We start from the raw sequence: 55,064 nt of genomic DNA, 5'->3' as shown, positions 1-55,064 counted from the left end.
TGAAGGGCCTCGTCGAGGGGACGGTCGTGCACCCCGAGCCGCCCGCGAAGGTGCGCGCGAAGGCGATCGCGGCCGCGCAGACGAACATCTACAAGATCGGCGATCGCGTCCGCGTCGAGTGGCACGGCACGATGTACCCCGCCGTGATCGTCGGCATCGTCGGGCAGGAGCGGTACCGCATCCACTTCGAAGGGTACGGCGACGAGTGGGACGACACCGTGGGCCTGCCCCGCATCCAGCCGCGCTAGGCGCATGCCGCTGACCCTCGAGAGGCCTCTGCCTCGCGCGGGCCCGAGCCTGCCGCAGCTCGACGCGCTGCGCGGCGTGGCGATCCTCGCCGTCTTCGTCCAGCACGCAGGCGATCGGTTCCTGCCGCTCGTGCGACCCGCGATCGAGGCGAACGCGCCGTCGCCGCTCGTCCCGTGGATCCTGACCGTGCTGCACCACGCGTGGTGGGGCGTCGATCTCTTCTTCGTGCTCTCGGGCTTCTCGCTGGGGCTCTCGTGGCTCCGTTCGGGAGGACAAACCCCGCGCGAGTTCTTGCTCCGGCGCGCCGCGCGGATCCTGCCCGCGTACTGGGTCGCGCTCGTCGTGACGCTCGCCTTCCACCGCGGCGTGCTCGATGCGCCCGCGCTGCCCGCCTCGCTCGCCGCGCATCTGTTGGTGCTCCAAGGATACGTCTCGCCGGGCGGGATCGTGATCATCGGGGCGACGTGGTCGCTCACGACGGAGGCTTGTTTCTACCTCCTGTTCCCGTGGCTCGCGCCGGTGATCCTGCGGGAGGGCAGGCGGGCGCTCTGGATCGGCGCGGCCCTCGTGGTGGGGAGCTGGCTCGCGCGCGCCGCGCTGCACGCGATCGTGCTCGAGCCGGGGGTCCACACGGGCTTGCTCGAAGCGACGCAGCGGCGGTGGATCCCGAGCCGGCTCGATCAGTTCGTGCTCGGCGCGCTCGCGGCGCGGGCGTTCGTCGTCCTCTCACGATCCGCGCGCGCGGCTGCGATCGCGCCCTACGCGCTCGTGGCGTGTGTGCCCGCGCTCGTCGTCGCGTTCCGGCTGGAGGGGCTCCGTTACCTCGAGCCGGGCGGCGGATGGCCCTACGCGCTCCTCTCGCTCGTGACGGCGGCGCTCGTCCTCTCGGCGGTGCTCTGCCGCGGCCGCGCGCTCGCGATCGTCGCGCCGCGCCCGCTCGCCTTCGTCGGGATCGTGAGTTACGGCGTGTTTCTGTATCACCAGCTCGCCCTCGGGCTCTCGGACCTCGAGCCCCAGTCCCCTCCAACCTGGAAGAACCTCGCGGGCACCACGTCGTTCGCGCTGGTCGCCTCGCTGATCGTGGGCTACGCATCGTGGGTGCTCGTCGAGCGCCCTTCGATGCGATGGGCGAGCCCGAAAAGAGGGGAATCTCGTCCCTCACCGGCGTGACGAGACGGTGTCAGCGGGCACGCCAGTCCACTTTCCCCTGGCGTGCACCCCAGCCAACGATTATAGCGCGCCGCGTTTTTTGCCGAGAGCCGCCCTCCCTGAGGTAGGCGGCAGGAGTCCTCTTCGTGATCAGCGATCTGTCCAGGCTCAGGAACATAGGAATCAGCGCCCACATCGACTCGGGGAAGACCACGCTGACCGAGCGCATCCTCTTCTACACGAAGAGGATCCACGCCATTCACGACGTGAAGGGCAAGGACGGCGTCGGCGCGAAGATGGACTCGATGGACCTCGAGCGCGAGCGCGGGATCACCATCCAGTCCGCGGCGACCTTCTGCAACTGGGGCAACACCCAGATCAACATCATCGACACGCCCGGGCACGTCGACTTCACGATCGAGGTCGAGCGCAGCTTGCGCGTGCTCGACGGCGCGATCCTGGTGCTGTGCTCGGTCGCGGGCGTGCAGTCGCAGTCGCTCACGGTCGATCGGCAGATGCGCCGCTACGGCGTCCCGCGCATCGCGTTCGTGAACAAGTGCGACCGCGCCGGCGCGAACCCGCTCCGCGCGCGTGATCAGCTCCGCGAGAAGCTCAACCTGAACCCGGTGCTCTTGCAGCTCCCGATCGGCCTCGAGGACAAGTTCGAGGGCGTCGTCGACCTGACCAAGATGAAGGCGTTCCGGTTCGAGGGCGCGAACGGCGAGAAGATCCTCGAGTCCGACGTGCCGGCCGACATGCAGGCCGAGGCGCAGAAGTGCCGCGAGGAGATGCTCGACGCGCTCTCCATGTTCTCCGACGAGCTCACCGAGGCGATGCTCGAGGAGAAGGTCACCGAGGACCTCATCAACAAGGCCATCCGCTCGGCCACGGTGAACCTCCAGATCGTGCCCGTGATGATGGGCTCGGCCTACAAGAACAAGGCCGTGCAGCTCCTGCTCGACGGGGTGACGAAGTTCTTGCCCTGCCCGACGGACGTCACGAACCACGCCGTCGACCTCGAGAAGGACGAGGCGAAGATCGCGCTCGAGAGTGATCCCGACAAGCCGCTCGTGATGCTCGCGTTCAAGCTCGAGGACGGCCGCTACGGCCAGCTCTCGTACCTGCGCGTCTACCAGGGCACGGTCTTGAAGGGCAAGGAGATCACGAACACGCGCACGGGCAAGCGCCACAAGGTCGGCCGCCTCGTCCGCATGCACTCCGACGAGATGGAGGACATCGACAGCGCGGGCGCGGGTGACATCGTCGCGATGTTCGGCGTCGACTGCAACTCGGGCGACACGTTCACCGACGGCACGCTCAGCGTGGCGATGACGAGCATGCACGTGCCCGAGCCGGTCATCGCGTTGACCGTGACGCCGAAGGACAACAAGGCGCAGGTCAACATGTCGAAGGCGCTGAAGCGCTTCACGAAGGAAGACCCGACCTTCCGCGTGGGCAGCGATCCCGAGACGAACGAGACGATCGTCCAGGGCATGGGCGAGCTGCACCTCGACGTGTACATCGAGCGCATGAAGCGCGAGTACGGCGCCGAGGTCGTGACGAGCCCGCCGCGCGTCGCGTACCGCGAGACGATCACCCGCCGCGTGGAGTTCAACTACACGCACAAGAAGCAGACCGGCGGCTCGGGTCAGTACGGCAAGGTCGCGGGCTTCATGGAGCCCATGGACGACGCGTACGAGTTCGTCGACGACATCACGGGCGGCTCCATCCCGAAGGAGTTCATCCCCTCCTGCGACAAGGGCTTCCGCTCGATGCTCGCGAAGGGCCTCGTGATCCAGGCGCCCGTGACGGGCGTGCGCGTGACGATCAACGACGGCGCGGCCCACGCGGTCGACTCCTCGGACATCGCGTTCCAGGAGGCAGCGCGCGGCGCGTGGCGTGAGGCGTATCCGAAGGCGGGTCCGCAGATCCTCGAGCCGCTGATGAAGGTCGCCGCCGAGAGCCCGGCCGAGTTCCAGGGCGGGGTCGTCGGCATCCTGATGCAGCGCCGCGGCATCATCATCGGCACGACGGAGTCGGACGGCTTCTGCCGCGTCGAGGCGGAGGTCCCCCTCGCCGAGATGTTCGGGTTCTCGACCGTTCTTCGCTCCGCGACGCAGGGCAAGGCCGAGTTTACCATGGAGTTCTCCCGGTACGCCCCGGTCCCCGGAGCGATCTCCGAGGAGCTCATCAAGAAGCACAAAGAAGAGCTGGCGAAGAAGGGGAAGTGAGGGCACCCATGTACCGCAAAGAGGTCAACGAGCGGAGCCCCATGCGGGTCTTCGAGAAGTCGATGCACGGCGGCCTGGGCCGCGGCAACGTGGGTGTCGTGCTCTCGCGCGCGGGCGTCGGCAAGACGGCGCTGCTCGTGCAGATCGCGCTGGACGATCTGCTGCGCGACCGGCGCGTCCTGCACATCTCGACGGAGCACGCCGTCGATCACGTGCGCGCCTACTACGACGAGCTCTTCCACGACATCGCGACGTACACGAAGCTCGCCGAGCCCGAGGCCGTGCGCCTCGACCTCGAGCGTCACCGGCTGATCTTCTCGCTCCTCGGCCACGCGAACACGACCGAGGGCCTGTCGTCGTCGATGAAGAAGCTCGTCGAGACCGTCGCGTTCGCCCGCGAGATCGCGCACTTCTCGCCGGACGTGATCATCATCGACGGCTTCGACTTCGCCCACGCGACCGAGGCCATGGTGAACACGCTGGCCACGATCGCCCGGGATCACTCGGCCGAGCTCTGGCTCTCGTCGAGGACGACGAAGGGCGCCGGCGAGGCGAAGCCGGGCTCGGCGCCCGCGCCGATCGATCGGTTCTTCGACAAACTCGGCGTCGTGGTCTACCTCGACCCCGAGAAGGACGTCGTGCGCCTGCGCCTCCTGAAGGACCACGACAGCAAGGAGATCGCCGATCTCTCGCTCCGCCTCCAGCCGCACACGATGCGGATCATCGACGCGGACATCCCTCCGGCCTCGGAGCGCCCGCGTGACGCGAAGCGCTTCCGCCTCTTCTCGGGCGGCGCGAAGGGCGCGGAGGCGGCGTTCGGCGCGTGCGCGGAGCGCTGGGGCCTCACGGAGACGAACTACAGCTTCGAGGGCCACACGTTGCGCGAGCGCGCGCGTGGGGTCGTGGAGCTGAGCGAGGCGGACCTGCGCCGCGGCGACTTCAGCCTGGTCTACGTCTCGAAGCGCCTCGGCCGCGTGCTCAGCGAGATCCCGCTGGTGCGCAACGTGCTGCAGACGATCTGGTACCAGATCAACGCGGCGCGTGAGGTCTTCGTCGTCGGCCAGATCCAGGACGACGGCACGGTCCGCGGCGGGACGGGCTGGGGCGCGGAGCTCGCGAGGCTCTGGAAGAAGCCGCTCTACGTCTTCGATCAGCAGAAGCGGACGTGGTTCCGCTGGAGCGGGTCGGCGTGGGAGATGGCGACCTTGCCGCTCATCAAGAGCGAGGCCTTCGCCGGCATCGGGACGCAGAACCTGACCGACGACGGCAAGCAGGCGATCGAGGAGCTCTTCCAGCGCTCGTTCGGCGACCCGCCCTCGAAGCGCGACTGACGTAGGCGCGCCCGAGGAGAGCGAGGACCCCAGCATGGCCTGGCCGTGCTGGGGTTTTCGTTTTGGGGCGGCGCGCTCGTGATACAAGGTCTTCCGTGTCGTCGTCGGAAGACAACTCGACCTCCCATATCGTCCAGTCGCTCTTCGCCAACCTCGCGATCGCAGCGGGCAAGGGCGTCGTCGCGTTCATGACGGGCTCGGGCGCGCTGCTCGCCGAGACGCTGCACTCGGCGGCGGATTGCGGCAATCAGCTCCTGCTCCTGCTCGGCGTGAAGCGGGCGCGGAAGAAGCCGGACGCGTCGCACCCGCTCGGCTACGGGCGCTCGCTCTACTTCTGGTCGTTCCTCGTGGCGCTCTTGCTCTTCTCGGGCGGCGGCGTCTTCTCGATCTACGAGGGGATCCACAAGCTCGGCCACCCCGAGCCCGTGGAGAAGGTGCACCTCGGCCTCGGGATCCTCGGGTTTTCCCTGCTGATCGAGGGCGCAGCGACGATCTCGAACATCCGCGAGATGAACAAGCGCCGCGGGCAGAAGCCGTTCTTCCAGTACCTCCGCGACACGAAGGACTCGGACCTCGTCGTGGTCTTCGGCGAGAACGCGGCGGCCTCGCTGGGCCTCATCCTCGCGTCGCTCGCGCTCACGGCGGCGTACGTGACGAACGATCCGAAGTGGGACGCGATCGGCAGCATCGCGATCGGGGTCGTGCTGATGGCCGTGGCCGTCTTCCTCGCGGTGGAGGTCATGTCGCTCCTGATCGGCGAGTCGGCCGATCCGGAGGTCGAGGTGGCCGTGCGGCAGGTGATCGCGAAGCACCCGAAGATCGACCGGGTGCTGCACGTGATCACGGTGCAGCAGGGGCCGGGCGAGGTGCTCGTCTGCGTGAAGGTGAGCTTCTACGACGGCGTGACCACGAACGAGGTCTGCACGTCGATCAACGAGTTCGAGACGGCGTTGCGGAGCCGGCGGAGCGACGTCCGCTGGTGCTTCGTCGAGCCGGACATCCCGCGCGTGGCGGGGGCGCAGGTCGCCTGATCACGCGTATTTTTCGATGACCTTCGAGAGGCGCGGGATGGCCTCCTCGACGTGCTTCTTGGCCGTTCCGCGCAGCGACTCGTAGGTCGAACGGACGATCGCGTTTTTCGCGTTTTTCGATTTCGCGTCGGTCACGGACAGTAGCGCGTCGGCGACGCGCCCGCGGTTGTCCTGGAAGAATTTCACGGGATTGCCCGTGGACACGCCCTCGTCCCAGATCGGGTCGACCTTCGTGGCCATCTCGGGCAGGAGCGACTCGATGACGTGCGGAATGAAGCCGGGCTTGATGCCCTTGATCGCCTTGTAACCCGCCTTGAGCGGCAGCGCGGTGAACCCCTTCGACGCGACCTCTTCGTCGATCAGCGTGGCGCAGTCGGAGATGATCCGGCTCTTCTTGTCCTTGTCCGCGAGCGCATCCGAGAGTCCCATTCTTCGTTTCCTCTTTCTGAAAGCGAACGCCGTCCTAGCACACGAGCCCGGCCGCGCGCGAGTTTCACGCCCCGCGCGAAACGCCCCTTCCGCCCGGAGCAAGCGCCTATCCCCCGCTCGCCGCACCAGGCGAACAGCGTCGAATGGACAAGCGCGGCCGCCCTTGGTTGGTAATATGAGGCACTAGCTGATCATACGGCTTGGATTCGGGGGGATCCAATGAGATCGAGTTGCGGCGTCTGTGGGTCGACCGGGGAGGGGGAGCGCCCGGTGCCGGAGGGGGCGATCTGTCCGCGGTGCGTGTCGGAGGTCTTCGCCGCGCGTTTCTTGGGGAAAACGGAGATTTCGGATCCGGACGAGGATCCGACGTGTATCTGGACGCCCGGGGCCGGGCGCGAGGGGCCGCGGAGCACGCGGGACAGGATCGCGGAGCTGCACGAGCTCGCCGATCGTTCGTCCCGCGCGTCGATCCTGCCGCCGCCGATGCCCGGGATCGGGGAGGTGTCGCTCAGCGTCCGCGAGGCGATCCGCGGCGTGGACCTCTTTCCGGCCGCGCCGGCCACGAGCAACGACGCCTCGCGCGAGCGTGCGCCTTCGTCGTCGCGACCGCCGCGGGCGTTCACGTTCGACCGGGTCCTCTTGGCGGTGGCGGTCGGCGGGTCGCTCGTGATGGGGTACAAGGTCGGCGTGGAGCGGACGGCGCGGGCGGGGCGCTCGTCGTTATCGGCGCCGGAGCTCGCGGGCAAGGTGATGGCGGGCGCGGCCGAGCGGGCGCACCGGATCGCCACGAGCTTCCGGCTCTCCACGATCTTGCCGCCGCCGCCGCCGGAGCCGGTGATGGCGCTGCCGGCGGCGAAGGCCGCGGCGATGCCTGCGCCGAAATGGCAGAGCCACGTGCCCCGGACGAACCGGAATGCGCCGACCGTCGCGACGACGAAGGCGCCCGCGGCGGAGGTCGAGGAGGAGGCGATACCTTCGGTGCCCCCGCCGGCGATGTCGCTCGTCGAGGCGATGGCGGAGGCCGTCAAAGCGAAGCAACCTTGAAAACGCCCTGCTCTTTTTCGTGACGGGAGGCGAGCGAAAAGAGCGGGACGGGCATCTCTTCTTACGTACTTAGAGCTGTAACCATCTTACCTTCGAGAGAACACCATGCGCTTTCTTGCTCCTCGCATTCGCCGCCGTCCATCCATTGCGCGCCACGACCGGAGGCCCGTCCCGGCCGATCCCTGGTCGTTCACGGCAAACGAATACATGGAAGCCGTGACGTTCGTCGAGTTCGTGCTGGGCGAATTCGACGACGAGGAGGAGGAGCGGCCTGCGTCCGACGCCGCCGCGGACGTGCAGGCGCTCGGGGCGCGCGTGGCCCGGGCGCGGCGGATGGGGCGGCCGCGGGGCGGGCTCCGGCGTCGCGCGGCGGGCTGATGCTCAGTAGGTCGCCCACGGCGTGGGCATGAAGAGCAGGACGAAGACGACGAGCGAGAGGACGGCGACGCCGCGGCGCACGGGCGAGAGCTCGCCGGGCTCGGTCGGGGGGTGGTCCTTGCCGCCGAGGCGGCCGAGCAGGTGGACCAGGACGAACCACACGAGCCACGAGATCGAATTGCCGACGGCGTCGCCGATCCCCTCGCCGGCGCGGAGCGCGGGGGGCAGGAAGCGGGCGAGGTTCAAAAGGAACATGCCGAGCATCGTCACGTGGACGATCCGGGCATAACGATTCTGCTTCTCGCCGAAGAGGGCATACGCGATGTGCCCGCCGTCGAGCTGGCCGACGGGGACCAGGTTCAGCATGGTCACGAAGAGCCCGACCCAGCCGGCGAACGCGGGGCCATTGAGGAAGACGTCGTGCCCCTCGGGGATCGCGCCGAGGGCGAGGCGCTTCAATACGAAATATAGCAGGCATTGCCCCTCCTGGATGCCCTCCTCGGGGATGGGCAGGACGGGCGAGGTGCGCAGGCCGTAGAGGATCACGGGGATGGCGACGAGCAGCCCGGCGAGCGGGCCGGCCGCGCCGATGTCGAGCAATGCATTGCGGCTCTTGATGCGGCCGCTCATCCCGATGACCGCGCCCATGGTGCCGAAGGGGCTCAGGAGGGGCAGCGGAATGAAGAAGGGCAAGGAGGCCGGGACTTTGTGGAGGCGCGCCGCGAAGTAATGGCCGAGCTCGTGCGTGAGCAGGATGGCCATGAGCGGGACGGTGTAGGTCCAGGCGCGGAGGACGCCGCGGATCTGCTCGGCGAAGGGCGCACCGGCCGGGATGAGGCCGTTCGCGAGGGCGAAGGTGACGAGGGTCGAGACGATGGTGAGCAGGAAGAGGAGCAGGTTCTTTTGCCACCGGAGCGGCCCCGCGGCGGCCGGGGCGGCGTCGGCATAGGGATCTTGCAGAGGCGCCTCGGCGGCCTCTGCGGGGGCCGCGGGGCGAAGGTCGGTCGTCTCGGCTTGGTCCCTTTGCATCGGGCGTAGGGTGGCCGGCCTTCGGCCTCGGCTCAAGCCGGATCGCGTGGCCTCGGCAGGCCCGCGACGTCGAGCGCGGCGCGCCAGTCGTCCTGCGTGTTGAGGTTTCGCAAGGCGAGGATCTCGTCGCCGGAGAGGGCGAGCCCGGGCGCTTCGTGGAGCCGATCTTCCGGGACGACGAGCGTGCGCACGCGTTCGAAGAGGAAAAACGGGCGGAGGCGGTCCTCTGCGAGGAGGTGGTCGATCTCGGATTTCACCGAGGTGCCGTACACGGCCGCGAGCGGGTGGTAATGGCCGCCGGCGCGCGGGACGACGACGTCGTGCGACGCGCCGCGTAGTTCCCAGAGGAAACGCACGAGCGCGGGATCCACGAACGGCGCGTCGGTGGAGGAGACGAACGCGGCGTCGGCCGCGCCGGTGAGGGACGCGAGGCCAACCGCGATGCCCTGGAGCGGGCCGCGGCCCTCGACGGGGTCGTCGGCGAGGATGACGTCGGGCGGCAGCGGCGGGAGGTCCTGCCCGGGGGCGCGGACGACGACGAGGGGCGAGGCGACCGTGGCGAGGCGACGCACGACGCGCTGGAGGAGGTGCTCGTCGCCGAAGGGCAGCCAGGCCTTGGGGCGGCCCATGCGGCTGCTCCTGCCGCCCGCGAGGACGACGGCGCCGAGGCCGGGGATACGTGCTTCGTTCAAGCGAGCAGCCCTCGGGCGCGCAGGGTGTTCCGCGCAGGTTCACTCGCGAGCTCCGCCAGGAACGCGCGTACGGCGGTCCTCGCGAGGCGCGCGGAGGGCACCACGAAGTCGAAGCGCTCCTCGCCGATCGGGAGGAAGCCGAGGCCGCGGTCGCGGGCGACGATGTCGATCGCGACGCCGAAATCGGCGCGGCCCTGGGCGACGGCGGCGGCGACGGCGCGGTGGGAGGAGGCCTCGACGGAGTGGCCGGCGGGGCGCGCGCCTTCGAGGAGGCGATCGTAGAGCGCGCGGGTGCCGCTGCCGCGGTTCCGGTTGATCATCACGACGCCGGGCGCGCGCGCGGCCTCGCGGACGGCGTCCTCGGCGCGTTTGCCCTCGAAGCGCGCGTCGCCGGGGCGGAAGACGACGCCCTGCATGCGGCCGTAGCCGCGGACGAGCTCGAGCCCCGGGCCGAGGAAAGGCGTGTTGTAGGTGCCGGTCTCGGGGTCGTAGAGGTGGACGCCCGCGACGTCGCACTCGCCGCGACGAACGGCGGCGAGTCCGGCCTCGCTGCCGACGGCGATGAGCTTGCTCGTGGTGCCCGAAGCGGCGAGGCGGCCGAGCAAGACGTCGAGGCCGACGCAATGGCTGCCGATGACGACGAGGTCGACCTGCCGCGGGCGAGAGCCGGCGACGGGGTGGATGGCGACGACGTCGCCGGCGTCGAGCATCTCGACGCGCTCGTCGATGATGAAGAAGCCGTCGGCCTGGGAGAAGGTGGTCACGGAGCCCGAGCCCTTGCCGATGGGATACGCGACGAGCGCGCCGTGTTCGTCCGAGACGAGGCGCACGAGCACGTACTCGGTGCGGCCGTGCTCGCTCGTGACGCGGAAGGGCAGGCGCGCCGCGAGCGTGTCGTCCGCGCGCTCGGAGCGGCCCGCGAGCGCGCGGACGACGGGCGCGACGAACTCGTGGAAGGTGAAGATCGCCGAGGTCGGGAAGCCGGGCAGGACGACGACGGGTTTGCCCGCGCTCGAGGCGAGGCAGAGAGGTTTGCCCGGCTTGAGGGCGACGCCGTGCACGACGATGCCGGGCGGCTCGAGGGCCTCGGCGAGGACACGCGTGTTGAGGTCGCCCGGCCCCTTCGAGGTGCCGCCCGAGAGCAGCACGACGTGGGCCTCGGCGAGGGCGCGGACGAGCGCGCCGCGTACGGCGGCCTCGTCGTCGGGCACGATGCCCGCGAGGAAGGGCTCACCGCCGGCCTCGCGGACGGCGTCGGCGAGGATGCGGGCGTTCGAATCGTAGACGGCGCCCGGCGGCAGAGGCTGGCCGGGCGGGACGATCTCGTCGCCGGTCGAGAGGATCGCCACGCGAGGCCGCGCGAGGACCGCAACGTGATCAAGACCGATCGCCGCGAGCACGCCCGTCTCGCGCGAGGTGAGACGCTCCTTCGCGCGGAGCACGACCTCGCCCTGCGCGACGTCGGTGCCGGCGTAGGTGATCGATCGGCCGGGGATCGCGGCCTTCGTGATGAGCACGTCGTCGCCGTCGAGCTGCGTGTGCTCGACCATGACGATCGCGTCGGCGCCGCGGGGCACGGCGCCGCCCGTGGGGATCGCGAGGGCCGTGTTGGGCTCGACGGTCGCCTCGGGGATGCGGCCCATCGCGACCACGTCGGGCAAGCGCCGCAGCCGGCGGGGCTCGTGTTCGGTCGCGCCGAAGGTGTCGGCCGCGCGCACCGCGTAGCCGTCGACGTTCGAGCGATCGAAGCCGGGCACGTCGACGGGGCTCGCGACGTCCTCGGCGAGCAGGCGCCCGAGCGCCGCGTCGAGCGGGACGACCTCGGCGCCCACGGGTCCGAGCTCGCCGATCGCCGCACGGAAGCGACGCTCGGCCTCGGCTCGGTCCACGACGTTGAGGAACTGCGCTTGCTTCACGACGCCCCCCGAGGTCAATCGTACAGGAAGACCTCGACCTCCTCGTCCTCGGCGTGGCCCTCGCTGCCGGCCGAGACGAGCACGACGCCGTCCGCGCGGGTCGTCGAGGAGAGGATGGACGCGCCGCTCGTCATGATCGGCGTGACCCGCGCGCCGTCGTACGCCACGCGGACGTAATCCACGCGGCCGAGCTCCGAGACGATCTTCGCGGCGAGGCGGCCGCGCGCGCGCCTGTGTGGCCACGCCCGGGGCAGGCCTCCGAGCGCGCGGATCGTTGGACCTGCAAAGAACTCGTACGCACACAAGCACGAGACCGGGTTGCCCGGCAGGAGGAAGACGGTGCGCTCGCGAGTTTTGCCGGCGATGAAGCCGAAGCCGGCCGGGCTCGAAGGGCGCATGGCCACGCCGTGCACGGTGAGCTCGCCGATCTCGGCGAGCGCGAGCGGCGCGTGATCCTCCGGCCCCACGGACGAGCCACCCGAGACGAGCACGACGTCCTCGTCACCCGCTGCGATCGCCTCGCGCACGAGCTCGTACCGATCCGCCGCGCGTACCGTCGGCGAGAGCGCGCCGCCGTCCCGCGCGACGAGCGCCGCGAGCACCACGCTGTTCGAGTCCACGATGCATGATCCCTCGGGCATCTGGCCCGGCGCGAGCAGCTCGTCGCCCGTGATCACGACCCGCACGCGTGGCCTCGCCACGACGGGCACGAGGGCCGCGCCGACGCTCGCCAGGAGCCCCACGTCCTGCGGCCGGAGCTTGCGCCCGCGCCGCGCCACGATCGATCCCGCGGGCACGTCCTCGCCCACCGCGCCGACGTGTTTGCCGGGCGAGACCGGCTCCACGACCGAGACGATCGTCCGGTCCCCGCGCGTGATCTCCTCGGCGCGCTCCGCCATGAGGACCGCGTCCGCGCCCTCGGGTACGGGCGCGCCCGTCGTGATCCGCACGGCCTCACCATGACGAAGCGCGCCTGCGAACGGCCTGCCCGGCCTCGCCTCGCCGATGAGCACGAGCGAGGCGGGCGCGTACGTGCTCGCGCCGAACGTCGACTCACCGACGACGGCCCATCCATCCATCGCGGCGCGTCGGAAGTGCGGCACGCTCACGGCGGCGCATACGTCCTCGGCGAGCACGCGCCCGCTCGCCTCCGTCACGGGCACGCGCTCGGCGTCGAGCGCGATCGAGCGGGACGCGAGCGTGGAGAGCGCCTCGTCGACGCTCGCGCGCCTCTGGAAGCCGCGCATGCGCACGTCTCTGCCGCTCATGCTCGCTCAGTCCTCCGGGAAGCGGGCGCGCACGTCGTCCTCGAACGCGCGCAGGACGGAGAGGAAGGGCGCGACGGCGACCTGGCCGAGGCCGCAGATCGAGGTCTCGGCGAGGGTCTCGGCGAGCTCTCCGAGCACGGCGAGGTGCCGCTTCTTCCCGCGGCCGAGGACGGCCTCTTCGAGGATCGCGACGGCCTTCTCCGTGCCCACGCGGCACGGCACGCACTTGCCGCACGACTCGTTGCGGAAGAAGGCCACCACGTTCGTCACGAGGTCGACGATGTCCGCGCCTTCGCACACCACGAGCACCGCGCCCGAGCCGAGCATCGATCCGCGCTTCTGCAGCGCGTCGAAGTCGAGCGGCGCGTCGACGGCGTCCGCGCGCAAGAAATTCGACGACGCCCCGCCGGGCGCGATCGCGAGGATCGGCCTCCCGTCGCGCGTGCCGCCGGCCCGCTCGATGAGCTCGCCGATCGTCGTGCCCATGGGCACTTGATAGACGCCCGGCGCCGCGACGTCGCCCGACAGCGCGATGAACTTGAGCCCGCCCGAGCCGCGCACGCCGCGCGCCTTCCACGCCTCCGCGCCCTCCTTCACGATGAGCGGCACGTACGAGAACGTCTCGACGTTGTTCATCAGCGTGGGGCAACCGAAGAGGCCCTTCTGACCGGGGAACGGCGGCTTGTTCCTCGGCTCGCCGCGGTTGTCTTCGAGGCACTCGAGCAGCGCCGTCTCCTCGCCGAGGATGTACCCGCCCGGCGAGACGACGATCCGCACGTCGAAGGGCTTTTCTGGGCCGAGGGCGTCGGGGCCGAGCGCGCCGCTCTCGCGAGCCTCCTCGATGGCTCGCGCGAGCTTCTCCTTCTCGGGCCCGTACTCGTGGCGGATGAACACGATCCCCTCGGAGGCCCCGACCACGAGCGCGGCGATGGCCATACCTTCGAGGACGAGGTGCGGGAGCTCGTCGAGGATCACGCGGTCCTTGAACGTCCCCGGCTCGCTCTCGTCCGCGTTGCACACGACGTACTTCGGGCGCGCCGCCTCCTTGCGGACGAACTTCCACTTGAGCCCCGTCGGGAAACCCGCGCCGCCCATGCCACGCAGCCCGCTCGCCTCGAGCGTCGCCACGATCCGATCGGCCGCGAGCGCCTCCCCGCGCAGCGACACGAGCACGCCGTACCTGGATGCCTGGTCCTCGTACGGATCACTCGCCCAGCGTCGCGCCGTCGTGGTCGTCTCGTCGGGCCCTGCTTCCTCGGGCCGGCGAACGAGCTCGGCGAGGGCGACGAGGTCCCCCGCGTGGACCGGCCTCTCGTTGATCGTGGCCGCCGGTGCGTGATCGCAGCGGCCGAGGCAACTCGCGTCGCGCACGGCCACGGACGGATCGGTCGCGAGCGCTCGCCGCGCGCGGGTCAGGAAATCGCGGCCGCCGGCGAGCCTGCAGGTCATGTCGCGGCAGAGCGCGACCTCCACGCGTGGCGGCGGCTCGCGGCGGAAGTGCGGGTAAAACGAGACGAGGCCTTCGATCCGGTAGAGCGGCACGCCGAGCTTCTGCGCGAGCTCGACGAGGCGCGTGTCCTCGAGCCAGCCGTGCTCGTGCTGCAGTTCGGTCAGCGCGTCGATGATGGCGCCCACGTGCGCCCCCCTTGCTCCGCGATCAGCGGCAGAGCCTGCCGATGTCCGTGATGCGTTCCTTGAGCTCGTGCGGCGGCAGGAAGACGCCCAGCGCGGCCTGGAGCGTCGGCAGCGCGCGTTCGAGATCGTCCCGCTTCATCTTGTTTGCGTCGACCCCGATCCGCGCGAAGGCGCGCTGGATCGTGCCCTTCGCGAAGACCGGCGAAAGGCCGCTGCGCTGGACTACTTGGTCGAACAGGGAGTCCACGCGAACGCCATCCTTCGTTGAGCGGGTTCATGCATCTCGTGCCCGCAGATCATAGCGGATTTCGCTCGCGTGGCGCGCGGGCGATCTCCACCCGTGATGCGGAGACGCTGTACCCCGTCGCGAGGAGGGCGCCCGGCACGAAACATGATTCCGACATCCTACCACGTCGTCCCTCCTGGCAACACGGCCGATCAGGGGGCCCTTTCGACGTTTTCCTGCCACGCGAGCGCGCGCCGCATGGCCCGCTCGCCCGGGACAGCCCGGATCAAGACGACGAGCGCTCGCGCCGTGGTTTGTCCTTGGCGCTGCGCCGCGAACGATCCGGCCGCGCGAGGCGCCGCAGCGGCGCGAGGATCGCCAGCAAGCCCAGGGTGATCACGCTCGCCTTGGGCCCACGCTTGCGCAATTTTTTCGCGTGCGCGCGGTGCGCCATCGAGGACGTCTCGTCATGGCGGGACGCGTCGATCGTCGCGACGCGTCGAGCCGCGCTGCTCGGCGCGCGCGCCTCTTCTTCCCAGTCGCCCCAGTCGTCGTCCCAGTCGTCGCCGCCGTCGTCGGTGTCCCCGCTGCACGAGTCGCTGCTGCTCGAGTCGTCGTCCGAGGTGTCGCCGCCGCAGTCCTCGCTCGACGTGTCGTCGTAGTAGCCGTCGTCGTAGGTGTCCGAGGTGTCGCCGCCGCAGTCGTCGCTCGACGTATCGTCGTAGTAGCCGTCGTCGTAGGTGTCCGAGGTGTCGCCGCCGCAGTCCTCGCTCGACGTGTCGTCGTAGTAGCTGTCGTCGTAGGTGTCCGAGGTGTCGCCGCCGCAGTCCTCGCTCGACGTGTCGTCGTAGTAGCCGTCGTCGTAGGTCTCCGTCGTGTCGTCGACGATCGGCTCCGCGGTGCCCACACAGGCGCAGCCGACGTCGTCGTAGTCGTCGTCGTAGTAGCCGGCCGATCCGCCTGCGCCCGCGCCGACGCCTGCGCCTGCGCCGTTTGATCCCCCTTGCTGCCCGCCCGAGCTCGAGCTGCTGCCGGCGCTCGTGCTCGTGCTCGAGCTGCTCGTGTTGCACGAGGCGAGGTCGAGGCTCTGCGCCGTGAGCAGCGGCTTCACGTCGGGGGCCGCGGGCTCGAACGTCACGGGCCACGTGCTGCCGGCCTTGGTCGCCGGGATGAGCATCGTCACGCGCGTGAGCACCACGTCCCTCGGCACCATGCCGGCGAACCCGACCGCGAGGTCGTCGGTGATGCCGCCGCAGCGCAGCTTCTCGGGATCGATCTCCCCGCCGGCGGGCACCTCCGCGCACGCGAGGCTCCCGTCCACGACGCCGAGCTCGGCGCGCGGACAGCTCTCGGCCACCGGGTACACGTCGTCGAGCGCCACCGCGGCCGCCGTGATGCAGGGCGACGCGTTCGTGTCGCCGTCGCCGTAACCCGCGGCGCGCTGAAAGAAGCTCGTGACCACGCCCGTGATCGAGCTCGTGCCGTTCGCGATCGGCTCGTTCATCACGAACGCGTCGTGGCTCGCGGCCTCGATCAGCGCCGCGCTCGGCCCGCCGACGCGCAGTTCGTCCGCGCGCAGCACCTTGTAGTTCGAGTCCGCGGACGCCGCTTTCCAGGAGAGCTCGCTCATCGGGAGCGTGATCGGCTTGCTGCCCGCGAGCGCGGCCCGGCCGTCGCCGATCATCCACGCCGTGACGCGTAGCTCCGTGCTCCCGGCGCGCGTCAGGGCGAGCGGCAGCGCGGCCTCCGGCGTGGGGGAGACGACGCGCAGGGTGGAGGTGACGAACTTCGCGTTCGGCGCGTTGTAGCGCTCGGCGAAGAAGCGCTTGCCGGCCATGCCTCCGAGCGTGACGGCGAGGTCCGGCGAGACCTCCAAGCCACGCTGGGTCGCCCAGGCGACGACGGCTTGCGCGTCCTTCAAGAGGACGGACTCGACGGGCGCGACGCTGCCCGACGGGTCGAGGCTCTCCGTCACGTGGAACAGATCGGCAGCGCTCGGCGCTTCGCCGGGGCAGACGGGGCTCACGCCGACCGGCCCGAGGACGCGGGGCGCGGTGGCCGAGGCGAGGGCTTCGAACCACGCGTCGGAGCTGTGATCGAGCGCCGCGCCTGGCGAGACGGGGACGACGATCGCGAACGGCTCCTCGACGCCGTCGACGCGCAGGCTGGTCCAGAGCGTCGAGCGCGTGGGGCCGACGGCCACGGCCACGCGCGCTTCGATCGGCTCGCTCGGACCACTCGGGAGCCAGGCGCCGGCCGCGTCGGCGCGCTGGGTCATGGCGAGGGTCGTGATCGCGACGAGGCCCGTGAGGGGGAGCAAGCGCAAGAGCATGCCGGCCCATCAGCAAGCGACGTGCCTCTGCCGCATTCAAGCGAAATCGCCGACTTTCGTGCCTCGCCTCGGGGAGTGAGAACACTCGTTCATAGCCGGCTGCGCGACGCGGGCGAGGCGCGCGTGTGGACGTGAAGCACACGACGGGAGGTGGGACCCCCTTGCCGGTTACGTAACCTCATGTACCTTGGAAACCCGTGGATCCTCATGCCCCTGCTCCGCGCGCCGATTCGCCCGGCGCGAATGCGGAGACGGACCGCCCGCGCGAAACACAGCTCCTGACCACCGGTGAGATGGCGCGGCTGTCGAACAGCACGCTCCGCACGGTGCGATTTTACGAGGAAGAAGGCATCCTCCGGCCTGCCCGGCGCACGGACGGCGGGCACCGGCTCTTCGAGCGCACCGAGCTCGATCGGCTGATGCTCGTGACGGACATGCGCATGGCGGGCCTGTCGCTCGACGACATCAAGGCCATCCTCGACGTGAAGAAGAGCGCGACGAGCGGGGCCGCGGCCGCACAGCAGGCCACGCGTGTCCTCGCCGCGCGGATCGACGAGCTCAAGGAGAAGCTCGCCATCCTGAACCGCCTGCGCGACGACCTCGAGGAGACGACCAAGGTCGTCGAGCCCTGCACGCGTTGCGAGGACGAAAAGGCGTTCCCCACCGCCTGCGAGACCTGCACCGTGATGACCTCGCAGCCGGTCTTGCCGCGCAGCGTCCGCGTGCTCTGGTCCATCAACCCCTGCAATCACCACGATCCGGCGCGCAAGGCCGCGGCCGCGGCGGGCGGGGCCGAGGGCGAGAAAGAGCCGGCCTGAAGGCACCATGATCGATCGCAGCGCGGCCGCGCGCGCCATCGTTGATTTCCTGCGCGCCCTCGGGAAGGAGCCCGTGGGCGAGCTCGAGGGCACCGGCGAGCGCGTGGCCGACGCGTGGGCCGACGACCTGCTCGAAGGCGAGTCCATCGACGCCGCCGCGGTGCTGCGCGAAGGTTCGCTCGGCGCGCGCGAGACGGGCATGGGCATCGTCGTCGTGCGGGACCTCGCCGTCACGACCGTTTGCCCGCACCACCTCTTGCCCGCGATCGGCACGGCGATCGTCGCGTACCAGCCGGGCGCGCGTGTCGCGGGGATCGGCACGCTCGCCCGCGTCGTCGACGTCGTCGCGCGTCGGCTCACCTTGCAGGAGGAGATCGGCGCGACGGTCGTCGACCTGCTCGTCCGTGAGCTCGAAGCGAAGGGCGCGCTCTGCCAGCTCTCGCTCACGCACACCTGCCTCGTGTCGCGCGGCGAGCGGAAGACCGGGGCGATCGTGGAGACCATGGCGCTGTCGGGATCCTTCGCCACGAGCGAGGGGCGCGCGCTCGCGCTCGCGGCGCTCGGCCGCTGATCCACGCGTGGTGCGTGCTACGTTCCGTCGATGAACACCCTCTCGGACCTGCTGGAGGCGCTCGAGGCGTTGCCGCTCTTCCCGCTGCCGAACACGGTGCTCTTCCCCGGCGCGCACCTGCCGCTGCACGTCTTCGAGCCTCGGTATCGCGCCATGGTCGAGGACGCGCTCGCGACGCACCGGTCGATGGCGATCGTGATGATCACGGACGAGCGGGCCGTGGACGCGCATGGTCATCCCGAGATCGCCGGTGTCGCCGGGCTCGGGACGATCCTCGATCACGCCGAGCTGCCGGGCGGTCGTTACAACATCCTCCTCCGGGGCCGCGCGCGGGTGCGCTTGTCGGAGCTCTCGTTCGTGCCGCCGTACCGGCGCGCCCGCGCGGACGTGCTCGTGCCTCCGGACGAGGAGATCACGCAGAGCGAGCTCTCGGCCTTGGTCTCGACGGCGACGGCGTTCACGCAGTTCGTCCGGGAGCGGGATCGGGGCTTCGAGTTTCGCTTGCCGCAGGGCGCGAAGCCGGCTTTGCTCGCCGACCTCTGCGCCCACCACCTCGTGCTCGACGCGCGTGAACGTCAAGCGATCCTCGAGACGCTCTCGCCACGCGCGCGGGTTCGTCGTGTCGCCGAGGTCCTCGCGATGCAGCGGCACACGCTCGCGCCGGGCGGGCGCGAGCTCAATTGATCCCGCTCGGCGCGTGCGTCGCGCCCCTCATGGGCTACTCTGGCCGCCCATGACCGTGAACGTCCCCCCTGCCTCCGCCGAAGCGCCGATGATCGTCAAGCACCCGGGCTGCCCCGAGTGGGGCCTCGGCTTTCTCTCCGAGGAGCGCGACGACAAGCGTTTCTATGATTTCGAGGACGGCATGAGCCACTCGATCGCCAAGGCCTTCTGGTCGAAGCTCGAGCCGGTCACGCTCGGCGCCGCGGAGGCGCGGGCCCTCGAGAAGAAGGTCCGCGGGCTCAAGGAGTCGAGGTCGGGTTCGGGCAAGCCGAAGCAGAAGGCCGTCGCGCCCGTCTTGCCGAACTTCGACGCGCAGTTCTCGCTCTTCCTCGAGATCTTCCCGGGGGGCTTCACGAGCGCGCGTTTCGCCAAGGAGGAGCGTGGGGTCGAGGACCCGAACCCGACGGCCAAGAAGGCCAAGGCCACGCGCGCGATCGCCATGGCCACGGCGAAGGACTTGCTCGCGCGGGACGTGCTCGACAAGCAGATCCAGGCCGGCGCCTTCACGGAGATCGTGGCGAACGTGCGCACGATCCACAAGGCCGCGACGGGCCTGCTCCACCCGCTCGGCGACATCATCCCGTTCAGCAAGATGGCGGCCGAGCACGACAAGGACGTCGCCGAGGCGATCCGCGATCTGCTCTACGGCGCCGACGCGTACGACGCGCGCTTCGATCGGCTCGTCGTGGTCCTCGGCAAGGCCAAGCTCGCGACGTGGCCGCTCGTGACGGTGCTCTCGGCGCTCATGGAGCCGGAGAGCCACGTCTTCGTGAAGCCCTCGTTCTACGAGAAGCAGGCGGCGATGATGAGCTTCCCGCTCAAGTACGAGCGCGCGCCGAGCGCCGCCACGTACGAGCGCATGCGCGCGCTCGTCGACGACATCGCGCAGAAGCTCATCGAGAAGGGGCAGACGCCGCGCGACAAGATGGACGTCTACTCGTTCATGGCGCGGACGATGTCGCCGCAGCAGCCGCCGAAGAAGGGCTAGGACGACTAGCCCCGCAGCACGGTCACCACCGTGAACGCGACGTAGAGACCCACCGCGAAGGCGCCCTCGAGGCGGGAGATCGTCCGCTCGCTCCGGATGAACACCGCCCCGAGCGCCGTCATCACGAGCAGCCCCGCGAGATCCATCCCGAGCGTCCCCAGCGGGGCAGCGACCGGGCCCGCGAGCGCCGCCGCGCCCAGGCACAGGAACGTGTTGAAGATGTTGGAGCCCACGACGTTGCCGATGGCGATGTCCGAGGCTCCGCGTCGCGCCGCGATCACCGCCGTCACGAGCTCCGGCAACGAGGTCCCCACCGCGACGATGGTCAGGCCGACGAGCCGATCACTCATCCCGAGCGCGCGCGCGACCGCGACCGAGCCGTCGACGAAGATGTCGCCGCCGACGAGCAGGACGAGCAAACCAACCGCCGCCGTCGCCGCCGCGCGCAGGGCGCCGCCGGGCTTCGGCGCGCCCGCCTCGTCCGCGGCCCGCTCCGTGGCGAGCGTGTCCGCGCGGGCCTCGGCGACGATCGAAGCCGAGCGCGCGGCGCGGATCATCCACCCGGTGTAGACGAGGGCCACGAGGAGCAGCCCGGCCGCTTCCCAGGTGCGCACGGCGCCGTCGAGCAAGAGCAGCGGCACGAGCAGCGCGCTCGCCACGAACATCGGCAGCTCGCGCTGGCGTAGCGACCCGTCCACCCGCGCCGGCCGGATGAGCGCGGCGACGCCGAGGATCAGCCCGATGTTCACGATGTTCGAGCCGATGACGTTCCCGAGCGCCACCTCGCCGTGCTGGTCGATCGCCGCCTGCACGCCCACGATCACCTCGGGCGCCGACGTCCCGTACGCGACGACCGTCAGGCCGACGAGGATCTGCGGCACGCGCAGCGCGAGGGCCAGGGCGGACGCGCCGCCCACGAACCACTCGGCGCCGAAGTAGAGGAGCACGCCGCCGCCGGCGAGCTGAATCCACGGGTTCGTCATTCCACCACCGGGCTCGACATTTACACCTCCGTCGAGCTCTCCGCCTCATCCGCCGTCCGCGCCTCGCCCGGCGTCGGGGCCGGCGCGAGCAGCAGCCGGCCGAGGACGAGCCCGAGGACCGCCGCGGCGCCGCTCGCCGCGAGCACGCCGAGCTTCGCCGCGGCGAGCAGCTTCGCGTCCACGAACGCGAGCTGCGCGATGAACAAGGCCATCGTGAAGCCCACGCCCGCGACGACGCCGAGCACCACGAGGTGCCGCCCGCCGAGGCCCACGGGCAACGTCGCGATCCGCAGGCGCAGCGTGACCCAGCACATGGCGAGCACGCCGAGCGGCTTGCCGATGAGCAGACCCACGGCGGCCGCGATCATCACGAGCTGCGAGGCGTCGTCGAGCGATCCCCCCGCGACGGTGACCCCCGCGTTCGCGAGCGCGAAGACGGGCATGATGCCGAAGGCCACCCACGGATGCAGCATCGTGATCAGGCTCTCGGCGGGCGACATGGCCTCGCGGCGCGCGCGGTCCACGTGGCGGAGCGTCTCCGCGAGCGCGTGCGAGGAGAGCGCGTCCGCCGGGGCCTTCGCGAGCTGCTCGAGCTCGCTCCGGATGCCGACCATGAACCCGTCCGGCCCGAGCCACGCGCGCACCGGCGTCGCGAGCCCGACGATCACGCCCGCGATCGTCGGATGCACGCCGGCCATGTAGATGCCGGCCCACGCGACCACGGACGGCACGATGTACACGAGCTTCTGCCGCACGCCGAAGCGCTGCATCGCGAACACCCCGGCGAAGCCCGCCGCGGCGAGCACGATCCCCGAGACCGAGATGCCCTTCGAATAAAAGAGCGCGATGACCACGATGGCCCCGAGGTCGTCGATCACGGCGAGCGCGAGCAGGAGCACGCGCAGCGCGGCCGGGACGCGTTTTCCGAGCAGCGTGAGGATACCGACGGCGAAGGCGATGTCCGTCGCCATGGGCACGCCCCAGCCCGAGCGGATCGCGGGGGCGCCGGCGAAGGCGAGGTAAAGCGCCGCGGGCGCGATCATCCCGCCGAGCGCCGCGGCGGCGGGCAGCGCCGCGCGCCGCCACTCGGAGAGCTCGCCGTGGTGGATCTCGCGCCGGATCTCCATGCCCACGACGAAGAAGAAGATCACCATCAGCCCGTCGTTGACGAACCACTCGAGCGAGCGCTCGAAGCTGAACGTGCCGACGCGGATCCCGAGCGGCGTGTGCCAGAGGTGCTGGTAGCTCTCCGCCCAGGGTGAGTTCGCCCAGACGAGCGCGACGGCCGCGGCGACGAGCAGCAGGATGCCGCTCGCGGCCTCGATGTGGAGGAACCGCTCGAGCGGCCGGCCCGCGAGCCGCGTCAGGCGCAAGAGCGGCTCCCAGGCTTCGGGCGGCGTCGAAGGAAGGGGGCTCCGCCCCGGTGCGTGTGTGGTCGACATGCCTCATCCCTCGCCGGCGGATTCGCCGGCTCGGATGGCGGCCCGACCATCCTCGATCCTGCAGCGACCGTCGCTGCACCCTTCCATGCGAAGAACGCGTGGGCCGGACCTTCGCACGGCTCTGCATGCCCGTCGAGGGGGGGTGAGGCTGAGCTACGCCTCGTCCTCGCCGAGCGACAGCGTCGCGTCGAGCAGCTCGCCGAACGTGGCGCCGTGGTGCGCGCGTGCGGGCGAGCCGAGCGCGACGAGCTCGTCCTCCGGCAACACGCGCCGCACGTGCTCGGGCCCCGTGGACGAGCTCTGCTCGACGAGCACGCGCGCCTCCTCGACCGGCGCCTTTCGCTCCACGCCGAGCCAGCCGGCCTTGCGCGTGGGCGGCGGTTCTGCCGTGAGGCCGTCGATCTCCCAGGTCGAGTAGTCGTCGACGCCCTCGTCGCCGCGCACGTCGGCGGCGCGTACGCTCGCGACCTTGCGCGAGGCGGGCGCTCGCTCCTCGGACTCGGGGCTCGGCTCGGCCTCGGGGTCGAGGATGCCGGGCAGGGCGTCGTCGAGCGGCAGCTCGTCCTTCATCGAGCGGGGTTGCCGTGACGAAGCGGGCGGCACGAGGTCCGGCGTGGACTTCGAGACCTTCGTTTCGGGCGAGCCGGAAAAGGGCTGGTCGTCGTCGCTCAAGCGTCACCTCGTGGGGCCGGCCGGTCGAGCTCGGCGAGCACCTCGGCCCACACCGTGCCTCGCGCGAGCTCGGCGCGCATCCTCGCCGTCGCCGAAGCGCTGCTCACGAAGAACCGCGCGCGTGACTCCACGCGCTCGAGCCGCACGACACGCACGCCCTTGCCGCTCGCCGTGGCGAGCGCGCCTTCGAGGGCGATCTCGCAGAGCTCGTCGCCGTCTCCGCCGAGCGGCGAACCTGCCACGACGAACACGAGCGCGCGGCCCCATCGTTCGATGTCGAGCGCGCCGAGCCCGGCGAGCGCCCATGCGGCGGCGAGCTCCGACAGCGCGGCCTCGGGGCTCGCGTCGAGCATCCCGCGCGGCGCGTCCGGGCCCTCGGCGGCGAGGCGTTTTTCCGCGGCGCGCCCGATCGACTCGCCGAGGGCGCGCGCGAAGACGCGGCGCGCGGCCGGGCTCGCGCCGCCCCAGAGCGCCATCAGCGCGGAGGCGGGCACGACGAGGCGCGCCTCTCCGCCGAGCCGCACGAGCCCTTCGGCGAGGTCGAACGACAAAGTCCCCGCGTTCGTGTACATACCTTCCCGTGTCGAGCGGCCTTCTAGCCCGACGAGCTCGGACCTCATGGTTGTAGGGCGTCGCGCCGAGGGGTGTCAAATGGCGGCGTCGCCCTCGTGGCGCTGGCGCCGGGCCGCGGGGTGGGTGGCACTTCTCGTGACCGCCGCCGCCGCCGCCGCTTCCGCCGCCGCCGCGCCCGCGTCCGCGCCCGTGTCCGCGCCCGCGGGGCCCTCCGTCTTTCCGGCCCGCGAGCGCCCGAGCGCCGCTTCGACCCCGACGCGGGCCTGCTCCTTCCACGCGCCCGTCTGCGTGCATGCTGGCGCCTCCGTGGCCGAGGGCTCGATCCTCCGCGCGCTCGCCTCGGCCGAGCGCTCCCTCCGCGCCATGATCGCGCTCGGCTTGCCGCTCCCTTTGCCCGACGACGGTCGCGGCGGCGACGCGCGGTACGACCTTTACCTCGTCGAAGGCGCCTCCGCGCCCTTCACCGTGCCCGACGGCATCACCACCGGCCTTGCCTGGGACCGCGCCGCGGCCTTCTCCGTCCTCCCGCCGCCCGATCCTGCGGCGGGTTGTGACGTCGACGCCGCCATTACCCGCGCCCTCGTCCATGCCTCCGTGCTCCGCCTCGACGCGGGCGCCGAGGCCTCGGCCATAACCATGGCCGGCGCCGAGCTCTCCGCGGCGATCGACGATTGTGGTTTGCTCGACGCCGCGGCCGTCGACGATTTCCAGCGCGCCCCCGAGCGCGCGCTCACCACCCTCCGCGACCCTGGCGCGCCCGCGGGCTCCTTCCTTTTTGCGCGGTTCCTCGACGACCATTACGGCACGGGCGTGCCTTCGGGTGTCCTCTTGGGCCTGCTCGCCGTCGCGGGCCAGCGCACGCCGCCCTCCGCCCTCCATTTCCACAATGAGCCCGACGTCTTCGACGCCTTGCGCAGCAACACCCGCGCGCGGGAGAAACCTTTCGAGGACCTGCTCCTCGATTTCGCCGTTCACCGCGCCTTCGTGGGCTCACGGAGCGACGGCGGGCACCTCTCGGACGTCGATCGGTTTGGCGATTTTGGCCGCGTGCGTTTCGAGTGGTCCGTCCCTTACGACAGCTTGCCGCGCCGGCTCGCCCCGCTCCGCCCGATCGAGGCGACCGGCGCGACCTATCTGTGGCTCGATTTGAAGGGCGCGCCCGAGGACGCCGCGATCACCTTCGCCGCGGACTGGGAGCTCGGCGTCTTTTTCCACTGGTCGCTCCTGAAGATCGACGCCGCGGGGATGGAGGTCGGTCGCGTGAGCATCGCGGGCATCAATGGCGCGACGCACGCCGAGCGCGAGATCCGCGACGTGCGGGGCCTCGCGGGTTTGCTCGTCGTTGGCGTCAACGTGGGCTCGATCGACCGGAGCCACCCCTTCGACCCGGACCTCGGCCCTGGATTGCCTCGCTCCTACACGGTGACGCTCTACCGCTGATTCACGTCGTGATGGGCACGCAGAGCCCCTGCACGCCGTGGATGGCCGTCGAGGTCGCGTAGCCGAGCAATCCTTGCAAGAAATACCCGGGCGGACAGGTCTCCGTGAACGGGCTGCCGCCGGTGCCCCCGGACGAGGGCTCGATGCTCCCGGGCGCGCCCATTTGCACCCAGGCCCGCACGCGCGCGCAGCGCACCCCGATCCGATCGAGCGTCGTGCCTGCGCGACCACGCACGGCCATCACGGCCTCGTTTTGCGGGCAATCCGAGGAGAACGTTTCCCCCGTCATCGCCCCGATCATCGGCCTCTCGTCCCTGCTCGTGAACATGCCATTGTCCAGCATTCGCGCGCACACCAGCCCGAGCGCGCCGATCGTCCCATCGCTGCGCCCCCGGAGCCCGACCACGAGCTCGTCGTCCGCGCACGTCAAGGCATAAGGATCGCCGGTCGAGGCGCCACGCGGGTCGAGGAAAAAGGGCGTGAGCGGGTCGATCTCGTACACGGTGGGGTAATCGGCCTCCGCGCTCGGGTTCGGATCGTCGAGGCGCAGGGCGAAACGAGGGGAAGGGGCAGGATCGGGCTCGCAGGCGAGGAGCGCCAGAGACGCGGCGAGCGTGAGCAAGGGGAGCAGCAGGGTGGGGGCCGCGGGCATGGGGAGCGGAGGGGGCAGCGGGTGTGCCAGGGTGTGTGTGGTGGCGAGAGGGGCGGTTTTGGACAAAAAGTGACTGCGCGCGAGCGGAGCGCCTGGACGTCGCGAGAAAACCTCGTTCCGCCCGGCCGGAGCGCCTGGCCTCCCGGAGGGACACGCGCTCCGACCGGGCGGAGGCGCGGGACGTCCGGAGGGACGCGCGTTCCGAGATCGCGGAGCGCGCGTCGTCGCGTCGAAAAACGGGCGTAGGCCGCGTCGGAGGGCGCGTCCTTCGGGAGGGAGGACGGGCCGCGCGTGGGCGGAGGGCGCGTCCTTCACGAGGGACGCAGGCTCCGCCTCGGCGGAGCGTTTGTTCCTCCGGGTGGGGCGACGGCTGAAAAATGTAGAAACAAAAAATCTGGCGAGGGACGCGCGCTCCGAGCGCGCGCAGGGCCTGAAATGCGCGGTTCTTCAGCCTGTCGGCTCTTAAAATGTGGAGGGGATGTCACGGAGCGGGGGCGTCATCCTCGACGACGCGGATGGGGAGCCATCGGAAGCCGGTGACGCCTGCGTCTTTGAAGATGCGCCAGACCTTGGGGGAGACGAGGAAATCGGGTTGCCACAAGACGGCCGTCTTCAGGTCGCCGTTCCAGCGCGCAATCCCGAAGCGCTCCCACATCCGGTTGACGTCCTGGGCTCCGACGAGGTCCCGAGCGTGGTAGGCGAGTCGTAAGGGCTCCTTGGTGGAGGTGTTGAACTTGCCGCGCCCGCACGTCTTGCACACCTTGTTCCGTTCGACGCCCGTCGAGCGCGGCGACATCGGGGGGAGCGTGTGCGACGCCCACATTTGCCTCCAGGGCAGCTTGGTCTGCCGCATGTCCTTCTGCCTTGCGTACACGCTCCGGAAGGAGAGCCCCGAGAGCCCCGCGTTCTCGAGCGTCTCGGCGAGCCGCTCGTCGACGAGGATCTCGTTGTAGCTGACGACAACGCGATACTGCCCGAGCTTCGGCATGCTGTCCCTGCTGGTGCCATCGAGCACGTACGCGGAGGTTTGCCGCATCCCCGCGCCACAAGCTCCGCACGCGTTCGAGATGTCGTAATCCGTGCCGAACCGCGGACCTCCGAGAACCTCTATTTCCCAGGTGCCGCCCGCCATGATGAGGGGTGCCGCTTCGAACTCCTCGTCCGTGTACTCGTCCCAGCGATCCTCGGTCCATTCGACCTTGTGGGCGAGGAGAAGCTTTTGCAGGAGGGGCAGGCGAGGGTCGGTGACATCCAGTCGGACATCGACAAAAACTTTTTTCAGGACGGGGATGTCCTCCACCTCGGCCACATCGGGCCCGCAGCCGGCGGCAGAAAGCACGGTCTGCTCGCGTCCCGGGACAGCTTTGCCGTCGAAATGTACGCGTATCTTTGTTCTCATCGTTCACGCTCTATGGTTTCCCACCATCCTTATCAATCCAGAAAATAATGCTCCATGGCCTTTAGCCAATGCGGTAAGTTACTGTAGGCTTCCTGGTATCCCTTCCATAGCGCCGGCAGGGCGGCCGGATGAATGTGCTTCGTGAGCTTTGCAAGCTTGTTCGTCATCACCGTGTGCGCCTCGCTCGACAGGATCACCGACGGCCCATCCAGGGCGTTGAGGCCGATGCCCTCCATCTTCGCCGTCTCGTAGATATGGTGAGCTTGCCACTTCCTTTCATACCCCTTCGTGAAGTGCCGCATCACCCGAAACGGCCCGACCACCTCCGCTTTGGCGAGCGCCTGCGTCAGCTCCTCCCCGAACTCCGCCGCCAGGTACTTGGCCGCATCCTCCGACAGCCCACTCACATCCTTGATGATCACCTTCTCGCCACGCGCCAGGGCCTCCGACGTGGCCTTCATGAACTTGTTCCCCACCGCCATCGAGACCGGCGAGAACAACACGGCCACGGCCGCCGCCTGGAGCCGCGGGTCGTTCGGCCCATCGGCGTTCATCCCGCCGACGATCCCGTATTCCTTCCCGTCGGCCCGATGGAGGTCCTCGTTCATTTGCAGGTTGAAGATCGCCCCCGCGATCACCACCTGCTCCAGGATCGCCCCGGCTCGCGTCTTCTTCTTTCGCGCGGGGCAGCCCTCCTTCGTCTGCTCGCACGAGGAGACGCTCAGCGGCTTTCGCTCCGGAACGTCGACGAGCTTCGGCAACGCCCCGCCGCGATCCACGAGCCCGTGCTCCTCGTCAATCCATTTCTCCTCCCGCTTCGGGAGGATCGACTCCTTCGACAAGACGCCCTCGCGCGGCAAGATCGAATCCTGCCGCAGCTTCGCCGGGCGTGACGGCGGCGTCGCCTCCTCCTTCGGCTGCGTGATCAACTTCTCGCGGACGCGCTCCTCGACGGGTCTCTCGTCGTCCACGGGATCCTCGCCGCCCCGCCCTCCACCTTCGTTCTCAACTTCCTTCTTCGGCGCCGGTCGCTTCGCAGGAGCGGGCTTCGGCGGTGGCGGCGGCGGCGCCGGCTCGCAAGGTAAATGGTAGCGCGTGGGGATCATGTACCGGGTCTTCGACCCCACCCGCGGATTGAAGACGAAGATCGGATGGTGCGCGCTGCTCTCCGCGATCAGCGTGATCCAAGGCTCCTCGGTGACCGGCTTGCCCGAATGGTCGTACGTCCACCGGAGGATCCCCGGCCCATGCGGACGCATGCACGCCGCGACGACCCAGGGCGCCTTCTTCGCAGGTGCATCCGCGAGCGCGGGCGAGACGCAGAGGGCGAGGGCGAACAGCAGAAGGATCGACGAGACGAGATGACGGCGCATGGGACCCTCCCGCGCCCAGGGTACCGCCTCGTCGAGCCCGATCGGTAGCCCGCCTGCGACCTCGGATCACTGCGCCTCCAGCACCTCCCACCACGCTGCCAGATCGATCTCCACCCCCTCGAACGGCTCCGCCTGCACCTTCTCCTCGGCCCCGTACACCCCGAGCTCGACCCAATGGCCATTCTCGAGCCGGCTCACCATCAATGCGCGCGCGTCGAGGTCCACGTACCATAAATACCCGACGCCGATCTCCGCATAAAACCTCCGCTTCACGATCAGGTCGTACCGGCGTGTCGTGGGCGAAAGGATCTCGCAGAGCCAATCCGGCACCGTCGTGAGGGGCGCGTCCTCGGGGAGCCTGGCGAGCCGCTCCCGCCGCCATCCCGCCACATCCGGCACGAACTCCGGCGCGCGCGCGAGCTGAATGCCAGGCTCGGGCAGGATCCACCAGCCGCCAGGGCCCCCGCGGCCCTTCTGGAAGGGTCCGCGCAGCGCTTCCGCCACCTCGGCTTCCATGTTGGCGTGCAGGGCGCGCGGGCGCGGGAAGACGTACAGCATCCCGTCGATGATCTCGCCGCGGAGGTGCTCCGGGAGGGACTCCAGATCCGCCAGGGTCGCGGGGCGGCCGAGGGGGCGAGCGAGGGCCATGGCCGAAGCCTACCACGGCAACTCTCGACCCGGAGAAACCTCCCCCTTTGCCCCCGCCCGCAGGCTTGCTAGTGCATGGCCCGAGCCCGCGAGCCATGAGCGAGATCAAGCAAGATCCAAGCGAAGACGCCGACGAAAAAGCCGAAGGGCCGGAAGAACCGGCCGCGGAGGAGGCGGAGGCGGAGACGGAAGCGGGCGCGGAAGCCGACGCGGAAGCCGACGCTGACGACGCCGACGCGCCTCCCGCCCCCGATCCTCTCCTTCGCCCGGGCAACCCGCTCCAGCTCGTCCGCGGCACCTCCACGCTCGCCGTCGGCGCGCTCGTCGCCTTCCTCCTCATGGCCTTGCGCCCGCAGTACCGCGTCGGCGTCCCCCTCGGCCTCCTCGCCGTCCTCGTCGCGACCTTCGGCCTGCTCGACCTCTGCGGCACCTTCGACGACCCCGACGACCGCGTCGAGAAACGACTCGCCCTCGCCGACCTCGCCGCGCCCCTCGCCCTGCTCGGCGGCGCGACCCTCGGCCTCTTCGTGTCCGTCTCCCTCGCCGTCGCCGGATACATCGGCCCCGTCGTGGCGGGCCTCGCCGTGCCGGCCTGTTTTCTCGCCGCCGTCGTCGGCGTCTACGGCGCAGGGGAAAAACTCGGCGCCTGGGAGAAAGACCCCGCCGGCAAACCTCTGCCGCTCCTTCGACGACATGGGTTCTGGCTCGTCACCCTCGTGACGCTGCTTTACCTGCCCGCGCTCGGCAGCCATTCGCTCAGCGACCCCTGGGAGACCCATTATGGCGAGGTCGCCCGCGAGATCCTCGCCCGCAATGACTGGATCTCCCTCTGGTGGGCCCAGGACGGCTGGTTCTGGTCGAAGCCCATCCTCGATTTCTGGATGCAGGCGCTCGCCATGGCCGCCTTCGGCGTGCGTTATCGGCCCGGCGCCATGCTCTCCGCCGTCGCCGACGGGCGCACGCCCTTCCCCGAGTGGGCCGTGCGTTTGCCCATTTTTTTCCTCACGCTCGTCGCGACCTACCTCCTCTACAAGGCCGTCGCGCGGGTCTTCGGCCGCCGCGCCGGCTTCCTCGGCGGGCTCGTCCTCACCACGATGCCGCAATGGTTTCTGGTCTCGCACCAGACCATGACCGACATGCCCTTCGTCGCCACCATGTCCGCGGCGATGGCCCTCTTCCTCCTCGGCATCCACGAGGACACCGAGCGCGAGGTGCGCGTCTACGAGGTCTCCGTCTTCGGCGCGAGGTATCGCCTCTCCAGCTATCACCTCGTCCTCGGGATGATCATCGCCTGCGCATTGCCGCAGGTCCTCTATCTGCTCTCGCGCAACTTCGAGATCCTCACGAGCCCCTTCGCCATCCGCCTCCACGCGGACGCCTTCCGCTCCGGATCCCCCGGCAACTGCGGCCTGCCCGGCAACCAGCCCTGCGGCGACGCCTTCCCCGTCCTGAAGGGCCTGCAGCCCGCGCTCCAGGCCATTCTGTGGATCCAGGCGCTCGGCCTCGTGCTTTACATGTCCTGGGGCGAGCGGCGCGCGCAGCGGCTTTATTTCCTCGCGGCCTGGTTCTTCGCCGCCCTCTCCACGATGGCCAAGGGGCCCGCGGGCTTCGGCCTGCCCGTGCTCTGCTGCCTCGCCTATATCGTCGTCTCGCGCCGTTATCGCGACCTGCTCCGCCTCGAGATCGTCGCCGGGTTGCTCATCCTGCTCTCGGTCGCCCTGCCGTGGTTCGTGGCGATGTACGCGCGGCACGGGCAACCTTTCACGGATCGGCTGCTCTTTCACGACATGTTCAAGCGCGCCTTCACGCACGTGCACGACACGAACGAGGGCGACGACGTGGGCTTCCGCTTCTACATCTGGCAGCTCGGCTACGCGATGTTCCCGTGGACCGGCCTCGTGCCGGCGGCGCTCGTCGCCTGGCTCCGGCGGCGCGAGGAGGACTGTCGAAAGAGCGACGCCTCGATCTTCCTCGCGATGTGGTTCTTCTTCGCGTTCGCGCTCTTCACGCTCATGCTCACGAAGTTCCACCATTACATCCTGCCGGCCCTGCCGCCGGCCGCGATGCTCACGGGCATCCTGCTCGACGAGATGGTGCAGCGCTCGGGCAAGGTGAAACGAGCCGCAGGTGATTTCGTGCAACAATACGAGCGCGCCCTCTGGGGCGTCGCCGGGATCGCAGGCGGCCTGCTCGTCTTTTTCGTGGGCCGCGACCTCGTGGGCGCGCGTGAGGGTATGCTCGGGCAGGTGCGGCTCCTGCACCTCTTCACGTACAATTACAAGCGGCCCTTCCCGCCGACGCTCGATTTCAAGACCCCGCTCCTCGTCTTCACCTGCGCCGCCGCCGTCTTGACGTTCGCCCTCGTCTGGGCCCGCGCGCGTCGCCACGTCGTGACCGCGCTCTCGGCCGCCGCCGTGCTCTTCGCCGCCTGGGGCATCGACGTGTATTTCATGAAGACCTCGCCGCACTGGGGGCAACGCGAGACGGTGCTCGCGTACAACCGCGCCAAACGGGAGATCCCCGGCCCGCTCATCGCCTTTCAGATGAACTGGAAGGGCGAGAACTTCTACAATGGCAACGCCATCCCGGCGTTCGTGTCCAGCGGCAAGAAGTTCCAGGACTACGTGCTCGACCAGAAAAAGAAGGGCGTGAAGACGTTCTACTTCATGACCGAGCACGGCCGCATGGGCTCGCTCGCGAACGAGCTCGGCGGGCCCCGCGTCTTCGACAAACTCACGACGCCGGAGCTCAACAACAAGTTCGGGCTGGTGCGCGCGACGTTCGAGTGACGGGCTATCCAGGCCGGAAGGTCCGGGCTACGCTTCGACCATGCGTTCGCGCGCCACGCTCCAGGACGCCCGCTTCGAGCAGACCGATCCGCGGCGCATCGTCGAGTACCACGACCCGGAGGAGTTCGACCGCATCGGCTTCGCCCTGCGCGCGCTCGACGTGCTGCGGCCGAAGCGGCTCCGGATCGCCCTCTACCAGGCCGTCTCGACCATGCAGGTGGAGGCGGTCGAGGACGTGTCCAGGAAGGGCTACCGCGTCGCGAGCGTGGGCATCCCGCCGCACGCGAGCCGCGAGCACATCGCCTACGCGCTCGCCGAGCTCGCCGGGGTCGCGTCGGTGCCGTACGTGGTGCGAACGTTGCTCACCCTCACCCCCGCCCCTCTCCCGTCCCGGGAGAGGGGTGAGGAGGGGAGCTAGCCGCGGCCGAATTTTTTCTCGAGCGCCTTGCTCACCGCGGGCGGCGCGTAATGGCTCACGTCGCCGCCGTGGCTCGCGATTTCACGCACGAGCGAGGCCGACACGAAGCCGTAATTCGTGCGCGTCGGCAGGAAGACCGTGTCGATGTGCGGCGCCATGTCGGCGTTCGCGTGCGCGATCTGCAGCTCGTACTCGAAATCGGTCGCGGCCCGCAGGCCCCTCACGATCACGCGCGCGCCAGCCTTCTCGCAATACTGGTAGAGCAGGCCCTCGAACGAGTCGACCGTGAGGTTCGGGATGCCCTTCGTCACCTCGGCGAGCAGCGCGAGGCGCTCGTCGAAGGTGAAGAGAGGGTTTCGCGTCGGGTGGCGGCCGACCGCGATGATCACGCGGTCGAAGAGCTTCGCCGCGCGCTCCATCAAGTCGAGGTGGCCGAGCGTCGGCGGATCGAAGCTACCAGCGTAGACGGCGATCGGGCTCGGCATGGCTCAGCGCTCCGGGGCCTTCTTCGGCGGCGTGTTGCCCGCGGGAGCTCCTCCACCCGGCGGCGCGAGCCCAGGCCCGCCGAGCCCCGGCTGCGGGCCGAAGGGCGACATCGGATCCGGCATGCCAGGCATCGGATCCGCGGGGAGGCCGTCGCCGCTCGAGCCCTGGGACATGATGCGCTGGAGCATCGCCGTCGTGTCCTCGAGCCACATGTGCCGGCCCTGATCGCCAAACGTCACGCGGAACGGCGCGAGCAGGCCCGTGCCGAGCACGCCGTCGATGTCGAGCGAGATCTGCTTCTCGATCTGCGCGACCGGCGTGCCGAACACGCCGGGCACCTTGGGAACGTCGAAGGCGCCGAGGCGCACCATCGGGACCACGCCCTCGCGCAGCTTGCCCTCCGGATCCTCGGCCACGATCTTGAGGTCCTTCGTCAACGAGCCGGCCTTCTTCCAGCCGCCCTCGTCGAGCGCGAGCGGGAAGGTCATCGACGTGTCGAGCAGCAAGCTCACGGGCTCGCCGCGCTCGCCGCCGAACCGGCCACGCAGGATCATGCCGCCGCCGCGGATGTACGAGAGGTCGACGCGTGTCGCGTCGGGCGGCGGAGGCGGCGAGAAGGTGCGCGCCACGAACTGGTGGCCCTCGTAGTCGATCGTCGCGTGCAGGTGGCGGAGCAGGTTCACGCCGAGCAGCGCCTTGATCGGCGCGCCCATCTGCTTCGTGAGGCCCGAGAGGTCCTGCGTGAGCGCAGGGACGTCGTGCACCTCGAGCTTCTTGCCGAAGCGGAGCGAGATCCAGCTCGGCTCGGGGCGCGTCGCGCTGTCGAGCACGACCTCGGCGTTGCCGGTGGAGATCATCGCGAGCGCGCTCTCGCCGTCGATCTCGACGGGCACCACGAAGAAGGGCGCGAGGGGGCTGACGTGCGGCAGCTCGACCGCCGCGAGCAACGCGCCCGAGAGCGCGAAGGGCGTGCGACCCTGGCCGCGACGCGCGAGCTTCGTGATCCCCTTGGCCCACTCGTCGACGACGTCGGGGTCGTTCAGCATCGCGTCGAGCTGATCGGCGGCGGCCTCGAGGTCGCCGTTGTACCAGAGCGCGCGGCCCCGCAGGCCCGCGACCTCCGAGCCCTTGAGGCCCTTCAGCAGGCGGAGCGTCTCGGCGTAATCGAGCTGCGCGAGCGCGATGCGGGCCGCGAGCTTGCGGACCTCGGGGTCGTCGGGGACGATCGCGAGCGCGCGCTTGACGGAGTCACGCGCCTCGTTGATGTCGGCGACGTTGAAGTCCTGCTGCGCGCGCTGGAACCACTTCTCGGCCGTCGCGGGGCGCGCGTTCTGCAGCGTGCCCGCCGAGGGGCAACCCGCGAGCAGCAGCGCGAGGGCTGCCGCGCCGAGGAGGGAGAAGCGGCTCAGGGGCCTTTCGGGATCTCGTCGAGACATACTGCTTCGCACGGACGTTTCGCTTCTACTTTCCCGCTTCGCCGCTGCCCGGGGGAGCCTCGATCAAAAGGATCCGATCGGCCCGCAGCTCCCGGCGGCTGCGCGAGGGAAGCAGATAGCCGAGAACCCGCGGAGGGTCGAGGTCCGTTCGTACGCCCGTCACGCAGAACTCGAGGTCTTCGGGGCCGCGATGGGCAGGGCGGTAACGCAGACGCACGGGCCGCCCGATCTCGGCCGCAGCGACGGCCGCCGCCACGATGGCCGGGCGCGCGTGCCGCTGCCCGATGCGGACGTGCCAGAGGTCCCGCGGCGTGTTTGGCGCGAGCACCTCGCGTATCTTCTTCCAGATCTCGCGCAGCACGTGCACGTCGTCCTCGGCCCGGTGAGCGCGGGACTGCGCGACGCCGAGCGAGGCGCAGAGGGATCCGAGCGCGTGCGTCGGCAGCGCGAAGGCGCGACGCGACAGGATGAGGGTATCGAGGAAAAACGGGAACCGCTCGGGCCTCTTCACCCGCGAGAGCTCGGCCTCGAGGAACGTCACGTCCCACGAGGCCGCGTGCGCGACGAGGATGCCACCGTCACACACGGCGAGCAGCTCGTCGGTGATCTCGGCGAACGTCGGCGCGTGCGCGAGGTCCTCGGGCTGGATGCCGTGGACGTGGGCGTTGCCGAAGGCGCCGTCGTCGGGGCGCACGAGCGTCGTGAGCGAGGCCTCGACGCGGTCGCCGCGGACGCGCTCGGCGCAGAGCTCGATCACGCGATCGGACGCGGGCCGCAGCCCCGTCATCTCGAGGTCCAGAAAGACGAGCGGCGCCTCGTCGATGGGGTCGTCCCACGGCGAACCCGGCGGCGGCCCGGCGGCGTCCGCGGGGTGCTTCTGTCGCTCGATCTCGGCCTTGCGCCGCTTCGACATCAGCCGCTCGTCTTGGGCTTTGCGCCGGCGCCGCGCATCATCGTGATGAGGGGCTTGATGGTGTCGGGTTCCATCATGGCGATCTGGTTGAACGTGCCGCCTTCGGAAAGCCAGGCGCCGCCGTCGATCGTGATCACGTCGCCCGTGATGTACGCCGAATAGTCGCTCACCAGGAATGCCGCGAGGTTCGCGAGCTCCTCGTGTTCGCCGAAGCGGCCGAGCGGGATCTTGCTCTTGCCGAAGCCCTCCATGCCTTCCGGCACGAGCGCCTTCCACGCGCCCTCCGTGGGGAAGGGGCCGGGCGCGACGCCGTTCACGCGGATCTTGTATTTCGCCCACTCGACGGCGAGCGAGCGCGTCATCGCCATCACGCCCGCCTTCGCCGACGCGCTCGGGATCACGAAGCCCGAGCCCGTCCAGGCGTACGTGGCCAGCATGTTCAGGATCACGCCGCCCTTGCCGGCCGCGATCATGCGCCTGCCCGCGGCGAGCGTCGCGTGGAAGGTGCCGTTCAGCACGATGGAGACGATCGCGTTGAACCCGTTGGGGCTCAAATCTTCCGTGGGGCAGAGGAAGTTGCCGGCGGCGTTGTTGATGAGGACGTCGATCGAGCCGAACGCGCGCTCGGCCTCGGCGACCATGGCCTCGACCTCGGGGAAGTGCCGCACGTCGCAGCGCACCGCGAGGGCCTTTGCGCCGCGCTCGCGGATCTTCTCGCATGCGGGTTCGATGTGCCCGGGGTCGCGGCTCGTGAGCACGAGGTTCGCGCCGAGGTCGGCGAGCTTCAGCGCCATGGACAGCCCGAGGCCCGTGCCGCCGCCGGTCACGATCGCGGTCCTGCCTTGCAAGCATCGCTCTTTGAACATGCGGAGGCTGTAAGCGATGGAGAGCCCGGGGCAAAGACCCGCGGTCGTCCGCTCACTTTTTTTCGCGCGGGGGGCCGCCAGGCCGGGCCATTTGTTGCTACATTCTGCCCGTGCCAAGGACTGAGCTCTCCAAGCGATTGGGGGACTCGCTCATCACGAGCCCCGCGGATGAGGGGGACGCCGACGTGGCGTCCGGGCTCGACGAGCTCGACGGCTCGTTCGAGATCGACGACGACCTCGCCCACGCGAGCTTGCACGTCCGGAGCCGAGATCCCCTGACGTTACCGGTCCTCGCGCTGAACCGGCATTTCCATCCCGTACAGGTCACGACCGCGCGCCGCGCATTCCTGCTGCTCTTCGGCGGCGCGGCGCACGCCCTCGACGAGGCGGGCGACGTCCACGATTTCCTCTCCTGGCGCCGCTTGCCCGTTCGCGACTCCGACGACGGCCTTCCCATCGTGGGCGGCTCGCTGCGCGTGCCTCGTGTCCTGCACCTGCGCCGCTACGAGCGCGTGCGTCGCCCGACGGTGCGCCTCTCGCGCCGCAACGTGATGCTGCGCGACGCGCACCAGTGTCAGTACTGCTCGAAGCGTCCGCCGGTGCGTGACCTCAACATCGACCACGTCGTTCCGCGATCCCGCGGCGGCGTCGACTCGTGGGAGAACCTCGTCACCGCGTGTCGGCCCTGCAACCTGCGCAAGGGCCGGCGCACGCCCGAGGAGGCCAGCATGCGCCTCCTGCGCGCGCCCACGGCGCCACGCTGGTCGGCCTCGATGCTCCTCCTGCTCGGCAGGCCGCAGCCGTTCAAGGAGTGGGAGCCGTTCCTCAAATCCGCTTGAGCTCGCGGCTCAAAGCTCGTGGCGCGGGCGCACTTCGAGCGAGAGCGTGAGCTCGAAGCGCTCGCGTGAGTCGGTCGTCGGGAACCGGAGCGCCGCCACGATGCGTTCGAAGCACGCGCGCGCGTCGTCGGTGCCGTAGGTCGTCGCGGGCAACGAGGCGACGTCGAGCGTCGCGCCGTCCTCCTCGATGCCGAGCTTCAGCGCGATCACGCCCGTCGACGCGTCGGGGTCGAGGCAGGTGAAGAAGGCGGGCTCGGCGTCACGCAGCACGGCGCGCACCGCCTCCGCGTCGATCGCCGCCTCCGAGCGCACCGAGCCCACCTCGACGATCATGTTCGGGGTCGGCGCGCGCGCGACGTTCGCCGCGGCTTCGGCGGTGACCTCGACCGTCGCGCGTTCATCCGGGCAGCCCACGAGCGCCATCGCCATCGCGAAAAGCGCCGCGGCTCCCAGGTCTCGATGCAGACCTCGTCGCCTCACTGGGTCAGTACCAGCGCCCCTTCTTCATTGCAGTATGCCACGAGGTTCCAGCCATCTACCGTGCAAATGAAAAAATCGATGCAATCGGTGAGGCAAACGGTTTCGAAGCACTGCTCGGCCGCGACCGCGGGGCAGTCCGGGTTCTGCAGGTCCGGCATGCAGCCCGTGGCCTCGCCGGTACGGTCGATGACAGGTTTGGCGCAACCATCCGGCGAGGCGCCGGCGTCGGGCTCCTGTCCGCCGCCGGGGCAGGGCTCGACGAGGCGCCAGGCGCCGTCCACGCAATCGTAGAGGGCCACGCAGGTGAGGTCGTCGCACGTCCCGCCGCGGCCGACGGGGCAACCCTGGGCGGGGATCTCACCGCAGGGACGAACGTCGAAGCCGTCGCCACACGCGGCTGGCAGGGCAAATGCGAGCGGGAGCACGAGAAGCGCCAGCCTGGCGGGGAGCCTACGCATGGCCGAAGGATGGCCCGGCGCGCGCCGCGAGGCGAGGTCGCGCACGTCGAGAGTGGATCGAGTAGGATGGCCGTCATGCGAGCCTGCGCGACAGCCTCCTTCTTCGCGACGTTGAGCCTCACCTTCGCGGCGCTGTTCTCGGCGTGCGCGAGCGGATCACCCCCGGAGGCGAGCGCCCCCGAAGCCTCGACGGACAAGCCGGCGAGCGGCGCAGAGGCCGCGCCGAAGGACGAGAAGGCCGCGGCGCCGACGGGTGATCAAGGCGCGGTCGCCGCGGCCCAGGCGCCTCCGTCCGCGCCGCGCAAGGCGCCGGAGAAGGCCTCCGACTGCAAGGACATGCTCGCCGAGCTCACGAACGAGCCGCCGGCGAGCGGCGTCGTGATGAACAACGCGCAGACCGCGGGCGACGCGGGCGCGAGTGATCGCTTCCAGCCGATGAGCGACCTCGTGAAGTCGAAGCGCGACGCGTTCCGCTGCTGCTTCGATCTCTGGGCGAAGGACAACCCGGGGCAGAAGGTGAAGATCTCCTTCACGTTCGAGCTCGCGCCGGACGGTCGGCTCAAGGAAGCGAAGGTCAAGCCCGAGAAGAGCGACGCCACGGCGCCCGAGATCGAGAGCTGCATGCAGGACGTCGCCAAGGGCTTGACGTACCCGCCGTCGCCGAGCGGCAAGGACACGATCTTCACGTACCCCTTCGAGTTCAAGGCGCGCCGCTAGGCGCCGGACCACCCTTTGACGAGCGATTCGAACCCTCCCACGCGCGGCCAGGGCCTGGGCGGCGCGCGCAACGCCTACGCCGAGCTCCTGCGTGACTCGCGCGGGCTGCGCCGCGAGCAACGCGAGGCGCGCGACGCCTGGTTCTCGAAGCTCGCCGAGAAGCAGAAGGACGAGATCCTCTTCGAGCTGGAGATCCTGCTGAAGGGGCTCGCTTGTTTCGCGAACCCGCGCAACCACCCGGGCTCGGGTCGCAAGCAGATGATCGTCAGCCACGACTTCCGCGAGCAGCTCGCGCACGCGAAGGAGGGCATGGCGCGCGTCGTCCAGCTCGCGCGCACGATGCTCGGCGAGAAGGACCGCGCGTTCGTGTTCCAGCGTTACCTCGAGACCGTCCTGCCCGAGGACAACTCGCGCACGCGGCTCGTCTACGCGACGATGGCGCAGGAGTCGCCCGAGGCAGCGCTGTTCCTCTTGCGGCAGGCGTTCACGAACCTGATCGAGACGGGCACGGCGATGTTGCGCCTGCCGAAGGTGAGCTACCGCGTCTTCTACGCGCACCTCTCGATCACGATGCGCGAGATCACGCAGAGCGCGTTCTTCAACCCGCTCTCGGCGCTCGAGTTCCGGCCCGAGTTCGATCGCATCGCCTCGCCGTCGGTGCTCGAGCTGATGCAGAACGTGGCGGGGGAGCACCCGCACAGGCTCGTGGCGCTCACGTTCCTGTCGCTCTTTCGCATGCTCAGGTACCTGCGCCTGCTCGACGCGATCGCGCTCGATCACACCGACCGTCGCGTGGCAGGGCGCGCGTACCTCGTGCTCGCGGTGCTGCGCAGCGACGGGCGCGCGCTCTCGAACTACCTGCGCAGGCGATCGGGCGAGCTGCTCGCGGAGGGCCTCGGCCGCGAGATCGCGCGCGTCGGCGCGGCGGACATCGCGGCGCGACACGACAGCCTCGTGGCGGAGGGGCAGAGGCTCGGGGCGATCAAGGACGCGCTCTTGACGGTGTCGGCGAGCCTGCGCGTCGAGCTGCGGAGGACCTTCGAGCACGAGCTGCCGCCCGCGGACGCGAAGCTCTCGGAGGCGGAGCTGCGCGCGAAGATCCAGAGCGCGACCGCGCTCCTGCGGCCGGCGATCGAGCTCTGCGTGCTCTTCCTCGGGCGCGCGCTCGGCGCGACGCTGGAGGAGGGTCGCGTCTTCGAGGACATCGGCGTGCGGCGCGCGACGATCGCGCGCGTGCGGCAGAACGTGTGGATGTTCGCGCAGATCACGCGCGCGTTCACGAGCAAGCTCAGGCACGCGGATCCGGCGAGTGATCGATGGAGCGTGCCCGAGAGCTTCGGCTTCGTGCGTGACTTCCTCGGCTACTTCCGCGCGATGGGCTATCCGCTCGTGGTGCTCGGCGATTATCCACGCGCGCGCGAGCTCATCGCGACGCTCGCGGCGCTGCGCGACACCGATCTGCTCGACCCCGCGCGCCTCGGCGTGGCCGCGCGCGAGTGCGAGGCGTTCTACGATTTCTCGATCCAGCTCTTCGAGCGCATGTCGCAGCGCGAGCTCGCGGGCGTGCCCTTCGACAGGCCCGCGGCGGCGCGATCGCTCCGGCTCTACCTCGGCGATTAGTTGGTGGTCAAAGCGTCGTCGGTCCGGCGCGCGCCGACGAACCAGAACGCGGCGGACAGCGCGAGCGCGATCGGCAAGACGAGCATGCCCCAGAAGAGGCCCGTGCCCGACGTGCACTGCGCCTTCACGTCGCCGAACGCGTCGCTCACCGCGCCGACGATCGGCGGCGAGATCAGGTCGCCGAGCAGGTGGATGAGGAAGATCGACAGCGCCATCGCGCTCGCGCGTCGCTCCTCGGGCACGCTCTTCAGGATGGCGAGGTTCGTCGGCGCGACGCTGGCGAACACCGCGAGCTCGCAGAGCCCGAGCAGCACGAGGAAGCTCGTCGAGGACGGCGCGAGGATCGCGAAGACCGCGAGCGGCGTGGCCACCGCGGAGGAGATCGCGCAGACCCAGAGCGCCGCGCGCACGCGATCCGATCCGGGGACGCGCTCCGCGACGAGGCTGCCCACGGCCGTGCCGACGAGGCCCGTCAGCACCGTGAGCTTGCCGAACGCGCCGTCGGCGACGTGCAGATCGAGGCAGAGCCTGCGGTAGAGGAACGGCACGGCCCACTGCACGAAGCCGCCGAGCGCGAACGTCTGCGCGATGTAGCCGGCGACGGTGAGCACGTACGCGCGGTTCTGCGCGAGCGCGCGTGTGTCTTCGGCGAAGCTCGTGATGACGCCGCGCTCGTCCTTCTTCTTCGCGAGCGTTCGCTCCGGCTCGCGCAAGAGCAGCGCGACGAGCGCGAGCAGCACGCCGGGCCCACCTGCGATGTAGAAGGCGTTGCGCCAGCCGTAGTGCTGTTCGAGCAGGCCGCCGAGGATGAAGCCGAGCGCGGAGCCTGCGGGGATCGCCACGTAGAAGATGCCGAGCCAGCGGTTCTTCTTCGCGATGGGCGCGACGTCGTCGATGATCGTGGGGCTCAGGGTCGCGTAGCTCGCCTCGCCCACGCCGACGACGACGCGCGCGGCGAGCAGCGACGCGAGCGCGCCTGCGAGGCCGGAGGCCGCGGTCGCTGCGGACCAGACGAGGACGCCGGCGGCGATGAGCGCCTTTCGGGGGAACCTGTCGCCGAGCCACCCGAAGACGGGGCTCGTGACGAAGTAGCCGAGCATGAAGGCGCTCGTGACGAGGCCGAGCCCCTTGTCGGAGAGCCCGAGGTGTTCCTGGATGCGTGGTCCTACGGCCGTGACGACGAAGCGATCGACGTAGTTCAGGAGGTTCAGGGCCGTGAGCAGCGCGAGGATCGCGCGCGGGCTCTTGATCACGGGACGAGACTACGGAAAGAGGCGCACAAAAACACGAATGGACGTACGGTCTGTTCCGACGTCCATCCGGTCGAGGCTCTTCGATGTCCTGTCCGACGGATCCGAGCCTGTTCGGGGCACATCATGTCTCGAGTTTCTCGAGGCCCCGACTCCCGCGAGGCGGACGCGACGTCCGCCTCCGAGAGGACTGCGAAGAGCGTTGTGAAACGGCTGGCTGGCCTATTCCTCGTCGTCGCTCTGCGCGACGGGCGCCGGAGCGGGCGCGGACTTCGGAGCGGGAGCCTTGGCGGCGCGAGCCTTCCGTGGCGCGGCCGACTTCTTGGCCGGGGCGCGCTTCGTGGCCTTCTTCGCCGTGCGCTTCGTCGTGGCGGCGGCGCGCTTCTTCGCGGGGGCGCGCTTGGCGGCCGTCTTCGCTGCCTTCTTGGCGGGGGCGCGCTTGGCGGCCGTCTTCTTGGCGGCCGTCTTCTTGGCGGCCGTCTTCTTGGCGGCCGTCTTCTTGGCGGGCTTCTTGGCGGCCTTCGTGGCCTTCGTGGCCTTCGTGGCGGCCTTCGTGGTCGCCTTCTTCGCGGGCTTCTTCGCAGTCTTCTTCGCAGCCATCTGACCCTCCTGATTGGCCGCCTCGCTCTCGCTCTCGCCTATTTGCCTGAGTCGCGAGCCCCGAGACAACAGATGTTGCACGACGTATATTGCCACGCATGGTGACGGTCAAGGAAATTCTTGCAAGGCCTGCTCTGATGTACCCCTTCGGTTGAAGGGAGATCGCTCTGCAAGCATTGCGAGGGCGGAACGAAGGAACAGATGAGGTGTAGTGTCCCTCGCGGTTCCAAGCGCCTACAACCTCGCCTTTCGTCGCCGAATGTCGCCTATTGACATCACGTAAAGAACGTGCTTCGGGGCTCCGGGAGCATGTCCCCCCTTGTGCGGCGTGGGGGACCTCGGCTACCGTCCGGGCGTCCGTCAAGCGTCCAGGAGGGACAGGATGTCGATGCGTCGCACGACCTCGTGGCTCCTGCTCGGTTCCGCGCTCCTCGCCTTCACGGGCGCTGCGGGGTGCGGCTACTCCGAGGAGGAGATGCAGGCCAAAGTTCGTGAAATCGAGGCCTTGAAGGGCCAGCTCGCCGATCAGGAGAGGCAAAACAAGAAGGCTCGCGGCGAGCTCGACGATGCAAAGGCGCAGGTCGAGCAGCTCAGGCAGCAGCTCAAGAACGCCGGCGTCGATATCTCGAAGCTCAACGCGAACCTCGAGGAGCAGTCGAAGGCCCTCGAGGAGTACCGCCGTCGCGCCGAGCAGCTCGAGCAGATCAAGAAGCGCTTCGAGATGCTGCGCGAGAAGCTCCAGGCCCTCACGAAGCTCGGCCTCAACGTGACCGTGCGCAACAACCGCATGGTCATCCAGCTCCCGGGCGACGTGCTCTTCGATCCGGGCAAGGAGACGTTGAAGAAGGACGGGCAGGACATCCTGCTCAAGGTCGCCGAGGTCGTGCGCAACGACGCGGCCCTCTCGCAGCGCTCGTTCCAGGTCGCGGGTCACACGGACTCGGACAAGCTCGCGGGTGGCCGCTTCAAGGACAACTGGGGCCTCAGCGTGATGCGCGCCCGTGAGGTGCTCGCGTACCTCATCGAGACGACCGAGAAGGGCGGCGGCGGCCTGAGCCCGGCGCGCTGGAGCGCCGCCGGTTACGGCGACACCGACCCGGTGAAGCCGAACGACACGCCCGAGAACAAGCTGGCGAACCGCCGCTGCGAGCTCGTCGTGCTCCCGAACGTCGAGGAGATGCTCGACCTCAAGACGCTCGCGAACTGAGCGACCCCCCCGTTTGTCCTCCCATCCTTCGAGCTCCATGCGATTCGCCGCGATCGACATCGGCACGAACTCCGTCCTTTTGCTGATCGCCGAGCCGCGGGGAGGCGAGCTCGTGCCGATCCTCGAGCGCGCGACGATCACGCGGCTCGGTCAGGGGGTCGACGCGACGCGCGCGCTCGCCCCGGAGGCCGTGACGCGCACGCTCGACTGCCTCGCGGCGTACGGCGAGGCGATGCGCGCGGCCGGCGTCTCGCGTGTCGCGGCCGTCGGCACGAGCGCGATGCGCGACGCGCGCGGCGGCGACGCGTTCCGCGCGGAGGCGAAGGCGCGTCTCGGCGTCGAGCCGCGTGTCGTCTCCGGGCGCGAGGAGGCCGAGCTCACCTTCGAGGGCGCGCTCTCGGGGCTCGGCCTCTCGGGGCCGGTCACGGTCTTCGACGTCGGGGGCGGCAGCACGGAGATCGTGACGGGCGACGCGGCCTCGGGGCTCGCCCGCGCGACGAGCCTCGACATCGGCAGCGTGCGGCTGACCGAGCGGCACGTGAAGAGCGACCCGCCGACCGCCGCGGAGCTCGAAGCGGTGAGGGCGGACGTGCGGGCTGCGCTCTCGAGCGCGGGCTTTCCGCCGAGCGGCGCGCTCGTCGGCGTGGCGGGCACGGTGACGACGCTCGCGGCCTATGCGCGAGACGTGTTCCCGTACGACGCCTCGCGTGTCCATGGCGCGCGTATGTCGCGCGACGAGGTCGTCTCGGCGGTGGGCTCGCTCGCGGCCATGCGGCTCGAGGCGCGGCGGGGTCTACGAACGGTCAAGCCGGAGCGTGCGGACGTGATCGTCGCCGGGGGCGTGATCGTCGAGGAGGTGCTCGCGTGGGCCGCCGAGGCGCGGCCTTTGGGCACGCCCGGCGTGGATTCCAGCGTCGAGCTCGTGGTCTCGGATCGGGGCGTGCGCTGGGGGCTCGCTCGTCGGCTCGCGGAGGGGCGCGAGGTGTAGCGGCGAGGGCTCGCTCTGCCGTTCATACATACGCGTGTCCGTTGCCGTTTCACCGGACCGTTGCCATATCTGTATGGAGCCACGCCGGAACTGCCAATTCGGTTGACAGATCCCGGCGTTCTCACTAGAGTGCGCGCGCCTGGCGCAAACTAACCCCTCATCGAGGCTTCGAGATCTCGAGGCGTGAGGGGACTTCTCTCAACAACCCCGAAACCCCTTCCACCGTCAGCTCCCCCGCGGTGTCTTCGATGGTGACCGAACCAGCAGCGCTCTGCGATCTCCCGCATCCCCCAGGCCCTTATAGTGGTCTTCGCGGCGGCGCTTCGCTCTTCGGAATGAGACACCAGATCCAACGGTTCCTGGCCGACCTCGAGCGATCGTTTCGCTCGGCCCAGCGGGGACAAGGGATCGAAGCGGCGGGGCGGTAGGCAAAGGAGACAGTATGCAGGCTCGTTCGGAGATCCAGTTCAAGGTAGGCGACAAGGCGGTCTATCCGGCCCAGGGCGTGGCTGAGGTCGTCAACATCGAAGAGAAAGACATCGCCGGGAACCGCCAGCGCTTCTACGTTCTCCGCATCCTGGACACCGACCGCAAGATCATGGTGCCGGTCTCCAACGCCAGCGCCGTCGGGCTTCGTCAGGTGATCTCGGAGCAGGAGATCCGCGAGATCTTCGACATCCTCCGTGAGCGTACGATCGCGTTCGACAACCAGACCTGGAACCGCCGTTACCGCGGCTTCATGGACAAGATCAAGACGGGTTCGATTTACGACGTGGCCGAGGTCCTGCGTGACCTCTACCGTCTGAAGACCGACAAGCAGCTCTCCTTTGGCGAGCGCCGCATGCTCGACACGGCGCGCTCGCTGATCGTCAAGGAGATCGCGATCGCTCGTGGTCAAACCGAGGAACAGGTGAAGACGGAGATCGAGGCGATCTTTCTCGCCAACTGATCTTTAGGACCGCGCGGGCACGGGGGTTTCGGGGTCCCCGCTCGGTTCCCCGAAGAAAAGGGGCCGATTCCAGGAGGAGTCGGCCCTTTGGTTTTTCAGGGATTTCCCGGACGAACCTGCACGGGCGGCAGCGGCGGCAGCGGCAGATCCACGCGCCACGCCTCTTCCTCGAACACACACCCGACATGCGCTCGGTCCGCGGGTCCGAGGCCGACGATCTCGACGAGCGCGTGGTTGCCGGAGACCTGCGCCGAATAACGCTGCGGCTCGAAACGCACGACGAATCGCGAGGGCACGATCATCGCCTCGGGCGCGATCGTCTTGCCGCTCGCCGCGCTGTACCGCTGCGCTCGCTCGGCGAGGTTCGTGCGGGCGCGCTTGGAGAGCAGCTCGAACGCGGCCTTCGCGGCCGCCGGATCGCCGTTCACGAGGCGCAGGCGCTCGACGAGCTCGCGCACGGCGCCGTCGGGCGTGGCGTTCACCGGCTTGCGGTTGCAGCCCGCCGCGGCGACGAGCAGGGCCAGCGAGAGCAGGGCGGGTCTCATCATCACGATCACCCGAGCGTCGTCGACGAGAACGCGCCGATCTGCCGCAAGGCCTCGTAGAGCACGATCCCCACCGCGTTGGCCAGGTTGAGCGAGCGCACGGGCCCGAGGGTCGGGATGCCGTAGACGTCGTCGGGGAAGCGCTCGAGCAACGCGTCGTCCAGGCCCTTGCTCTCCTTGCCGAACACGAGCGCGTCGCCCGGCCGGAAGCCCGCGTCGAGGTAACTCTTCGTGCCCACGGCGCTGAAGAGGCAGAGCCGGGTCTCGGGCATCTTCGCGCGGAAGTGCTCGAAGTCCTGGTGTTGTTCGAGCTCCACGAGGTGCCAGTAGTCGACGCCGGCGCGGCGCACCGCGTGCTCGTCGATGCGGAAGCCGAGCTTGCCGACGAGGTGCAGCTTGCTCTTCGTGGCGGCCGTGAGCCGCGCGATGCTGCCGGTGTTCTGCGGGATCTCCGGGTCGACCAGCACGACGTGCAGGGGCTCTGCGAGGGGGGTTGCGCGGAGGCGAGGGCGCCCATCCTTGGCCACGGCGTGTTTGTAGCCGTATGCGCCCGAGGTACAAGCTTCCGCCCTCAGAGACCTTGACGGGAAAGCGGCCCCCACCGTAGCCTCGCGCCTCGGAGATCCTGGTATGCGTCGATTCGGGTGGATCGCGGCGACAGCCGCGCTCGTCGCGGCTGTGGCGGTGCCTCGCCAGGCAGAGGCGGACACGATGGACCCCGCCCTCGCGCGCCTCGTGACGGACGAGAATTGCCGCGCGCCGGGCGGTCAAGGCGGCCTCTACTACAACCCGCAGTCGGGCTACTCCCGCTGCGGCACCGACGATCTCGCGTTCGCCAAGCTCATCGGCGAGTGGGGCTTCGCGCTCGCGCCGACGGCGATGCACCCCGCGCGGACGACCGGCTACGGCGGGTTCGATCTCGCGTTCGAGGGCGCGTTCACGAACATCTCGTCGAACGCGCAATACTGGGCGCTCGGGACGCAAGGCAAGCAGGACCCGAACAACAAGCTCTTCTCCACGCGCAACACGGGGCCCGACAGCTTCCTCCAGGTCTTCTCGATGAAGACCCGCTACGGCTTCGCGCCGCTCTCGTTGCCGCTCGGCATCCTCGGCATGGAGCTCGGCACGAAGATCGGGTTCATGGCGAACTCGAACATCGGCATCCTCGGCGCCGACGTGCGCATCGCGCTGGTCGAAGGCTTCCGCACGGGCATCCCCGCGATCTTCCCGGACCTCGCGGTCGGCGGCTCGGTCACGACGCTGACCGGCAACCCCGAGTTCCAGATGACGGTCGCGGGCGCGGACGTGCAGCTCTCGAAGCCCATCCCGATCGCGGGCAGCGTCGTGCTCACGCCGTACCTCGGTTACTCGTACCTCTACATCTTCGGCGACTCGGGCCTCATCGACCTCACGCCGAACACGGACGCGCTGAACTACTGCGGCTACCAGGGCGGCAACTCGCCGGCGACGCCCGATCCGAACAAACCCTACCGCGACGGCCAGCCCGTCTGCGGCGGCGGCACGAGCGCGGACTTCAACAACACGGCCGTCTTCGATCCGGTCCGCATGCAGCGCCACCGCATCGACGCGGGCCTGCAGTTCCGCTTCCAGATGGTGCGCATCGGCGCGCACTTCGTGACCGACATCGTCGACCCGACCGAGGCCAACCAGGACGAGGATTCGATGGTCGCGACGCCCGATCCGAACGACGACCCGAACGCCACGGTGAACAAGTTCGAGGGGATGCCGCGGCAGTACACGCTGGCCTTCGACATCGGCCTCGTTCTCTAGAAAAAGCCGAGAGGCGAAACGAAGACGGGCCACCTCGCTCCGAGGCGGCCCGTTTCGTTTTCAGCCCGCGCGACGCTTCATTTCTTCGCGTTCACGTCGGGCAACGTGTAGCCGAGCTCCCGCAGGATCGCGCGGAAGTTCCGGTCCTCGTCACGCGCGGTGGTGAGGTGCTCCATGAACTTCTTGAAGTTGCCGTCCTCGGCCGCCGTGGCCGCGCGTTCGTAGTTCGCGAGCACGAGCAAGAGGTGCGGGTGCGCCTTCGTCACCTGCGCGGGCACCTCCATCTTCTGGGCCACCCTCGCGCGCGCCTCGGCCAGCGCCTTCACCACGAGCACGAGCTCCTTGTCGAACGTGCGGGGCTGGAGCATGTCCCCTTCCTTGCGCGCCTCGTCGAGCAGGAGCGCGGCGCGGTCGAGATAACTGCCCGCCCACGCCGGCAGCACGGTCAAGCAGAGCGCGAGCGTCACGAGCACGGCGAGCGCGATCCGACGGAGCATCCTCGAAAACCTCCTCGAGCGTCTCAGGTCCCCTCCGTCCGAGGGAGGGCCCCATTGGACGGACGAACCGGAGACTCGTTCGATCCCGAAGATACTTCGCCCGTCGCCTCCGCGTCACCTGACCACAAGCGCAGGATCGCGGCCCGCGCGGCCTGCTGCTCCGCGAACTTCTTCGAGGGGCCCTGGCCCTCGCCCATGACCTGCTCGTGGATCTCCACGACCACCGTGAACGTGCGCTGGTTGGGTGGTCCCTCGATGCCCACGACGCGGTAGCGGGGCGAAGGGCCACCCGTGGCTTGCACGCGCTCCTGCAGCTCGCTCTTCGGGTCGAGCGTCCGCGCCGGGCGCTCCGCGAGGCGCGCGAGTGGCTCGGCGAGCACCACCTGCACGAAGAGGCGCGCGTCCTGGAAGCCGCGGTCGAGGTAGATCGCGCCCATGATCGCCTCCACCGCGTCGGCGAGCACGTTCGTCCGATCGCGCTCGCCCGCGGATTGTGCGCCGCGGCCGAGCCGCAGCGCTGCGCCGAGCTCGACGCTGCGCGCCCACGCGGCGAGCGGGTTCGGGTTCACGAGCATCGCGCGCATCCGCGTGAGCTCACCCTCGTCTGCGTCTGGAAAACGCTGCATCAGGATCTCGGCCACGCAGAGCCCGAGCACCGCGTCGCCGAGGAACTCGAGCCTCTGGTTGTCTGCGCATGCGCCCTTGCGTTGCTCGTTCGAGAAGCTCGGGTGCGTGAGCGCCTCCTCCAGATGAGGGAGCTCGCCGCTCAGCCCGAGCCGCGAGAGCAGCGCTTCTCGAGGGGAATCCATCACCGCGTCGGATCCTCGTTCACGGGCCTCCGTAGAGCCGATCGGTCGCTTCGGCCATCTCGGCGTCGATGCTCGTGATCCCGCCCGCGTCGTGCGTCGACCACACGACCGTCACGCGGCCCCAGCCGAGGTGCACGTCGGGGTGATGATCACGCTTCTCCGCGGCGAGGCCCACGCGCACGACGAAGGCGAGCGCCGTGGAGAAGTCGGGGAACGTGTACGACTTCTGGATGGCCTCGCCCGCGCGGGACCAGCCCCCGTGCGCGGCCAGGAACACCTGGATCGCGTCGTCTTCGAGCTTCTGTCGCTTCGACATGGTGAACGCATTTGTAGACGGCATGGCGCGCGCTGGGAACCCGGCGCGCGCTAAACTCCCGCGTCACCCGATGCCCGGCCTCGTCGCTTGCCCCTTCTGTCGTGAGATGTTCGAGCCCTCGGAGGCGCGGGTTTGCCCCGAGTGTGGCTTGCCGCTCGAGGACATCCGCAAGCTGCCGCCCTCGCGTGAGGCCCTCGAGGACGAGCCGCCGGTGCCGCCCGAGCTGGAGACGCTGCCCATCACGTACGTCGCGCGTGGACGAGGCTTGCTCGCGGGGATCGCGTCGCTCGGGCTCGTCGCCTTTTTTCTGCCCTGGGTGCGCGAGACGGCGCCGGAGCTCCGGGTGCTCACTGGCTTCGGGTTCGCGGAGCGGCTGCAGTGGATGTGGGCGCCTTTCGTGTCGTGGATCGTGATGCTCCCGCTCGTGCTCTCGCGCCGCTCGATCCACGCGATGCGCGGCGCGCGGCTCGCCGTGGGATTCCTCGCGGCGATCGTGATCGCGACGGTGATCGTGCGCGTGACGGTGGTCCCCGAGAGCACGCCGTACAGGCCTGTCCGCTTCGCGTGGGCCCCTGGCCTGCATGCGACGTTCGTGCTCGGCTTGCTCGCGCTCTTCGCCGCGTCGCGCTTCGGCGGGCGCGTCGACGATCTGCCCTCGAAGGAGGCCCGCAAGGGCGACGAGATGCTGCATTGACGCGGGCCGCGGGGTCGACAGGGCCTCTTCGCTCGCGTATCCTTTGGACGGCGGCTTTTCCTTGCGCGGCGCGGGGCGGGTCCGTCGGAGGTGCGCCATGGCCAAGACACCGATGAGCGCGCAACGCGTCCGGCCGAGAGCGGACTCGTCCGACACGGACACCTTCGAGGTGCCCGCGGCCGTGCTCTGCACGATCTGCGGTCAGTCGGATTGTTCGGGCTGCACGCCCGCCGACGAGACGGCCTCGGGCGTGATGGCGATCGTGCCGTGGGAGCGCCCGGGTGGGACGGCGTGGTCGCGGATGTGGGGGACGGCGCTCGCGACGACGCAGGGCGCCGATCAGTTCTTCGCGGCGATGCCGGACGGAGCGCTGCCGCCGGCGGTGCGGTTCGCGATCCTCGCGGAGATGCTCGCGGTCGGGTCGATGGTGGCGATGCTCTTGCCGATCGCGGCGCTCGCGCTGCCGCACCTCGCGCTGCAGGTGATCGCCGATCCGGAGATGCGCGTGCGGGCGCTCGAGTGGTTCGTGATCGGCGTGCCTGCGCTCGCGCTCTGGATGGTCGTCGCGCACGCGAGCCACGGCGCGGCGCTCGACGCGGGCGCGCGCAAGCAGGGGGCGCGTCCGCAGCGCAGGCGCGCGCTTCGGTTTGGCTTGTACGCGTGTGGCTGGGACCTGATGACGGGCCCGCTCGGCGGGCTCTGGATGCTCGGATCACGCGGCGCGAAGGCGGCGGCGGAGGTCCTCGCGCTCTCGATGCGCGTGCCTGGGAAGGCCTCGGACGCGCTCTTGAAGGGCGTCTACGGTTTGCCCGAGGAGGCGGCGGCGCGCGCGCGGCGCACGGGCACGGTCGTCGCGGTGATCTCGGCGATCGTGTCGGCGTTTGGTTTGCTCGTGGCGATCGCGCTCGCTTAACGCGGCCCGATGGGCGTCTGCGTCGGCGCGGGCTTGCCTTCGGCGGGGCGGCGCGACGAGGGCAAGGTGCCGGGGCGTCTGGCGGGTGAGACCTCGCCCATCGCGCTCACGCCGAGGATCTCGAGCAGGTCGACGTTCGTCTCGCCGAGGTGCTTCTTGCGCAGCTCGGCGACGAGCTCCCCGATCTTCTTTTGCGTGCGCTCGTGCATCAGGAGCTGCCGGATGGAGGGCGCTTCGAGCTCGAGCGGTCGATCGACCGCCTTGACGCTCTGGCGCCGCCAGACGACGGCCCACGCCGAGCCCTCCGCGACGGGCTCGGGCACGAGCTCGCTGTCCTTCACGCCCTCGACGGCTTTGACGAGGGCGAGGTCGACCTTCATGTTCGGCTCCGTCGTCGTCCCGTCGGGCGCGACGAGCCCGAGGTTGCCGCCGCGCATGCTCGTCGTCTTGTCGAGCGACGTGTCGCGCGCGAGCTCGTTCCAGCGCTTGGGCGAGAGGTCGGCCTTCGCCTTCCCGATCACGTCGAGCGCCTGCTCGCGCGTCGCCACGAGGATGCGCCAGATCGCGACGCGCGGCGGCGCGTGGTACTTGTCGCGGTTCGCCTCGTAGTAGGCGCGCACGTCCTCCTCGGAGACGGGGCCTTGCGCCAGGACCTCGGCGCGGATCTGGGCGACGATCGTGCTCCGCAGGACGCCGCGGATGCGCTCTGCGACCTCGGGCAGCTCGCGCATCTTCGTGGCCTCGGCGCCCTCGGCGTAGAGCGTCTCCTTGAGCACGCTCTCCTCGAGGAACTTGCGGCGGATCTCGTCGTGCGTCTTGCCGAAGTAGCGGAGCTGGAAGGGGGGGATCGCGGCGAGCCGCCGCTCCACCTCGCGCACGGTGATCGTTCGAACGCCGACCTTCGCGACGACCGCGTCGGCGTCACTCGGCGCGGCTGCGTCGGCGAGCACGTACGAGCTCGTGGCCGTGGCGGCGACGAGCGCGATCGAGGAGGCGAGGATCGCGCGCAGGATCGAGGCAGGGCGCATGGCGAGGCCATTCTTGCCGGGTGGGGGCCGAGGTCAAGGCGGCTCGCTTCTTTCAGCGGCAGAACGTGAAATACGTGGCGACGAACGCGATCACGAAGAGAGGCCAGGTCGTCCGCACGAACCCCGCGAGCTCCGAGGCCACGCCCTTGCCGGCGCGGCGCGTGGCCTCGCGCTTGCCGATCCTCCGGAGCGCTTCTTCCTCGATCTGCGCGTGTTCTTCGTCGTCGAGCGGATCGTCGCCGGCGAGGTGGTGCAGGTGGTGGGTGATCTCGTGGTCGATCGTCTCGTCGATCTCGGCGGCGACGTCGAAGGAACGATCGCGGCGGTGCTCGGCCTGGAATGTCCGGTAAAACAAGCGGATCTCGGGCGGCCTCGGCATGCCGAGCGTCGGGTCCGTCCCGCCGGGCGTGTAGCAGCCGAGCAGCGGCTCGCCGCCGTCGTCGCAGGCCGGCACGTCGTCGTCGACGAAGAGGTCGATGTTGCGCACGCCGCGCGCGCGGTAGATACGATCGGCGGCGCTCGCGACCATCGCCTCGAAGGCGTCGAGGTCCGGGAAATCGCGCCGCGCCTTGCGGGGCTCGCCGATCTCGTAGGGGATCTCGCGTCGCCAGGGGACGTCGAGGTCGCTCCGCGCGCCGCACGTGGCGCAGCGGTGCACGGCGCCGAGGCGCGCGGGGTAGTGGGCCTCGTAGAGCAGATCGGCGACGGACTGGTAGGCCTCGGGAGGGGCCTCGCCGAGCGCCTTGGCGATCGCCGAGGCGCGGCGCTCGCGGCCGAGCGTGGTGATGCCCATGGCGATGACGATCGCGGGCGTGATCCGGGCCGGCGCGGACTCGGCGCGGAAGAGCGGCAGCGCCTCCTCGACCGTGCGGGCAGCGACGCGGACCGATCGGGCGAGCTCGGCGCCGACGCGGATCGCCGGGATCACGTGGGCGGCGTCGTGATCAAAGGGCGCGTCGAGCTCGGGGTCGTCGAGCTCTCCGTCGACGAAGGGCGCGATCTCGAGCAGGCTCGAGGGCGCGACGCGGAAGGCCTCGCCGCAGTTCTCGCAAGGCAACTCGGCGGTCTCCTCTTTCTGCACGCCGGCGCGCAGGAGCAACGCGCGGAGCACGTGGAAGTCGCGTAAGGACAAACCACGCACGTCGAGCGGGGCGCCGTCGCCGTCGCGGGTGACGTCTTCGGCCTCGAGGAGCGTGAGGGCCTCCATGCAGCCGCCCGGCTGGATGTCGGGCGCGCGGGCCTGGGCGGCGGCGCGACGGGCGGCCTCGTCGGAGAGGCGCGCCACGCGGCCGGAGGGCAGAAACACGCGGGCGGGGAGGCGGGGCACGTCGAGGCGATGAGGCCGGCGGGGGTCTGCGTCAACCCGTCGGATCATGGGCGCGTGATTGCTTCGCGCGGCTCGCTCCCGTAGAGTCGGCGGAATTCCTCGGGCGTCGTCGCGCGGCGCGTATTGCTTTTCGCACAGGAGAATGGTCATGCCTCACGCGGATCGTAGAATTCGTCGCTCGCTGGGTCTGCTCGCCGTGCTCGGGTTGTCCGTGTCGCCGGTGGCGTGTGGTTTCGACGAGTTCGGGGCGAAGCCCCCGGAGACGGGTGGGGCGGGTGCCGCCGGGGGCATGGGCGGCGCGGGCGGGATGGCGGGTGCCGGGGGTATGGCGGGCGCGGGGGGTATGGCGGGGCCCGGCGGTATGGGCGGCGCGGGGGGCGCGGGGGGCGCCGGCGGCGGCGTGACGTGCAACCCGAGCGAGACGAGGGAGTGTTATACGGGGCCCGCGGGCACGAAGGGCGTCGGCAACTGCAAGGCCGGCGTGGAGACTTGCGGGGACGACGGCACGGAGTGGAGCCCCTGCGCGGACGAGATCACGCCGGCGCCCGTCGAGAAGTGCACGACCGTCGGGGACGAGGATTGTGACGGCGTCGACGGTTGCACGGGCACGCCGCTGGACGCGTTCACGCCTGCCGGCAAGACGTCGGACCCGCTGGACGACGCGATCTTCGACGTCGCGATGGCGCCCGACGGCGGGTACGTGATCGCGGGCATGATGGACGGCACGCTCGACAACTCCGATTTCGCCAGCGTCTCGGCGGGCAGCGTCTACGTCGCGAAGTTCGACGCGATGGGGGCCATGCAATGGGAGAAGAAGTACCCGACGACGAGATTTGGTGCCGCCCGCGGGGTCGCCGTCCACAAGAACGGCGAAATCGTCATCGTGGGCGAGTTCAGCGGGACCATCAACTTTGGCGGCGACGCTCTGACGGCGCCGAGCCCGAGCGCGGACATCTTCATCGCGACGCTCGACGCCGCGGGCGAGCACGTCTGGAGCGAGCGGTACGGCACGACGAACGTGCAGACGGCGCAGGGCGTGGCGCTCGACGAGCAGGGCAACCTCTTCGTCACGGGTTACATCCGTAACGATGCCTTCAGCTTCGGCGGCGATACGTTCGATCCCGAGAACAACGACGAGATGTACCTGGTGAGTTTCACCGCGAATGGCACGCATCGATGGGACCGCGTCTTCATCGAAGGTGGGGATCAGCGGGCCTGGAGCGTCGCGGTCACGCTGCAGGGCCACCCGGTGATCGTGGGCCAGACGAGCGAAGCCGTGGATCTCGGGGGCTCGTCGAGCCCCTCCTACAGCTCGAGCCAGGATGGTATCGTCGCCATGTACGACAAGGACACCGGCGCGCACATCTGGAGCAAGTATGTCGCCTCGCCCAACAGCCAGAACGCCAACCACGTGTCCGTCGCGCCGAACGGGGAGGTCCTCGTCACGGGGCGCTTCGTGGACGCCGTCGATCTGGGATCGGGCCCGGTCAATTCGATCGGCAGCACCGACACGTATCTCGCCGTGCTCGACGCGACCAATGGCGCCGCGATCCATGTCAAGCGTATCGGCAGCATGAATACGGAGACGCGCGGCATCGGCGCCGTCGCCGACGGCGCGGGCGACATCATTCTGACGGGGCGTTACACCGGAGGCGCGCTCGATGTGGATGGCCAGGCGATCCCCAACCCGAACGGGGTCGACGCCCTGGTCATCAAGCTCGCCGGCGAGGATCTGGCCCCGATCTGGGTCAAGGCGCTCGGCGGACAGGGCAACCAGTTCGGCTGGGGCCTGGCGGTCGACGCGAAGGGAAATGCCGTCGTGGGAGGCGGGTTCTACGACCAGCTCGTCGTCGGCGCTCCGGTCGACACCAGGACGAGCACCGGCGGCGCCGATCTCTTCGGCGTC

At 69.8% G+C, this 55,064-nt stretch carries 56 protein-coding genes (2 of these 56 cut by a window edge); 24 read left to right on the top strand and 32 right to left on the bottom strand.

What is annotated here, in order from left to right:
- The 5 genes from GF068_RS13595 to GF068_RS13575 all read left to right on the top strand — a co-directional run.
- Positions 1-248, top strand: the 3' portion of a protein-coding gene (locus GF068_RS13595; RefSeq protein ID WP_153819758.1) for a Tudor-knot domain-containing protein. 220 nt of this gene lie to the left of the window's left edge; 248 of the gene's 468 nt are visible here — the last part of the coding sequence; its start codon lies beyond the left edge, outside the window; the stop codon is at positions 246-248.
- 4 nt (positions 249-252) lie between these two features.
- Positions 253-1,419, top strand: a complete 1,167-nt coding sequence (locus GF068_RS13590; RefSeq protein ID WP_153819757.1) for an acyltransferase family protein — start codon at positions 253-255, stop codon at positions 1,417-1,419.
- Between the two features lie 125 nt (positions 1,420-1,544).
- Positions 1,545-3,629: an elongation factor G gene (gene fusA, locus GF068_RS13585; protein ID WP_338046372.1), complete on the top strand. Its 2,085-nt coding sequence runs from the start codon at positions 1,545-1,547 to the stop codon at positions 3,627-3,629.
- Between the two features lie 8 nt (positions 3,630-3,637).
- Positions 3,638-4,960: an AAA family ATPase gene (locus GF068_RS13580; protein ID WP_153819756.1), complete on the top strand. Its 1,323-nt coding sequence runs from the start codon at positions 3,638-3,640 to the stop codon at positions 4,958-4,960.
- Positions 4,961-5,055: 95 nt separating this feature from the next.
- The gene (locus GF068_RS13575; protein ID WP_206079469.1) at positions 5,056-5,991 is read left to right on the top strand and encodes a cation diffusion facilitator family transporter; all 936 of its coding nucleotides are present in this window, start codon (positions 5,056-5,058) and stop codon (positions 5,989-5,991) included.
- On the opposite strand, the gene GF068_RS13570 is transcribed toward GF068_RS13575, so the two are convergent.
- Positions 5,992-6,420, bottom strand: a complete 429-nt coding sequence (locus GF068_RS13570) for a DUF6918 family protein (RefSeq protein ID WP_153819754.1) — start codon at positions 6,418-6,420, stop codon at positions 5,992-5,994.
- 270 nt (positions 6,421-6,690) lie between these two features.
- Between GF068_RS13570 and GF068_RS13565 the strand changes: the two genes are divergently transcribed.
- Positions 6,691-7,464, top strand: a complete 774-nt coding sequence (locus tag GF068_RS13565) for a hypothetical protein (RefSeq protein ID WP_153819753.1) — start codon at positions 6,691-6,693, stop codon at positions 7,462-7,464.
- A gap of 105 nt (positions 7,465-7,569) precedes the next feature.
- Positions 7,570-7,842 carry a hypothetical protein gene (locus tag GF068_RS13560; RefSeq protein ID WP_153819752.1) on the top strand — a complete coding sequence of 91 codons (273 nt, stop codon included), beginning with the start codon at positions 7,570-7,572 and terminating at the stop codon, positions 7,840-7,842.
- Between the two features lie 3 nt (positions 7,843-7,845).
- On the opposite strand, the gene GF068_RS13555 is transcribed toward GF068_RS13560, so the two are convergent.
- The 7 genes from GF068_RS13555 to GF068_RS13525 all read right to left on the bottom strand — a co-directional run bounded on the left by GF068_RS13555 (position 7,846) and on the right by GF068_RS13525 (position 16,940).
- Positions 7,846-8,871, bottom strand: coding sequence for a site-2 protease family protein (locus tag GF068_RS13555; RefSeq protein ID WP_153819751.1), 1,026 nt, complete (start codon positions 8,869-8,871; stop codon positions 7,846-7,848).
- A 32-nt stretch (positions 8,872-8,903) separates the two neighbouring features.
- Complete coding sequence (mobA, locus tag GF068_RS13550) at positions 8,904-9,563, bottom strand: molybdenum cofactor guanylyltransferase (RefSeq protein ID WP_240806849.1); 660 nt, start codon at positions 9,561-9,563, stop codon at positions 8,904-8,906.
- Positions 9,560-11,479 carry a molybdopterin biosynthesis protein gene (locus GF068_RS13545; RefSeq protein WP_206079468.1) on the bottom strand — a complete coding sequence of 640 codons (1,920 nt, stop codon included), beginning with the start codon at positions 11,477-11,479 and terminating at the stop codon, positions 9,560-9,562. Before GF068_RS13545 ends, mobA begins: the two co-directional genes overlap by 4 nt.
- A 14-nt stretch (positions 11,480-11,493) precedes the next feature.
- The gene (locus GF068_RS13540; RefSeq protein WP_206079467.1) at positions 11,494-12,747 is read right to left on the bottom strand and encodes a molybdopterin molybdotransferase MoeA; all 1,254 of its coding nucleotides are present in this window, start codon (positions 12,745-12,747) and stop codon (positions 11,494-11,496) included.
- A 6-nt stretch (positions 12,748-12,753) separates the two neighbouring features.
- Positions 12,754-14,382 carry an NADH-ubiquinone oxidoreductase-F iron-sulfur binding region domain-containing protein gene (locus GF068_RS13535; RefSeq protein WP_153819749.1) on the bottom strand — a complete coding sequence of 543 codons (1,629 nt, stop codon included), beginning with the start codon at positions 14,380-14,382 and terminating at the stop codon, positions 12,754-12,756.
- A gap of 22 nt (positions 14,383-14,404) precedes the next feature.
- Positions 14,405-14,629, bottom strand: a complete 225-nt coding sequence (locus tag GF068_RS13530; RefSeq protein ID WP_153819748.1) for a hypothetical protein — start codon at positions 14,627-14,629, stop codon at positions 14,405-14,407.
- A 265-nt stretch (positions 14,630-14,894) separates the two neighbouring features.
- On the bottom strand, positions 14,895-16,940 hold the full coding sequence (locus GF068_RS13525; protein ID WP_153819747.1) for a DUF2330 domain-containing protein: 2,046 nt from the start codon (positions 16,938-16,940) through the stop codon (positions 14,895-14,897).
- Positions 16,941-17,137: 197 nt separating this feature from the next.
- On the opposite strand from GF068_RS13525, the gene GF068_RS13520 reads away from it, so the two are divergent.
- Genes GF068_RS13520 through GF068_RS13505 form a run of 4 tightly spaced genes read left to right on the top strand, consistent with a single transcriptional unit; the run spans position 17,138 to position 20,040 of the window.
- Complete coding sequence (locus GF068_RS13520) at positions 17,138-17,758, top strand: MerR family transcriptional regulator (protein WP_153819746.1); 621 nt, start codon at positions 17,138-17,140, stop codon at positions 17,756-17,758.
- Positions 17,759-17,765: 7 nt separating this feature from the next.
- Positions 17,766-18,329: a GTP cyclohydrolase I gene (folE, locus tag GF068_RS13515; protein WP_153819745.1), complete on the top strand. Its 564-nt coding sequence runs from the start codon at positions 17,766-17,768 to the stop codon at positions 18,327-18,329.
- Positions 18,330-18,359: 30 nt separating this feature from the next.
- The gene (locus GF068_RS13510; RefSeq protein ID WP_153819744.1) at positions 18,360-19,013 is read left to right on the top strand and encodes an LON peptidase substrate-binding domain-containing protein; all 654 of its coding nucleotides are present in this window, start codon (positions 18,360-18,362) and stop codon (positions 19,011-19,013) included.
- Between the two features lie 49 nt (positions 19,014-19,062).
- Entirely contained in the window at positions 19,063-20,040 is a 978-nt protein-coding gene (locus GF068_RS13505; RefSeq protein WP_153819743.1) for a hypothetical protein, read from the top strand.
- 5 nt (positions 20,041-20,045) lie between these two features.
- On the opposite strand, the gene GF068_RS13500 is transcribed toward GF068_RS13505, so the two are convergent.
- From GF068_RS13500 to GF068_RS13480, 5 genes are all read right to left on the bottom strand, one after another.
- Entirely contained in the window at positions 20,046-21,023 is a 978-nt protein-coding gene (locus tag GF068_RS13500) for a calcium/sodium antiporter (RefSeq protein WP_153819742.1), read from the bottom strand.
- A 20-nt stretch (positions 21,024-21,043) separates the two neighbouring features.
- Complete coding sequence (gene nhaA / locus GF068_RS13495; protein WP_153819741.1) at positions 21,044-22,465, bottom strand: Na+/H+ antiporter NhaA; 1,422 nt, start codon at positions 22,463-22,465, stop codon at positions 21,044-21,046.
- Between the two features lie 153 nt (positions 22,466-22,618).
- Positions 22,619-23,137 carry a hypothetical protein gene (locus GF068_RS13490; RefSeq protein ID WP_153819740.1) on the bottom strand — a complete coding sequence of 173 codons (519 nt, stop codon included), beginning with the start codon at positions 23,135-23,137 and terminating at the stop codon, positions 22,619-22,621.
- A complete protein-coding gene (locus GF068_RS13485) occupies positions 23,134-23,709 on the bottom strand; it encodes a hypothetical protein (RefSeq protein ID WP_153819739.1) in 576 nt (191 codons plus the stop codon). Before GF068_RS13485 ends, GF068_RS13490 begins: the two co-directional genes overlap by 4 nt.
- A gap of 75 nt (positions 23,710-23,784) precedes the next feature.
- Positions 23,785-24,075: a hypothetical protein gene (locus GF068_RS13480; RefSeq protein WP_153819738.1), complete on the bottom strand. Its 291-nt coding sequence runs from the start codon at positions 24,073-24,075 to the stop codon at positions 23,785-23,787.
- Between GF068_RS13480 and GF068_RS13475 the strand changes: the two genes are divergently transcribed.
- On the top strand, positions 24,074-25,150 hold the full coding sequence (locus GF068_RS13475) for a hypothetical protein (RefSeq protein WP_153819737.1): 1,077 nt from the start codon (positions 24,074-24,076) through the stop codon (positions 25,148-25,150). The two genes, GF068_RS13480 and GF068_RS13475, sit on opposite strands and share 2 nt — an antisense overlap.
- Position 25,151: 1 nt before the next feature.
- Here GF068_RS13475 and GF068_RS13470 read toward each other — a convergent pair whose 3' ends face one another.
- The 4 genes from GF068_RS13470 to GF068_RS13455 all read right to left on the bottom strand — a co-directional run bounded on the left by GF068_RS13470 (position 25,152) and on the right by GF068_RS13455 (position 29,222).
- Positions 25,152-25,802, bottom strand: coding sequence for a hypothetical protein (locus tag GF068_RS13470; RefSeq protein ID WP_153819736.1), 651 nt, complete (start codon positions 25,800-25,802; stop codon positions 25,152-25,154).
- A gap of 481 nt (positions 25,803-26,283) precedes the next feature.
- Positions 26,284-27,141: a hypothetical protein gene (locus GF068_RS13465; protein ID WP_153819735.1), complete on the bottom strand. Its 858-nt coding sequence runs from the start codon at positions 27,139-27,141 to the stop codon at positions 26,284-26,286.
- 92 nt (positions 27,142-27,233) lie between these two features.
- Positions 27,234-28,574 carry a hypothetical protein gene (locus tag GF068_RS13460; RefSeq protein ID WP_153819734.1) on the bottom strand — a complete coding sequence of 447 codons (1,341 nt, stop codon included), beginning with the start codon at positions 28,572-28,574 and terminating at the stop codon, positions 27,234-27,236.
- Positions 28,575-28,640: 66 nt separating this feature from the next.
- Positions 28,641-29,222 carry a Uma2 family endonuclease gene (locus GF068_RS13455; RefSeq protein WP_153819733.1) on the bottom strand — a complete coding sequence of 194 codons (582 nt, stop codon included), beginning with the start codon at positions 29,220-29,222 and terminating at the stop codon, positions 28,641-28,643.
- 95 nt (positions 29,223-29,317) lie between these two features.
- Between GF068_RS13455 and GF068_RS13450 the strand changes: the two genes are divergently transcribed.
- Positions 29,318-32,011, top strand: a complete 2,694-nt coding sequence (locus tag GF068_RS13450; RefSeq protein WP_153819732.1) for an ArnT family glycosyltransferase — start codon at positions 29,318-29,320, stop codon at positions 32,009-32,011.
- Between the two features lie 40 nt (positions 32,012-32,051).
- Positions 32,052-32,429 (top strand): hypothetical protein, encoded by a 378-nt coding sequence (locus GF068_RS13445; protein WP_153819731.1) that lies wholly within the window; start codon positions 32,052-32,054, stop codon positions 32,427-32,429.
- On the opposite strand, the gene coaD is transcribed toward GF068_RS13445, so the two are convergent.
- From coaD to GF068_RS13425, 4 genes are read right to left on the bottom strand one after another with little or no spacing between them, the layout of a single operon-like run.
- Positions 32,426-32,914, bottom strand: a complete 489-nt coding sequence (gene coaD / locus GF068_RS13440) for a pantetheine-phosphate adenylyltransferase (protein WP_153819730.1) — start codon at positions 32,912-32,914, stop codon at positions 32,426-32,428. The genes GF068_RS13445 and coaD overlap by 4 nt on opposite strands.
- Positions 32,915-32,917: 3 nt before the next feature.
- Entirely contained in the window at positions 32,918-34,351 is a 1,434-nt protein-coding gene (locus GF068_RS13435) for a tetratricopeptide repeat protein (RefSeq protein ID WP_153819729.1), read from the bottom strand.
- 25 nt (positions 34,352-34,376) lie between these two features.
- Positions 34,377-35,264 carry a 3'-5' exonuclease gene (locus GF068_RS13430; RefSeq protein WP_153819728.1) on the bottom strand — a complete coding sequence of 296 codons (888 nt, stop codon included), beginning with the start codon at positions 35,262-35,264 and terminating at the stop codon, positions 34,377-34,379.
- Positions 35,264-36,130 carry an SDR family oxidoreductase gene (locus tag GF068_RS13425; protein WP_153819727.1) on the bottom strand — a complete coding sequence of 289 codons (867 nt, stop codon included), beginning with the start codon at positions 36,128-36,130 and terminating at the stop codon, positions 35,264-35,266. Before GF068_RS13425 ends, GF068_RS13430 begins: the two co-directional genes overlap by 1 nt.
- Before the next feature lie 110 nt (positions 36,131-36,240).
- Between GF068_RS13425 and GF068_RS13420 the strand changes: the two genes are divergently transcribed.
- A complete protein-coding gene (locus GF068_RS13420; protein WP_338046371.1) occupies positions 36,241-36,969 on the top strand; it encodes an HNH endonuclease in 729 nt (242 codons plus the stop codon).
- A 9-nt stretch (positions 36,970-36,978) separates the two neighbouring features.
- On the opposite strand, the gene GF068_RS13415 is transcribed toward GF068_RS13420, so the two are convergent.
- Both GF068_RS13415 and GF068_RS13410 read right to left on the bottom strand, forming a co-directional pair.
- Entirely contained in the window at positions 36,979-37,449 is a 471-nt protein-coding gene (locus tag GF068_RS13415; RefSeq protein WP_153819726.1) for a hypothetical protein, read from the bottom strand.
- The gene (locus GF068_RS13410) at positions 37,446-37,907 is read right to left on the bottom strand and encodes a hypothetical protein (protein ID WP_153819725.1); all 462 of its coding nucleotides are present in this window, start codon (positions 37,905-37,907) and stop codon (positions 37,446-37,448) included. Before GF068_RS13410 ends, GF068_RS13415 begins: the two co-directional genes overlap by 4 nt.
- 75 nt (positions 37,908-37,982) lie before the next feature.
- On the opposite strand from GF068_RS13410, the gene GF068_RS13405 reads away from it, so the two are divergent.
- Both GF068_RS13405 and GF068_RS13400 read left to right on the top strand, forming a co-directional pair.
- The gene (locus GF068_RS13405; protein ID WP_170319461.1) at positions 37,983-38,624 is read left to right on the top strand and encodes an AgmX/PglI C-terminal domain-containing protein; all 642 of its coding nucleotides are present in this window, start codon (positions 37,983-37,985) and stop codon (positions 38,622-38,624) included.
- A 15-nt stretch (positions 38,625-38,639) separates the two neighbouring features.
- Positions 38,640-40,244, top strand: coding sequence for a hypothetical protein (locus GF068_RS13400; RefSeq protein WP_153819723.1), 1,605 nt, complete (start codon positions 38,640-38,642; stop codon positions 40,242-40,244).
- On the opposite strand, the gene GF068_RS13395 is transcribed toward GF068_RS13400, so the two are convergent.
- The gene (locus GF068_RS13395) at positions 40,241-41,497 is read right to left on the bottom strand and encodes an MFS transporter (RefSeq protein ID WP_153819722.1); all 1,257 of its coding nucleotides are present in this window, start codon (positions 41,495-41,497) and stop codon (positions 40,241-40,243) included. The two genes, GF068_RS13400 and GF068_RS13395, sit on opposite strands and share 4 nt — an antisense overlap.
- 219 nt (positions 41,498-41,716) lie before the next feature.
- A complete protein-coding gene (locus tag GF068_RS13390) occupies positions 41,717-42,094 on the bottom strand; it encodes a hypothetical protein (protein WP_206079466.1) in 378 nt (125 codons plus the stop codon).
- Positions 42,095-42,476: 382 nt separating this feature from the next.
- On the opposite strand from GF068_RS13390, the gene GF068_RS13385 reads away from it, so the two are divergent.
- The 3 genes from GF068_RS13385 (at position 42,477) to GF068_RS13375 (ending at position 45,238) form a co-directional block, all read left to right on the top strand.
- Entirely contained in the window at positions 42,477-43,301 is an 825-nt protein-coding gene (locus GF068_RS13385; RefSeq protein ID WP_153819721.1) for an OmpA family protein, read from the top strand.
- A gap of 37 nt (positions 43,302-43,338) precedes the next feature.
- Positions 43,339-44,289, top strand: coding sequence for a Ppx/GppA phosphatase family protein (locus tag GF068_RS13380; RefSeq protein WP_153819720.1), 951 nt, complete (start codon positions 43,339-43,341; stop codon positions 44,287-44,289).
- A gap of 442 nt (positions 44,290-44,731) precedes the next feature.
- Entirely contained in the window at positions 44,732-45,238 is a 507-nt protein-coding gene (locus GF068_RS13375) for a CarD family transcriptional regulator (RefSeq protein WP_136920397.1), read from the top strand.
- Positions 45,239-45,333: 95 nt separating this feature from the next.
- Here GF068_RS13375 and GF068_RS13370 read toward each other — a convergent pair whose 3' ends face one another.
- Both GF068_RS13370 and GF068_RS13365 read right to left on the bottom strand, forming a co-directional pair.
- Complete coding sequence (locus tag GF068_RS13370; RefSeq protein WP_206079465.1) at positions 45,334-45,786, bottom strand: hypothetical protein; 453 nt, start codon at positions 45,784-45,786, stop codon at positions 45,334-45,336.
- Between the two features lie 5 nt (positions 45,787-45,791).
- Positions 45,792-46,250 (bottom strand): tRNA (cytidine(34)-2'-O)-methyltransferase, encoded by a 459-nt coding sequence (locus tag GF068_RS13365; protein ID WP_338046370.1) that lies wholly within the window; start codon positions 46,248-46,250, stop codon positions 45,792-45,794.
- Positions 46,251-46,413: 163 nt separating this feature from the next.
- Here GF068_RS13365 and GF068_RS13360 point away from each other — a divergent pair, with 163 nt between their 5' ends.
- On the top strand, positions 46,414-47,574 hold the full coding sequence (locus GF068_RS13360; protein ID WP_153819719.1) for a hypothetical protein: 1,161 nt from the start codon (positions 46,414-46,416) through the stop codon (positions 47,572-47,574).
- A gap of 77 nt (positions 47,575-47,651) precedes the next feature.
- Here the strand turns inward: GF068_RS13360 and GF068_RS13355 are convergent, their stop codons facing one another.
- Genes GF068_RS13355 through GF068_RS13345 form a run of 3 tightly spaced genes read right to left on the bottom strand, consistent with a single transcriptional unit; the run spans position 47,652 to position 49,196 of the window.
- Entirely contained in the window at positions 47,652-48,071 is a 420-nt protein-coding gene (locus tag GF068_RS13355; protein ID WP_153819718.1) for a hypothetical protein, read from the bottom strand.
- Between the two features lie 23 nt (positions 48,072-48,094).
- Positions 48,095-48,880, bottom strand: a complete 786-nt coding sequence (gene rnc / locus GF068_RS13350) for a ribonuclease III (protein WP_153819717.1) — start codon at positions 48,878-48,880, stop codon at positions 48,095-48,097.
- A gap of 19 nt (positions 48,881-48,899) precedes the next feature.
- Positions 48,900-49,196 carry a 4a-hydroxytetrahydrobiopterin dehydratase gene (locus GF068_RS13345; protein WP_153819716.1) on the bottom strand — a complete coding sequence of 99 codons (297 nt, stop codon included), beginning with the start codon at positions 49,194-49,196 and terminating at the stop codon, positions 48,900-48,902.
- A gap of 70 nt (positions 49,197-49,266) precedes the next feature.
- Between GF068_RS13345 and GF068_RS13340 the strand changes: the two genes are divergently transcribed.
- Positions 49,267-49,890, top strand: coding sequence for a zinc ribbon domain-containing protein (locus GF068_RS13340; RefSeq protein WP_240806848.1), 624 nt, complete (start codon positions 49,267-49,269; stop codon positions 49,888-49,890).
- A gap of 97 nt (positions 49,891-49,987) precedes the next feature.
- Complete coding sequence (locus GF068_RS13335; protein ID WP_240806847.1) at positions 49,988-50,803, top strand: hypothetical protein; 816 nt, start codon at positions 49,988-49,990, stop codon at positions 50,801-50,803.
- On the opposite strand, the gene GF068_RS13330 is transcribed toward GF068_RS13335, so the two are convergent.
- Both GF068_RS13330 and GF068_RS13325 read right to left on the bottom strand, forming a co-directional pair.
- Positions 50,800-51,831 carry a peptidyl-prolyl cis-trans isomerase gene (locus GF068_RS13330; protein ID WP_153819715.1) on the bottom strand — a complete coding sequence of 344 codons (1,032 nt, stop codon included), beginning with the start codon at positions 51,829-51,831 and terminating at the stop codon, positions 50,800-50,802. The genes GF068_RS13335 and GF068_RS13330 overlap by 4 nt on opposite strands.
- Before the next feature lie 52 nt (positions 51,832-51,883).
- Positions 51,884-53,158 (bottom strand): hypothetical protein, encoded by a 1,275-nt coding sequence (locus tag GF068_RS13325; protein WP_338046369.1) that lies wholly within the window; start codon positions 53,156-53,158, stop codon positions 51,884-51,886.
- Positions 53,159-53,306: 148 nt separating this feature from the next.
- On the opposite strand from GF068_RS13325, the gene GF068_RS13320 reads away from it, so the two are divergent.
- Positions 53,307-55,064: the 5' portion of an SBBP repeat-containing protein gene (locus tag GF068_RS13320; protein ID WP_153819713.1), read on the top strand. The gene runs 15 nt beyond the window's last position; only the first 1,758 of its 1,773 coding nucleotides appear in the window; its start codon is at positions 53,307-53,309; its stop codon lies off the right edge, out of view.

The sequence above is a fragment of the Polyangium spumosum genome (genome assembly GCF_009649845.1).
Taxonomy (GTDB): Bacteria; Myxococcota_A; Polyangia; order Polyangiales; family Polyangiaceae; genus Polyangium; species Polyangium spumosum.
This window is presented reverse-complemented; position numbering and strand designations above follow the sequence as displayed.

Excerpts from the sequence above, each read along its gene's own strand:
- GF068_RS13370 (WP_206079465.1), bottom strand. The coding sequence starts at position 45,786 with ATGATGAGACCCGCCCTGCTCTCGCTGGCCCTGCTCGTCGCCGCGGCG.
- folE (WP_153819745.1), top strand. The coding sequence starts at position 17,766 with ATGATCGATCGCAGCGCGGCCGCGCGCGCCATCGTTGATTTCCTGCGC.
- GF068_RS13560 (WP_153819752.1), top strand. The coding sequence starts at position 7,570 with ATGCGCTTTCTTGCTCCTCGCATTCGCCGCCGTCCATCCATTGCGCGC.
- GF068_RS13525 (WP_153819747.1), bottom strand. The coding sequence starts at position 16,940 with ATGCTCTTGCGCTTGCTCCCCCTCACGGGCCTCGTCGCGATCACGACC.
- GF068_RS13580 (WP_153819756.1), top strand. The coding sequence starts at position 3,638 with ATGTACCGCAAAGAGGTCAACGAGCGGAGCCCCATGCGGGTCTTCGAG.
- GF068_RS13570 (WP_153819754.1), bottom strand. The coding sequence starts at position 6,420 with ATGGGACTCTCGGATGCGCTCGCGGACAAGGACAAGAAGAGCCGGATC.
- GF068_RS13480 (WP_153819738.1), bottom strand. The coding sequence starts at position 24,075 with ATGGCGCGGAGGGAGCGCTCGGCCGAGGCGAGCGCGCGGAGGATCGAG.
- GF068_RS13330 (WP_153819715.1), bottom strand. The coding sequence starts at position 51,831 with ATGCGCCCTGCCTCGATCCTGCGCGCGATCCTCGCCTCCTCGATCGCG.
- GF068_RS13445 (WP_153819731.1), top strand. The coding sequence starts at position 32,052 with ATGCGTTCGCGCGCCACGCTCCAGGACGCCCGCTTCGAGCAGACCGAT.
- GF068_RS13355 (WP_153819718.1), bottom strand. The coding sequence starts at position 48,071 with ATGCTCCGTCGGATCGCGCTCGCCGTGCTCGTGACGCTCGCGCTCTGC.
- GF068_RS13555 (WP_153819751.1), bottom strand. The coding sequence starts at position 8,871 with ATGCAAAGGGACCAAGCCGAGACGACCGACCTTCGCCCCGCGGCCCCC.
- GF068_RS13455 (WP_153819733.1), bottom strand. The coding sequence starts at position 29,222 with ATGGCCCTCGCTCGCCCCCTCGGCCGCCCCGCGACCCTGGCGGATCTG.
- GF068_RS13385 (WP_153819721.1), top strand. The coding sequence starts at position 42,477 with ATGTCGATGCGTCGCACGACCTCGTGGCTCCTGCTCGGTTCCGCGCTC.
- GF068_RS13510 (WP_153819744.1), top strand. The coding sequence starts at position 18,360 with ATGAACACCCTCTCGGACCTGCTGGAGGCGCTCGAGGCGTTGCCGCTC.
- GF068_RS13360 (WP_153819719.1), top strand. The coding sequence starts at position 46,414 with ATGCGTCGATTCGGGTGGATCGCGGCGACAGCCGCGCTCGTCGCGGCT.
- nhaA (WP_153819741.1), bottom strand. The coding sequence starts at position 22,465 with ATGTCGACCACACACGCACCGGGGCGGAGCCCCCTTCCTTCGACGCCG.
- GF068_RS13345 (WP_153819716.1), bottom strand. The coding sequence starts at position 49,196 with ATGTCGAAGCGACAGAAGCTCGAAGACGACGCGATCCAGGTGTTCCTG.
- GF068_RS13540 (WP_206079467.1), bottom strand. The coding sequence starts at position 12,747 with ATGAGCGGCAGAGACGTGCGCATGCGCGGCTTCCAGAGGCGCGCGAGC.
- GF068_RS13500 (WP_153819742.1), bottom strand. The coding sequence starts at position 21,023 with ATGACGAACCCGTGGATTCAGCTCGCCGGCGGCGGCGTGCTCCTCTAC.
- GF068_RS13390 (WP_206079466.1), bottom strand. The coding sequence starts at position 42,094 with ATGGCTGCGAAGAAGACTGCGAAGAAGCCCGCGAAGAAGGCGACCACG.
- GF068_RS13335 (WP_240806847.1), top strand. The coding sequence starts at position 49,988 with ATGGCCAAGACACCGATGAGCGCGCAACGCGTCCGGCCGAGAGCGGAC.
- GF068_RS13375 (WP_136920397.1), top strand. The coding sequence starts at position 44,732 with ATGCAGGCTCGTTCGGAGATCCAGTTCAAGGTAGGCGACAAGGCGGTC.
- GF068_RS13405 (WP_170319461.1), top strand. The coding sequence starts at position 37,983 with ATGCGAGCCTGCGCGACAGCCTCCTTCTTCGCGACGTTGAGCCTCACC.
- GF068_RS13340 (WP_240806848.1), top strand. The coding sequence starts at position 49,267 with ATGCCCGGCCTCGTCGCTTGCCCCTTCTGTCGTGAGATGTTCGAGCCC.
- GF068_RS13590 (WP_153819757.1), top strand. The coding sequence starts at position 253 with ATGCCGCTGACCCTCGAGAGGCCTCTGCCTCGCGCGGGCCCGAGCCTG.
- GF068_RS13435 (WP_153819729.1), bottom strand. The coding sequence starts at position 34,351 with ATGTCTCGACGAGATCCCGAAAGGCCCCTGAGCCGCTTCTCCCTCCTC.
- GF068_RS13485 (WP_153819739.1), bottom strand. The coding sequence starts at position 23,709 with ATGTACACGAACGCGGGGACTTTGTCGTTCGACCTCGCCGAAGGGCTC.
- rnc (WP_153819717.1), bottom strand. The coding sequence starts at position 48,880 with ATGGATTCCCCTCGAGAAGCGCTGCTCTCGCGGCTCGGGCTGAGCGGC.
- GF068_RS13380 (WP_153819720.1), top strand. The coding sequence starts at position 43,339 with ATGCGATTCGCCGCGATCGACATCGGCACGAACTCCGTCCTTTTGCTG.
- GF068_RS13430 (WP_153819728.1), bottom strand. The coding sequence starts at position 35,264 with ATGTCGAAGCGGCGCAAGGCCGAGATCGAGCGACAGAAGCACCCCGCG.
- GF068_RS13505 (WP_153819743.1), top strand. The coding sequence starts at position 19,063 with ATGACCGTGAACGTCCCCCCTGCCTCCGCCGAAGCGCCGATGATCGTC.
- GF068_RS13475 (WP_153819737.1), top strand. The coding sequence starts at position 24,074 with ATGATCGCGCTCGGCTTGCCGCTCCCTTTGCCCGACGACGGTCGCGGC.
- coaD (WP_153819730.1), bottom strand. The coding sequence starts at position 32,914 with ATGCCGAGCCCGATCGCCGTCTACGCTGGTAGCTTCGATCCGCCGACG.
- GF068_RS13460 (WP_153819734.1), bottom strand. The coding sequence starts at position 28,574 with ATGCGCCGTCATCTCGTCTCGTCGATCCTTCTGCTGTTCGCCCTCGCC.
- GF068_RS13450 (WP_153819732.1), top strand. The coding sequence starts at position 29,318 with ATGAGCGAGATCAAGCAAGATCCAAGCGAAGACGCCGACGAAAAAGCC.
- GF068_RS13425 (WP_153819727.1), bottom strand. The coding sequence starts at position 36,130 with ATGTTCAAAGAGCGATGCTTGCAAGGCAGGACCGCGATCGTGACCGGC.
- GF068_RS13410 (WP_153819725.1), bottom strand. The coding sequence starts at position 37,907 with ATGCGTAGGCTCCCCGCCAGGCTGGCGCTTCTCGTGCTCCCGCTCGCA.
- GF068_RS13470 (WP_153819736.1), bottom strand. The coding sequence starts at position 25,802 with ATGCCCGCGGCCCCCACCCTGCTGCTCCCCTTGCTCACGCTCGCCGCG.